We start from the raw sequence: 57,671 nt of genomic DNA, 5'->3' as shown, positions 1-57,671 counted from the left end.
CATAAAAGATGGCTAATTAAAAGGATTCGGGGTAAGAATATGAAATAGAATCAATTACAAAAAAACAAGGGCAAAGAGGGACTGGAAATGGAATATGATGCAATTATAATTGGCGGCGGTTTGTCTGGTTTGACCGCCGGGAGTCTGTTGGCTAAAAGTGGACTAAAGGTCGCCGTGATTGAGAAAAGCTATAATCCCGGCGGTTCCTGCGGGATTTTTAAACGTAATGGTGTGACCTTTGATATTGGGGCGGCAATGTTGTTTGGCTTTGGTGAACAGGGCTTTAATGCCCATCGTTTTGTTTTTGACTGTCTTGAGGAACCAATTGAGGTAGTCAAGCATGAGCTGCTTTACTGCATCCATTTCAAGGGGCAGGTGATTCGCTTTGGGGATCGGATTGACGATTTTGTTGCCGAATTGGGGGCGGTGTTTCCGTCGGAACAGGATAATATCAAAAGGTTCTACCGGGATCTGGAAAAGATGTATAGGGACGTGATGGTGGATAATCCCAACTATACCACCCCGGATGAAACCGAAGCCCGGGGCGCCCTGAAAAGCTTAATCAAACACCCGCTGTCCTATGCCCGCTTTCTGGGCTATTTAAATAAGAGTGCCCGCAGTCTGCTGGAGGGCTATTTTGCTGACCCGGAGATTTTCAAGTTTTTTGATAAGATTACTTCAACCTATTGCTATGCGACCCTGGAAGAAGCCCCGGCGGTGCTGGCGGCGGTGATGTTTGTCGACAACCACCTTGGTGGCAGCTATTATCCCGCCGGTTCAACCATTTTTCTGCCCGGTAAGCTGGAAAAGGTGATTGAAGAATATGGTGGTACGATGGTTCTGGAAAAAGAGGTTGTAAAAATAATTTTTGAACATAATCGACCGGTGGGGGTGGTTTTAAGCAGTGGTGAAGCCGTCTATGGTCGTGATCTGATCTATTCGGGGACGGTCTGGAATCTTTATGGCAAGCTGATTGACCGGCCCAACCTGAGCCTGGAGCGGGCCCGCTGGGCGGCCCGACAGGTGCCAACCTATCCCAGTGTGGTGCTTTATGCCGAGGTTGACAAAGCGGTGATTCCTTTGGACACCCAGCCGGTGGAAATGCTGGTGGGCAACCCCGATCGCCTCGATGAAAGTGAGGTCACCGTCTATATTTCCAGCCTTGATGATAAAACCCTCTGTGATCCGGACAGCCATGTGGTGCTGGCCATTGGCCCCAGTTTTAAAGACTGGGAAGCGGCCAATGAGGGGGCCTATCAGGAGTGCAAAGAGCAGGAAAAAGTGAGGCTGATGGGGGTGCTGGAAGAACGCTTCCCGGGCTTTAAAAAGAGCATCCGCTTCGCCGAGCTGGCTAGCCCCCGGACGATTGCCTATTATACCAATAAAAACGGTGGCGCGGTAGCAGGCCCCAAACAGATGCTGGGGCAGCACATGTTTATGCGGCTTCACACCCGGACCGAATGGGACAATCTGTTCTGTTGTGGTGAATCCACGGTGATGGGGACCGGTACCCCCACCGTAACCACCTCGGGGATTGCCGCCGCCAATGCGGTGCTCAAGAAAAGGGGATTGTTACCCTATGTGTATCAACCGGAGCGCAAGCAGATGGTGCGAATTCTTAAGCGGCCGGTGACCGCTGAAAAACTTTATGCCGATGTTCCCACAGAAATTCGAACCCTGATGCAAAAAGCCGCCCGCTGTGAATATTGTGAGCATCCCTATTGTGGACTGGGAATGCCAGCGCACCTGAGGAATCTGGATATCCGGGGAATCATGCGTCGGGTGGCAGTGGGAAATCTGGTTGGGGCCGGGAAACGGCTGGCGGCTTATTGCCAGGAACACCGGCTGCAAATTGATTGTGAAAGTCTGGAGCTGTCGCAGTGCGAATGCCAGTGTATTTTAAACACCAGAACCGGTCAGCCGGTGGAAATTCAGGCGGTGATCGACCAGCTTCAGGCGCTTTTGAGGCAGAACCAATGACCGGGGCATATGATATGATTGTTGTCGGCGCCGGGATCGCTGGTTTAACCAGCGCTGCCTATGCCGCCAAAGCGGGCTATCGCACCCTGCTTTGTGAGAAAAGCCAACAAGTTGGTGGCCTGGTGGGGAGCTTTATGCGCCAGGGCTTTACCTTTGATGCCGGAATCCGGGCCTTTGAAAACTCCGGAATCGTTTTTCCAATGCTTAGGCAGCTGGGGATTGAGCTGGCGTTTGTTAAGAACCCGGTGGTGATTGGCATTGAAGATGCTCAGATGACCTTGGATGGAGCTAATAGTCTGGCTGCTTATGCCGCCATGCTAAGTGCCAAATTTCCCGATAACCAAGCTGATATTGCGGCCATAATTGACGAAATCCGCAAGGTGACCGGGTACATGGACGTGCTTTACGGCATTGAAAACCCGTTGTTTATGGATCTGACCAGGGATAAAGACTATCTTTTTAAAACCCTGCTGCCGTGGTTGCTTAAATATCAGGTCAACATCCGCAAAGCCCAGCGTCTTAATGAACCGGTTGTCACCTATCTGCGTCGTTTTACCAAAAATCAGGCCTTGATTGATGTGATTATCCAGCATTTTTTTGATAAGATGCCGACATTTTTTGCGCTCAGCTATTTTGGTCTTTACAGCGATTACAGCTATCCCATTGGCGGCACCGGACACCTGGTTAACGCCATGGGAGATTATATTGTGGCCCATCAGGGCGAGCTGGCGCTGGGCACTGAGATCAGTCAGATCGATTTAAATGCCCGAGAAGTGATCACCCGGGATGGCCGCTGCTTTGGCTATTGCGAGCTGATCTGGTGTGCCGATATGCAGGCCCTATACCGGGCTGTTGATGATACACAATCGGCACCGCTGGGCCAGCGGGTTCGAAAACAGCAACAAAAAATCCGTCTAAACCGTGGCGGTGATTCGATTTTGACCGTCTATCTGGGGGTTGATCTGGCACCGTCTTATTTTGCTGCCCGCTGTGGCCCCCATTGCTTTTACACCCCCAGCAAGGCGGGGTTGTCGGCCATTGAGGCCGAACCCTGGGCAGCGGTGCTGGCCGATCCGGCCCGGTCGACGGCGGATCGGAAGCGGGCCATGAAAGCCTGGATTCGGGACTATCTGGCGTTGACCACCTATGAGATTTCCTGCCCGGCACTGCGGGATCCGGCTCTGGCCACGGCCGGAAAAACCGGAGTGATTGTCAGCACCCTGATGGATTATCGGCTGGTTAAAGCGATTGACGACGCTGGCTGGTATGCGGACTTTAAAGACTTATGCGTAGAGCAGATTCAGGCGGTGCTGGAAAAAAGCCTCTTTCCTGATTTGTCCGGGCAGGTTGAGCTGAGCTTTTGTTCCACCCCGTTAACGCTTGAGCGGCGCACTGGCAATTCCGGTGGTGCCATCACTGGCTGGGCTTTTCGTGACGATGCAACCGCCGGGAAATTGCCAGCGGTCAGTGTTTTTCGCAAAATTGCCAAATCCACCCAGACCCCGCTGCCCCATGTTTTTCAGGCCGGGCAATGGACCTTTAGCCCCTCGGGACTACCGGTATCGATCCTGACGGGCAAGCTGGCGGCTGATGCGGTAATCAGGCAACTGGCAAAAAAGTCCCGGGCGGGAGATTCCAGGGATGATCAGGAGGCCCACCGATGATTCTGGTAACTGCGACGCTGCTACTGGGACTGGTCGCCAGCTGGCTGCTCTTTAACCGCTTTCCTGGTCTGGAGCAAGGGGACACACAGGAATCGGGCAACCAAAATCCGCAGCTGTCAATTATTATTCCGGCCCGCAATGAAGAAAAAAATCTGGCGCTGTTGCTGGCTGATTTAAAGAATCAGACCTGTGCGATTCACGAAATAATCTGCGTTGATGACGGTTCCACCGATTACACCGCCAGTATTGCCAGGGACTATCGGGCTACCCTAATCACTGCGGCACCAAAGCCGGACGGCTGGCTGGGCAAGGCTTGGGCCTGTCACCAGGGTTGGGAAGCTGCCAGTGGCGAGCTGCTTTTATTTCTTGATGCCGATGTACGGTTGAGACCGAATGGTCTTGGCAAACTGTTAAGGGCCCGTCAAAAAACCGGGATGTTGGTTTCGGTGATGCCCTATCATCGGATTTTAAAAAGCTGGGAGGCGCTGTCGCTGTTTTTTAATTGCCTGCAGATGGGGGCCAATGGTTTGGGTTTGCCGCCAGGCTTTAAAAGCAGCGGTGGGATTGGTCTCTATGGCCCGGTGATTTTGATTGACCGGTGCGACTATCAGGCCGTCGGCGGTTATGCCGCCATTAAAACCAGTATTGTTGACGATGTCGCTCTGGGCGAAAAACTTAAGGAAAAAGACATTCCCTTTGCCCTGTTTCTGGGAGATCAGGACGTTGCCTATCGGATGTATGGCGGAGGACTAGGGGATTTGATTGATGGCTGGACCAAAAATCAGGCCGCCGGGGTAGCCAACACACCATTGTTTTTGATCGTTCTGGTTTTTTTCTGGATCACTGCGGTTGCTTCGGCACCACTTTATCTGGTTCTTAATCTGGTCTGGCAGCAGTGGTTGTGGAGTACTATAATGGCGGCCTGCTATGGCATCTGGGTGCTGGAGCTTACCCGCATTGCCCGGCAGATTGGCAGCTTTTCGGTGATTGGCATCGCTTGTTATCCGCTGTTGTTGCTTTTTTATCTGGTGATCTTTTTACGGTCGCTGGTGAAAAAAATAATGGGTCGCCCGGTGATCTGGAAAGACCGGGAAATTCGCCAGCAAAAATAGCATTGGAGCATTTCCCAATTACCTGAAATGTGAGTACAAAGAGAGGAGAAGCGCATGCAACTGATATTTTTGTCCCAGAGCCAGGCAATTCTACTGTGTTTTATTGTCTGGCCGGTGTTGATGGTCGCTGCTGCCCTGCTCTGCACCCGCCTGCCGGAGCGTTTTTTCGATTACTCGAGCTGGTTTTACCGGGCCCATCGCTGGGAAAAAGATGGGGCGATTTATCAAAAGTGGTTGAGGGTGCGGCACTGGAAAAAATACCTGCCCGATGGCGGGTCGCTGGTCAAGGGCGGTTTTGAAAAGAAGAAGCTGGCCAGTTTTGACAAAGAGCATCTCGACAGATACCTGCGGGAATCCTGTCGGGCGGAAATGATCCACTGGCTGGCGATTCTGCCTTTCTGGGTGTTCGGCTTTTTTACCCCGCCGATCGTCATTGTCTATATGCTGCTCTTCGCCCTGGCTGTCAATCTACCCTGTGTGATTGCCCAGCGCTATAATCGGCCCCGGATTGTCCGGATTGTGGTGCGGCGGGAAAACCAATGCGATCAAACGAAATAGTGGATGGGCTGTGGTTGACAATCAGGCCCAGAATCGGTTAGAATCGTGACAGCTATTCATTTAAAGACGAATCAGAAGCTGGGAATACGATATGAAAGGCAGGCGCAATGGAGCTGCAATATTATTTTGCCGATGATTTTTCGGCGTTTGAAGATTATTTCGCCGGGATTAAAAAAACGGTTCGACGCTACCTTAAAAACGAGCCGGTTAACGGCTTTGGCGAACCCCTCGATGAGATGTACTACATTACCTCCGGAACCATGTCGGGCTCCTTTATTCATGAATCCGGGAACGTCAAGACGTCATCGTTTTATGGTAAGGGTTATCTGGCGCCGCTGTATTTTCCGGGCGAGATTGAGATGATGCGGTCTTTTGCCTTTACGGCAGTCACCGATCTGGAAGTGTTTGTCTTTAATCGGATCGGCTTTGAGCGGTATGTTAATTCCAATCCGGATCTGAATATGGCGATGTATCGGGCTTATATCAAACTGGTCTCGCTCAATGGCCAGGAACTGGCCAACCAGTTATTTTCCACCGGCATGGAGAAGATCTGTAATTTTTTTTATATCTATTTAAAAAACACCAATGAGCATGATCAGCGGATTCCCTTTTCCCAGCAGGCGATTGCCGAATTCGTGGGACTCAACCGGGCCAATGTGGCCAAGTATTTAAAGATTCTCCGGGAGGAGCAGATCATTGATACCCGGCGAAACCAGATTTTTATTATAAACATGGAAAAATTGCGACAATTTTGCTCACAAACCATTTAGATAATCTTAAAAATATAAAAATTTACAAAAAAACCGCCCTTATGTCTTTTGCGAGACAGAAGGGCGGTTTAGATTTTGCTATGATGTCGATAGAGCTGTAAACCTTTAACGGTCAATCAGAAAAAATTACTTTTGCTTAAAAAAGCAGAAGGTAATGAGTAAACAGCAGCCGATTGGCCGTTTTATGAGGCGTCTGGTCATTTTAAATAAATTTACATGGAGGAACAAAATGAGTGATGTTTTAGCCTTGCAACAAAAACGCAGTCAACTGTACCGTGATTTCTATGCCAATACCATTCCCGAGCGGATGCCGATTGGGATCACCCTGCCCCAGCATCTGGTGGCCGAATATGGGGGTCAGAATCTGTTTGATTTTCAGTTTAACTATGCGCTTTTGGCCGATCCGGCCCGCGACCTGTGCAAAAAAATCTATTCGGATTCCTGTCCGGTGGCTCCGGCTAATTTTTTGCTGTCCCGGACGCCGTCGATGTATCAGCTCTATGGTTCCCAGTCCTTTGTGATGGGTAATGGCGGTTTTGTCCAACATCCGGAGGTGGTCGGGATGCTGGCTGATGAATACCCCCAGTTGATTGACAACCCCTTTGATTTTCTGGTTGAGACGGTGATTCCCAGACAGCATAAAAACCTCGATCCCAAGAATCCCCTGATCATGGCAACTGCCATTCAGATGGGCAAGCAGGCGCTTACAAATGACGAAATGGCCTTTCTGCCGACATTTTTTGAACTGATCCAGACTCATGGCTATTATCCCGGCAGTCCGCTTGGCTCCTTTAATTTTACCGAAGCCCCACTGGATTTTATTGCTGATCAGCTGCGCAGTTTTTCCGGCATCAGCATGGATGTCCGCCGACATAGAACTCAGCTTCAGGAAGCGGCTGACGCCGTGATGCCATTGCTCTTTCATTGGGGTCTGCCGGGGAATATTAATCCCCAGGGCTCGGTCTTTATTCCGCTTCACATGCCGACCTTTATGCGGGAAAAGGATTTTGTGGAAATCTACCTGCCGTCCTATCAAACGATGCTTAAGCAGTTTGCGGCGGTGGGGGCCCGTCCCAATATGTTCTGCGAACACGACTGGAGCCGTTATCTGGATATTCTAGAGTCAGAAATTCCGGCGGGTTGCCAGCTGGCTTTTGAATATGGAGATCCCCAGACCATTAAAGATAAGCTGGGTAAAAAATTCCTGCTGACTGGCTTATTCCCCAGTGCCGCATTAAAGACCGATACCCCGGCCCAGATTGTTGACCGGGCCAAGGCGTTTCTGGATATCATGCTGCCTGGCGGCGGTTATATTTTTGGTTTTGATAAAAACCCACTGACCTTAAAGGAAGTAAACCTCGACACCCTGGCGGCGCTGACCGAATTTATCCGGGATTACGCAACCTATAAAAACCCCGGGGATACTTTTGGTACACCGCTTAACAGTGAAGGTTTTGTTTTTGATGAAAACCAGGTACCAAAGCCGCAGTCACGATACCTGTTTGATTGGGACAGCTTTAAACAAAAATATCCGCTGACCCCGGATTTTGCCCGGGCCAATTTTGAACGGTTTAGCAAGGAAACCTTTGATTTTTACATGAATCTGCTGATATAATGGAGAAAACAGACAAAAAGGAGAAATGCAGTGATTATTATCGGAGAAAAAATTAACGGGAGCATTCCGGTGGTGAAGGCAGCCATCGAAAAACGGGATGCCGCTTTTATCGCTGATCGGGCCATCAAGCAGGCCGAAGCGGGAGCGGATTTTATTGATATATGTGCCAGCACTGCGCCGGAAGAGGAGATCGAAACGCTACAGTGGCTGATAGCGGTGGTGCAGGATGCCGTGGACACGCCGCTGTGTATTGACAGCCCCAATCCCCGGGCCATTGAAGCCGTCTTTAAAGATGCCAACAAACCGGGGATGATCAATTCGATTTCCGAAGAAGGAGACAAGTGCGAGATCCTGTTGCCTTTGCTGGCCGGAAATAGTTGGGAAGTGGTTGGCTTAACCTGTGACAACAAGGGAATTCCCTGTGATCTGGAAACCAAGCTGGCAATCACCGGCCGGATGGTGGAAAAGGCTGATAAACTGGGGATCACCCCGGATCGGATTCATATTGATCCCTGCGTGATGGCCCTGTCCACCGATAACAATGCCCTGGTCAACCTGGGCAACGAAATCCGGGCTATCAAGGCACTCTATCCGACTATCCACGTCACCGGGGCGATCAGTAATATTTCCTTTGGTTTACCGGTACGACCGCTGCTGAATAAAACGGCCATGGCCTTTGCCATGGAAGCGGGGATGGATTCGGCGGTGCTGGATCCGACAAATCGGGAAATGATGGGCACCATCTTCGCCACCTATGCCCTGATGGGACAGGATAAGCACTGTCGCAAATACAGCAAAGCCTATCGGGCCGGGATCATCGGGCCGGTGGGGCAATAAATAAACAATACCGGGTCGTGGCGAAGCGCCGCAATCCGGTATTTTTTTAACCTGACGATCAGCAAGCGGATTAAATTTATTGGATAAATGACTTAAAGTGTTATATAATAACCTTAATTTAAACTCGGCGGAAAACCTGTAATCGCAAAATGAGTGAGCTTTATTATCGTAACAGGGCTCGTGGCTCGTCGGTTAAAAAAAGAAACCGTCAAGCGCTGAAATTTTGCTGTTGATGGCAGAAGTCTCGGGGATTTCCGCAAGCTTTGAAAGGAGTTCTTATGCAAACCAGGGAAATAAAAAAACTACTTGCGATTCTTTGTATCGTCATCGTCGTTGCCGGGATTCTTGCCTATTTTGACCGGCCACCGACCCAATCGGAGGCAACCAACGATTTTAGTGATCTCAGCTGGACAGCAGCCTTTGAAGCGCTACACGAAACCCTCGCGCAGGAATATGCCTTCACAGAATGGAAGGGAATTGATTGGGATTCCCTTCATGCCACCTATGCACCCCAGATTGCCGCCGCCCAAAGCAGTCAGGATTTTAAAGGCTACTATTTGACGCTGCGGGCTTATCTCAATGAAATACCCGATGGCCATGTCCGGGTCAACAATCTTAAAGAAATTGATGATTTGTTTATTGGTGGCGGCTATGGGCTAGCACTTGCAAACAGCAGTGATCATAACATCATCATCAGTTGGGTTGATCCTGCGTCGCAGGCCTTTGCAGCCGGGCTGCGACCCGGTACAGAAGTGGTTTCCTGGAATGGTCAGCCGATCCGGACGGCGCTGGATCAAACCGAAACGCTGCTTTGTGGAACATCGGCCACCACCGAATATCTGAATCTGAAAAAGCTGGCCTATCTGGTTCGGGCTCCGATTGGCCAGCCGGTTGAGATCGGCTATCTGGGGGCTGATGAGGTAACCCTGGCAACGTTGGTTGCTTTTGATGATGGGGGCCAATCGCTTCGCAAAAACTATCCGGATGCAGTGGTTTCCAATAAACTTAGGGATATGTTTGTCGGGGTCGATAACCCGGATCCGGTGCCAACGGCGATGGTGGAAAGCCAAACGGTGGCTGATACGATCACTTATGTAAAAATTCAGGGAGAACTCGATGCTGATCTTCAGGAAACCGGAAAAACGCAGTCAACCCTGGAGCTGCTTCGTGATGCCATTGCTTCTGCCAAACAAAATGGCAGTCAGGGGCTGATTATCGATCTTAGGAATAATATTGGCGGACTGGATCAGATGGCGGTGGATATGCTGGGATTTTTTTATGATCAGCCAGCCTTTTATGAATACCAGAATCTCTATAATCCGGCAACAGGGGCATTTGAAATTCAAGAAAATGAAGACGGCAGTGTTGGTCTGACCATTGCGCCGACCCAACCGCATTATGGGGGAGCGGTGATTGTCCTGATCAATCCCAAGTGCGTCAGTTCCGGAGAAGGGCTGGCGATGGGGCTTCAGAAACTGCCCAATGTCAGAACGCTGGGTTTTTATGGCACCAATGGATCATTTGGCCTGGCTGGCGCTGAAGCCTTGATGCCCGGTTCACTGACGGTCCACTGGCCGTCGGGACAGTCGCTGGACGAACAGAAAAACATCCAGCTGGACAGTCGTAATGGCAGTGGCGGGGTTCGGCCGGATCTGGTCATCCCCATGACGGCGGAAAATGCCATCCGGATTGCCAATGGGGAAGATGTCGAGTTGGCTGAGGCCATCCAGCTACTGCAAAACTAAGACTACTATTTGTGGTCTGAGCTGATGGTCGCTTAAAACGTTGGGTCTAGCCCAACTGCACCTGGTTGCGACCGGCCTTCTTGGCGGCGTACATGGCGTCATCGGCCCGGGCAAGCAGGTCAATTAGGGTGCCCCGGCCCTGATAAACCGCCACCCCCAGACTGGCAGTGATGTGGGTCGGATTGGTAAAGGGGTGTCTGGCAATCTTTAACCGGATTTTTTCACCAAAAAGCAGGGCTCCGGTGGCATCGGTATCGGGCAGAATAAAAACGAATTCTTCGCCGCCCCAGCGCCCGACCCGATCCGTCTGGCGGATGTTGTCAAGCAGTACCGTCGACAACTCATTGAGGATCAGATCCCCGGCCTGATGGCCAAAACGATCATTGACCCACTTGAAATGATCGACATCCAGAAAGATGACGGCAAAGGTCGAATCCGTGCGGTTGGCCCGTTTATACTCATCCTCCAGCAGATCCTCGATCCGGGAACGATTGTAAAGCTGGGTCAGTTTGTCGGTTTGTGAAAGCCGGATGATTTCCTCCCGCAGCCGCACCTGCTCGGTGATATCCCGGGATACGCCCAGCAATCCTTTTAGCTGATCATGATCATCATAAACCCCGGTTAGAACCGTGTCGGTCCAGAAGGCCTGACCATTTTTGGTATATTGCATCTGTTCAAAACGAACCGAATCAAAGCGTTGGCCCCGGGCAATTGTCTGTCTGACCAGGGCCATGGTGCGTTCCATGACCTTTAAGGTTTCCGGCAAAAAATAGTTGATTTCAAGAAAATGATGGGTGACCTCGTCCACCGTGTAGCCGGTCATCCGCTCCACCGAAGGGCTGATATAGGTAAATTCACCATCGAGGTTGACGGTGCTGATAATATCGCTGGCGTTTTCAATCAGCAGCCGATGATGTTCTTCACTTTCCTTAAGCTTTTTCTTGAGGGCGATCAACTCATCCAGATCACAGATGTCGCCGGTATCCGTTTTTTGGGCCTCACTAACAAATGCCTGGATGTGTCCAAGCTTCCCAATCAGCAAAAGAAAATCGGGGTCATCGGCGTAACCGGCTGGCAGTGGTGGCTTTTTTCCATCCAGCAGGGCATTGAGATAAGCAATCAGGGCGTGGGTATCTTCCATAATAGTCTCCTTTATCGTCAGGGGAATTGCCAAAATAAAAACGCGGTGGCTGGCATTGATGTCAGTAGCTTTATACCCAATCGCCAAGTGAACATGCAAGGACTGGCACTTAAACTGGGGTTTGGCTTGAAAGGTAATGATAGCACATCCCGATAGAAAAAGCAGAATAAAAATTTGTCGGGCGTTTAAATAGTCGTTGTTATTTAGCCTGCTTGGGACTAGAATAAGATAAACGCATAAAGGAGGAGAAGGATGAAGGTAATTGTTTTTTTAGCACCAGGATTTGAGGAAGTGGAGGCGTTAACGGTTGTCGATTATTTGCGCCGCATCAGCTCGCTAAACGTTGAGATGATCAGCATTGCTGAGGGGCTGATGGTGACGGGCAGCCATCAGATTGAAGTCAGGGCCGACCGCCATATTGATGAGCTGAGTGACCTTGACAGTTATGAGGCCGTCGTGATTCCCGGCGGAATGCCCGGGGCGGCCAACTTAAGAGATGACCCGCGGGTGATTGGCGTGGTCAGAGCGATGGATGAGGCCGGGAAAGTAGTGGCCGCCATCTGTGCCGGGCCGATTGTGTTGGCCCAGGCGGGGATCATCACTGGGAAAAAAGTGACCTCCTATCCCGGCTTTGAAGATGCGTTTCCGGATTCTAGCTACCAGCAGGCGGCGGTGGTACGGGACGGCCGCATCATTACGTCCCGGGGGCCGGGAAAAGCAGTGGACTTTGCCCTGGAACTGGTAACGGTTCTAGCTGGGGCGGAAGCGGCCGAAACCTTGCGTAAAAATATTCTCTATGACCGGAAGTAAAAACCCAACGTCGGATTAACTGACCGCCTTAAAAATAACTTAAAAGGCTTTACAGAAGTATTGACAGATAAAGAAAAAGATGGTATAAAATAACCATAGTTAGCACTCACTAAGTGAGAGTGCTAACAAAATACAATGTAAAGGAGTAGTTATGATGACAGCACTGATTCCGTTTAACAGAAAAAGAAATGATTTGATGAATACCGGTTTTAATGATTTCCAGAATATGCTTGACGACTTTTTTGCAGAAGGTTGGCCGATGCGAAGAAGCTTAGCGGGTGACACCTTTAAAATTGACCTCCAGGACAATGAAAAAGAGTATATTGTTGAGGCCGAGCTCCCCGGCTTCCAGAAAAATGAAATCAGTCTATCCCTGGAAGAGGGTCGACTTCAGATAGCCGTCAAGAAGGAAGAAACAAAAGAAGAAACGGATAAAAACTATGTTCATCGGGAACGAAAATTCACGGCCATGACCCGCAACGTCTTTCTGGCCGATGCGGCCTCGGACGACATCAAAGCCAAGCTGACTGATGGGGTTCTGACCATCACGGTGCCCAAGCAGGCCAAGCCGGAGTTGACCAAACAAATTGAAATTGAATAAAGCAAGAAACGCCCTATTTGCAGCAGATAGCCCGCAAATAGGGCGTTTTTAAAGTTTTTATTTATTAGTATTTCGGATATAGGCGGTATTCTTACCAGCCCCAGTTTTAATAATATATCCTTCTTTTAATAAAGATGCCAACGCAACCTCAACTGTTGATGTACTAATATCGGGGCATTTTTCTAAAATTACTCGCTTTGACAGCTTTTGAAGGGTGTCATCAAATAGTTTTCTTATCCGTTCTTGTTTGGTTAGGCTTCGATCCTGAAACAATTCAACACGGGTCGAAAACTCTTTGTAAGCCCTCAAGATGACTTCAAGGTAATACTTAACAAAGGTAAAATAGCGGTTGTTTTCTTCCTGCCATCCAATTGAGCTGTCATATAACACCTCATAATAGGTTTCTTTGGTATTTTCGATAATCATTTCAATACTCAAATATTTCCCGACAATATATCCGGAGCGATATAAGATCAGTAAGGTCAGCAACCGGCTCAATCGCCCGTTTCCATCATTAAAAGGGTGGATGCAAAGAAAATCCAGTACAAACATTGGAATTAACAGCAACGGATCATACTTATCAGCGTTCACTGCTTCAATAAAAGTCGTCGTTAAACGATCGACTGCGTCAGGTGTTTCAAATGCAGAAAGCGGTTGAAATCTTACCTTACGTTTCCCGCTTGCATCGGTTTCAGCAATAATGTTATCTGAATTTTTAAATTTTCCACCACTTAAAGACGGACTGAAGTGATATAAGTCTCGATGTAATTGTAAGATAACATTTGTGTTTGGGGTAATGTGATCGTAGTTTTCGTGAATCAAACTTAACACTTCCCGATAACCGGCAATTTCACGCTCTGATCGGTTTTGTGGCTCAGCCTTTAGTTTTACCAGCGCATCCAAACGTTCATCGGATGTAAAAATACCTTCGATTCGGTTTGAAGCACCAGTACTTTGAATCTTTGCAATTTCCAGCATGGACTCAAGGATATCGGGCTTCGCTTCAATGAACAACTCCTGCTTTCCCTTATATTCATGAATTGCCGAGATTAAGTTCATTAACTCATAATGCATTAACTCATCAGGGAGTTTTGTATAATCAAACTTACGCATTTTCGATTCCTTTCTGCCTAATAGATTCTCTTTCTGCACAATATTATCAACTAATTGTGCAGAAGTCAATCCTCTTAGGTAGAATAATCGAAACGAGCATTAACATATTGATTTATAAGTTAGGCACGTGGGCAAGAAACGCCCTATTTGCAGCAGATAGCCCGCAAATAGGGCGTTTTTATTGGTGTGATTCTAACCACTAAGGTTGACAAGAATGGTTAGAATCGGTTAGAATGGTGGCAAGAATAAAAGGGGAGTTGATGAGAGAATGCTAATTGAGAGCGAAACAACTGAATTTAAACAAAGCTATGTTGACGAGATAAAAAAAACAATCGTCGCATTTGCCAATACCAATGGTGGTATTTTGTATCTCGGGATTAACGACGACGGCTCCATCACAGGGGTAATAGATGCTGATGAAATCATGTTAAAAGCATCAAATGCTATTCGAGATGCCATCAAGCCAGACGTCACCATATTTGTCAAAACCGAACTGGTGGTCATGGAAGATAAACCCATCGTCAAGATCACGGTTCAAAAGGGAACGGCTTGTCCTTATTATTTATCGGGTAAAGGAATCCGTCCGGAAGGTGTTTATGTCAGACTAGGTGCTTCATCCGTTCCGGCAACAGAAACGGCGATCATTAAAATGATAAAAGAAACCGATGGCGAGCGCTTTGAGACGGCCCGTTCCCTCAATCAGGATTTGACTTTTAAGGAGGCTGCCAAAGAATTTGAAAAGCGGAGCGTACCCTTTGGCGAAAATCAGTTCAAGAGCTTGAAAATGATGAGTGCCGATGGCATCTTCACTAACTTGGGAATGCTTCTGTCGGATCAGTGCAGTCACACAATTAAAATGGCCGTTTTTCAGGGGACTGATAAATCAGTGTTTAGAGATCGGCGGGAACTCACCGGTTCGCTGCTTAAACAACTAAACGATGCCTATGATTTTATTGATCTCTATAATGGAACCCGCGCCGAAATTGTTGGTTTGTATCGCTCCGATAAACGAAATTTTCCACCGGAAGCCGTTCGGGAAGCTTTACTCAATGCCCTGGTTCATCGGGATTACGGATACAGTGCCGGCACCCTGATCAGCATTTTTGATGATCATCTGGAGTTTGTCTCGGTGGGCGGATTGGTTCGGGGAATCACTTTTGAAGACATGATGTTGGGGATTTCAATGACCCGGAACGAAAATCTGGCCAGTATCTTTTATCGTCTGGCGCTGATTGAAGCTTATGGGACGGGGGTACCAAAAATTCTTAAAGCTTATCAAGGGGAACGGATTCAACCCAAAATTGAAGTGACCGAAAACGCCTTCAAAATAACCCTGCCCAATCGCAATGAAATGCCCGGGAATGAAACGATGATGGGGATCGAAGCTGAAATTCTGACGCTTTTAAGAAAACAACCCGAGCTCACCCGGCGTGAGGTTGAAACCACCCTGGAGCTGAGCCAAACAGCTGCAGGCCGGTACCTGAAAAAGCTGGTCACAAACGGCCTGCTGGAAGCCGTAGGCAAGGGCAAAAATACCCGTTATCGGTTGCGAAAGCCAAGTTAAGCAGCTACACCACAAAAAAACGATCAGGCCAATGCCAGCAGGGAATCTTAAAGCTTAGGCGTGTCTGTCACCCGGCCGAGTTTTCTTGACTTTTTATCCCCAATAAAATACAATATTAAGTACAGAATAAAGTCCTTAAGGAGGAAAGATCATGTTAGCCATCAATTATACCACCATGAGAAACAAGATGAAATCTTATTTTGACAAGGTAACCGATGACTGTGAAACCATCATTGTCACCCGAAAAGGCGAAAAAAATGTCGTTCTGATCAGTCTTGATGAATATAATAATTTAATTGAAAATGCTTATATTACCAGTAATAAAGCCTATTATGATCGTCTGATCGAAAGTAAAGAGCAAATTGAACAGGGGAAAACGATCGAATTAAAAGCGTGTGACATGAACGATGAATAAATTGTTTTCAGAGAATGCCTGGGAGGAGTATCTGTACTGGCACAATCAAGATAAAAAGATCCTCAAAAAAATTCATGAACTGATTCGGGATATTGAGCGCAATGGCTACACCGGCATTGGGAAACCCGAAGCCCTCCGGCACGAGCTCTCCGGCTATTGGAGCCGAAGAATCTCGGAAAGCGAGCGACTCATTTACAAAATCCAGGGTGATACCATTTATATCATCGGTTGCAAGAGTCATTATGGGGATCGTTAAGGGTAAAGCAGCTACACAAGGAAATAAACGATCAACCAATACCAGAATAAAAGTCGCATCAGAAACATCACCAAAACAGTGATTTGTTATGATTATTGAAGAAATAAATAATTTTCTTTTGAAAGGGTGTAAATATGACAGATATCGAGAAGCGTGCAGCAGCGAAAAAATTTGCCGAAATTTGGAAAGATCAGGGTTACGAAAAAGGCCAGAGCCAACCGTTCTGGATCTCCTTGCTCCGAGATGTTATGGGGGTCAAAAATCCGGAACAGTTTATCATTTTTGAAGACCAGGTGGTGCTGGACCATACCAGTTTCATCGATGGGATCATTCCCGAAACCCATGTGTTAATTGAGCAAAAAGGCATTAATAAAGATTTGCGCAAGGCCATCAAACAATCCGACGGCACCATGCTCAGTCCCTTTCAGCAGGCTAAACGCTACTCGGCCGACCTGCCTTATTCCAAACGGCCACGCTGGATTGTCACCTGTAATTTCAAAGCCTTTCTGATCTATTTCAATCACACAAGGTGAAACCGCGACGGCTTTATGGTCAAAACTGGATTGTAAAATAAATTTTGCCTATCGCACTTTTAACAGGGCGATCCGGCTGTCGCTGAGATGATGACTGAATGCTAAAAATAAGTGATTCGGGCTGGAAACCAATTGCCAAAGTCAGCAGTTATAACTAATACGTAACCTCTGATCTAAGGGCATACCAGCATTATAAAAAAAGCTAACCCAGTACCGATAATTGTTATATCATGTTGTGCGCATACAACAGATTAACAATTGGTCGGTACGGTATGCTTATCAACACCCCGGAAACGCCCACGGGCGTTTCTTTACTATTTTTTGCGTTAACCACGCCGCCATCAACCGTTAACCCCATTTATCAAGCATCTGTCCCCCCAGCCGGTTGAGATAAGTGTTCAACTGCGCAATTTGAGTTAAGAATTCATGGCAAGAAACAGAAATACTTTCAGTAAGATATTAATTATTGCATGATTAAAAACAAATTAGACTTGAATTTACTTAACACTCATAATGTTGGTATCAATAATAATCGACCGATTTGTCGCCAAGCGCAACGGTCGCAACCAGGTGGTCTGTTACGAGGCCCTGGATCAGGACACCCTCGATTTGGACGAGTACAACCGCTGCGCCGACGCTTAAATGAGTAGGAGCCACCTTAGCTAAACAGTTTTTCTTGACAGACTTGTCCAGATGGGGTTAAATAATCAGTAACTAAGAAAACAAGGAGGCTTGACATGGGAAGAATCTCAGGTAAACCACTATCACCACCAACCGTCTCATCGCAGAAGTAGCGTTGAGACGATCAAAAGACCATGTTCTCCAATGGCTGATTCTGCGATTGCTATAATTATTGGTGTTAGCATCATAAATCTTTGCATAAGTATTTATAGAAAGCGAGAACAGTCGTGAAATCAAAATTAATGTTTATTCTGGCGATGGTCATCTTCGGAACCATCGGCATTTTTGTGCGGTTTATCAATCTGGAATCCAGTGAAATCGCCATGCTCAGAGGACTGATTGGCAGTCTTTTTCTATTGCTGATCAGCCTTATCCGGCGTGAAAAAATGGCACTTTCCAGCGTCCGTGAAAACCTCTTGCCCTTGGTGTTTTCAGGCGCTGTCCTGGCTGGCAATTGGATCTTTTTGTTTGAAGCGATCAAGCATACCACCATTGCCAATGCCACCTTGAGTTATTACATGGCACCCGTCTTTGTCATCGGTCTGTCACCATTGGTGCTGAAGGAAAAGATCATCCCCCGCAAGGTTGTTTGTCTGGGGGCGGCCCTGGTCGGGATGTTGCTGATCTTAAAAGGCAGCAGCCAGAGCGGCGCAGCAGGTAATGATCTGCTGGGCATTGCCTGGGGGATTGCCGCGGCGGCCTGTTATGCCAGCCTGATGCTGACCAATAAGTTTATTAAAAAGATGAACGGCATGGCCACCACCTTGCTGCAGCTGGCCATCGCCACGGTGGTGTTATTTTGCTATGTGAGTCTAAACGGCGGCATCGCTTTTTCCGGCCTCACCGCGGTGTCGGTGACCGCCGTGCTGGCGTTGGGCCTGGTGCATACCGGGCTGGGCTTTTTTCTCTTCTTTACCGGCATGAAAGGGCTTAATGGTCAGAGCATCGCCACCCTCAGTTATATCGACCCGATCACCGCGCTACTGGCGTCATTTTTGGTTTTTGGCGAAGCCATGAATGGGGTCCAGATGCTGGGAGCCGCGCTGCTACTGGGGGCCACCTTCCTGGGCGAACATAAAACCGCCAAGCCGCCGGAACTAGTCGGCGACGAGCAGATGTAGTTAACAATTAATCTTTTACCAGAAACGTCATTCAGTTTAGTGAATGGCGTTTTTTTATGGGGCGGGGTGGTTTTGCTAAAACCTTACTGATAGCGGATGGCTTTCTGGTGGCAGCTTTGCTGACACTTCAGGCAAACCAGGCAGTGGTGTTTGACAATCTGATGTTTAGATTGCTTTTTTATCGCTCCTGCCGGACAGGCTTTTTGACAGGCTCCACAGTTGTTGCATTTTTCCGGGTCGATGACCATGGCATGGCGGGCTTTCATTCCACTGAGACTTAAGATCGTCCCATAGGGACATAAAAAACGATGCCACAGCTCCGCCGGAAAGAAAAGAGTGAGGATCACACCGCCAGCAAAGAGCAGCGGCAGAATCGGCAGTTTTTGGCCAGTCACGATCACAAAGATAAAGACCAGCAAAAATAGCAACAGGATCACCAGGGGCAGCCAGGGTTTTGACAGCCAGCGGGGAATTTTAAAGCTCTTGATATGGGCTTTCTGTTTCACAAAGGTGATCCCTTCCATCACCGTGTTAATAGGACAGATCCAGCCACAGTAAAGGCGGCTCCAGAACAGCGAAACCAGCAGCCCCAGCCCAAAAACGCCCATCCACAGCTGAATCTTAGCAGTCGCCAGCAGGGCCAGGAACAGGCCTAGAAAAGTTAGCTGGATGACCCGGCGCCAGACGGTTGTCATTGCTGGTCCGGCTGATAAAAGGCCGGGCTGGGGGCTTTGATCACAAAAATTTCCAGAATTTCGGGATCTCGGTTATTGACATTCATTTTGACGTGGTAGGGAATATTGATGATCGCTCCGGCTTCGTAGCGGTGCGCTTCCTGGTCAGCCAGTTGTAGAGTAAGTGTCCCTTTAATGACAATCATATAGACATTGGAATTGGAAAAGTGTTCTTTTAAACCTTCGCCTTCCGGGAAAATCATGTGATTGATCATCACCGGCTGGTCATCGATAATTTTTTCGATCCGTTTTTCGCTGCCACGGGTAAATGCATAAATTTTTTCTAACATGATAATATCTCCTTTTACTTCAAGATATAATCGAGTATAATCGAAAAATAAAAGAAAAGGTGTTACTATGGTAACACAAGGGGATAAAAATGAAAAATAATGAGATCTTGCGCTTATTGACCAGCGCCAATTATTTTAGTGGCTTTTGTGAAGCTGAGCTGGCAGAAATAATCCATTCTCCAAAAACGAAGATCGGAGAATATCTTAAGGATCAGGTCATTCATTTAAAAGATGAACCCTGTCAGCGGATGGATGTGATTCTGTCGGGCCGGGTGGCGGTTTTGAATCTGGATGAAAATGGCAACATGCTGGTTGTCAACGTCTTTGGCGTCGGGGAAAGTATTGGCGAAAATCTGCTCTTTGCCGTCAGAAACGGTTATCCAATGACGGTGATGGCGGCCACCCAAGTCATGATGCTGCATCTAGAACGGGAACTGGTTCTGTCCCTCTGCCAGAAAAATGCCGACTTTCTTAAAGGCTTGCTGCAGTCGATTTCGGAAAAGACGATGATTCTGACAGATAAGCTGACGGTAATTTCCTTAAAAACCGTGCGCCAGCGGATTAACGATTACCTCAGTCATCAATACCAGCTCCAACAAAGCCCGGTGATCACCCTGGGTTGCTCCAAAAAAGAATTGGCAGAGCGGCTGGGTGTGCAGCGGACTTCCCTGAGCCGGGAACTGGCCAAAATGAAAAAAGCCGGGTTGCTGGATTTTGATGCCAAAACGATTACGATTAAAGCTTAGGCGTGTCTATCACCCGGCCGATATGGCAGGTTTGATGAAAACATCAAAAAAAATGTCATGGAGGATGAAATTATTTTGTATGAAAGAGAAAAGTCGGAACCATCGAATACCAGAAAATCATGTATCAGGAAGCACAGTCAATTGATGATGATTTTGATTTGTGGGAAGAACAGGAGTAATAAAAACGAAATAAACGATCAGCCAATCCCAGCGGGAGTGCCGGGATTGGCTATTTTTATGATGGGTTTATTTTTACTGCCGTGTCGCTGGTCATGCTGGCCTTTCATTCACCTTTATAAAGAGCAGTTGCGATTTTCTGATGGCTGAGTTAAAATGAATATGTCAGTCTTGACAATATAATCAGTCTGAGCAATGATGAATATTCAAACAATGCTTGAATAATTTTCTTTTGAAAGGGTGTAAATATGACAGATATCGAGAAGCGTGCAGCAGCGAAAAAATTTGCCGAAATTTGGAAAGATCAGGGTTACGAAAAAGGCCAGAGCCAACCGTTCTGGATCTCCTTGCTCCGAGATGTTATGGGGGTCAAAAATCCGGAACAGTTTATCATTTTTGAAGACCAGGTGGTGCTGGACCATACCAGTTTCATCGATGGGATCATTCCCGAAACCCATGTGTTAATTGAGCAAAAAGGCATTAATAAAGATTTGCGCAAGGCCATCAAACAATCCGACGGCACCATGCTCAGTCCCTTTCAGCAGGCTAAACGCTACTCGGCCGACCTGCCTTATTCCAAACGGCCACGCTGGATTGTCACCTGTAATTTCAAAGCCTTTCTGATCTATGATATGGAAAAGCCCAACGGCGAACCGGAAGAGATCTTACTGGAAAATCTGCCCGCCGAAACCTATCGGCTGGAGTTTCTAGTTGATACCGGCGACAGTCATATCAAAAAAGAAATGGAGATCTCCATTCAGGCCGGTGAGCTGGTCGGTCAGCTCTATGATGAACTGCTAAAGCAGTACATTAATCCCGATGATCCCGACAGTCTGAAAAGCCTGAATATGCTATGCGTTCGGCTGGTCTTCTGTTTGTATGCCGAGGATGCCGATATTTTTGGCAAGCATGGCAAATTTCACAGCTATCTCAAGGATTACGATCCCAAGGATGTCCGCCGGGCCTTAATCGATTTGTTTAAGGTGCTGGATACCCAACCGGCCGACCGGGACCCCTATCTGGAACCGACCCTGGCATCCTTTCCCTATGTCAACGGCGGCTTATTTTCAGAAGCCAACATCGAAATTCCCAATTTCAATGAAGCGATTGTCAATCTTTTACTGCAAAATGCCAGCGAAGATTTTGACTGGAGTGCCATCAGCCCGACCATTTTTGGAGCCGTCTTCGAAAGTACCTTGAATCCCGACACCCGGCGCTCCGGGGGGATGCACTACACCTCCATCGAAAACATTCACAAGGTCATCGATCCGCTCTTTCTGGATCAGCTCAAGGACGAATTTGCGGCCATCAAAGCTGTTCAAATCGAAAAAACCCGCAACCGCCAACTGGAAGAATTTCAGACCAAACTGTCGCAGCTGACCTTTCTGGACCCGGCCTGCGGCTCGGGAAATTTCCTGACCGAATCCTATCTGGCCCTGCGAAAGCTGGAAAACGAGGTGCTGAAGGTGCTGCTGGGCGATCAGATCCGTATCGGCACCGACACCCATACCCCGATCAAGGTCTCAATCAATCAGTTCTATGGCATCGAGATCAATGATTTTGCCGTTTCGGTTGGTAAGACGGCGCTCTGGATTGCCGAATCCCAGATGATGAAAAAAACCGAGGACATTATCCATATGCATCTGGATTTTCTGCCGCTGAAAACCTACGCCAATATTGTCGAAGGCAACGCACTGCGGCTGGACTGGGAGACCGTGGTGCCGAAAAGTAGCCTTGATTATATCATGGGGAATCCGCCGTTTGTGGGCTTTACGTTTATGGAAAGTGAACAAAAAGACGATATGCAGACTATTTTTCCGGGCACTAAAAATCTTGATTATGTATCATGCTGGTATAAACTGGCTAATGATTATATTCGAGATACCCAGATTGAATGTGCGCTGGTCTCAACCAATTCAATCACACAAGGTGAAACCGCGACGGCTTTATGGTCAAAACTGGATTGTAAAATAAATTTTGCCTATCGCACTTTTAAATGGGAAAGTGAGGCGAAAATTAAAGCAGCCGTTCACTGTGTCATTATTGGTTTTGCCGATTTTGACCGGCCGGATAAGTATCTTTATGATAATGGCATAAGTGTAAAAGCAACTAATATTAACGCTTATTTGATCGATGCCCCCAATCTTTTGGTTAAAAGTAGAAACAAACCACTTTGCGATGTTTCTAAAATGGTTTATGGCAACAAACCGGCAGATGGCGGCTTTTTAATCATAGAAGATTCGGACTATGAAAAGTTTATCAAGGATGAGCCGCAGTCAGTTAAATATATCCGCCCCTTATTGGGAGCCGTCGAATATCTCCATAATAAAAAGAGATGGTGTTTGTGGTTGAGAAATGCCGAACCTGGTGAACTGAAAAAAATGCCGAAAGTAATGGAGCGAGTCCGTAATTGTCAAAAAAAGAGGGCTGATAGTATCGCAGCGGGCATTAGAAAATTTGCGGATACACCGACCTTGTTTGCGCAGATTACGCAGCCGGACAATGTCCCATACATCATTGTCCCCAGAGTTTCTTCAGAAAAACGAAGGTATATCCCGATGGGTTTTTTAGATCCAAACATCATCGTCAGCGATGCAGTACAGATTATTCCCAATGCGTCCTTGTATGAATTTGGTGTGATTTCATCAAATGTTCACATGGCTTGGATGCGGGCAATCGCTGGCAGGTTAAAAAGCGATTATCGTTATTCAAAGGATGTCGTCTACAATAACTTTGTCTGGCCGGAACCCACCGATAAACAAAAAGCCATGATTGAAAAAACCGCCCAAGCTATTCTTGACGCCCGAGCTTTATGTCCCAACAGCAGCTTGGCTGATCTATATGATGAAGCGTTAATGCCACCGGAACTTCGCAAAGCCCACCAGCTGAATGACCGGGCCGTGATGGACGCCTACGGTTTTGATAAAAAACTAACCGAGTCAGCCTGCGTCGCCGAACTGATGCGGCTGTATCAGCAAAAAATCAGCACCGTCGCAGACGGCCAAACGGCGGGGAAGACTGCTAAGCGGCCAAGAGCCAAAACAATTGCGGCCACTGCCGAAGTTGAGCAAATGAGCCGGTAGCCCCGGGCGGGTCGGGGCGATCCGGCTGTCGCTGAGATGATGACTCAATGCTAAAAATAAGTGATCCGGACTGGACACCAATAGTCATCAGCAATAACAAATACGCAAGCACCAGAAACGCCTGCGGGCGTTTCTTTATTTTTTGCGCCGCCACTTACGCCTTAAATCTACCCTTAACCCCGTTGATCAAGCATCCGCCCCCCCAGCCCAAAGCCGCCACCGCCGCCGCTGATTTGAGCTTGTAGAAGGTGATCCCCTGTACATCTACCCGCATTAGACACCATTTCCATAACGCCACATTGGGCAGAAACATCAACTCTCATTGACGATCCACTTGGCTTCGATTGTGATTCTTTAAAGCTCATTGAAAAGCATTGACAAACGAATAAGAAAGCGGTAATATAATCTTAACAAATCCCACGGGCCTCTGTCGTAGACACGCACACTCGGTGGGCTTTTTATTTTTAAGGAGAATTTTATGTGTACTAAACCATTCTTATCGATCGATGAGCAAATCGAATTAGTAAAATATCGGGAATTGAAACGCTAACTGAACACCAAAAGCACAATAGTAATCAGTTATAACAAACACTCAAGCACCAGAAACGCCCCTCCCACGGGCGTTTCTTTATTTTTGGGGCCGCCAATTAAGCCTTAAATCTACCCTTAACCCCGTTGATCAAGCATCCGCTCCCCAGCCCACCGCCGCCAATGCCGCCGCTGATTTGAGCTGGTAGAAGGTGATTCCCTGGTGGGTAAAAGACAGTTCCAGTGGATAATCTGGGCAGTTGCGCTGTTTTATGGTCAGGGTTTGACCGGCGGCCGCAGCCAAAACGCCGATCCCCTCATGAACATGGACACCGCAGTCATTGCCACAGAGCACAATTTGCTGGCAGTGGCTTAGCGCCGTCAATTCCTTTTTAGCGGCGACCAGACGGCAAAGATAAGTGCTGACAGGTTCCGGAAGCGCCGGATGGCCCTTGCCATGGGGTTTCAGGTGGTTACTCATTACCGGATTATGATGATTCATCGTTATTTTTTCCCTTCGTTTTAAAATTTGCTAGCGGCTCAACTTTTCCTGATTATAACACCGTCGCCGGACCAGGTAAACGGGTTTGGCCGAAAAAATCCATTTCAGTAGAAAGTCGACGGTCAGCCGCTGGATTTGATCGAACGTTGCTCATCAACCGTACAAATTGTACTGAAATAGAATAAGTACATTGGAAACGCTTGCAATTGGCAATAGATCGGCTATAATTATTCTAAAATGGACAGCGAAAGGAGCGCTGACTATTTTGACCCTTGTCTGCCATGTCGGGTTTGATTTACTGAGTCGATGACAGTCATAAGAACAGACCAAAAGAATTTTAAAAAATTTGAGGAGGAAACTTGTTATGATGCGGAAAGAAAGACAAAAAATTATCGGTCAGCGGTTAATGATGCTGCGGGGGGAGCGCACCCAGAAAGAGGTGGCTGAGGCCCTGGGGATCAGTGAGTGTTGTTTTCGACATTATGAATCGGGTCGCTGCGGTCCCAAGGATACGCTAAAAAAACCCATTGCGGACTACTTCAACGTGGAGATCAGCGCCTTGTTTTTTATCTTTGACCAGCCCTTTGAGCTACCGGAAGAATCGGTCGGGTCACGATGAACGTAAAGTTGACAGGTGTAACATGCAGGTAAATTTTATTGTGGAAGTGACCAGTTTTTACCGGCTGGTTAAGCATCAGCATCTGGGGACCAATGCCCAGCTGCTCTGGTTTCATCTGTTTTGTCTCTGGAACGAGGCCGGTTTTCCCGACTGGCTGCAGGTGGATATGCTGCGGATGATGAGTATGATTCAGGTCAATAACAAAAATACCCTGATTCGGGCCCGGGCGGAGCTTCTTGAAGCGGGTCTGCTGTTGAGCCGGCGGGGTGTGAACCGCCAACCCAATCTCTACCAGCTGCAACCGGTGCCACGACAATCCGGCTGTGGGATGCCCAAAAACAATGGTTTTGACGCCTCGGGTGGGGCGCAGACGGCACCGCCGGTGGTACCGCAAACGGTACCTGAAACGACACTTGAAACGGGACACTTATTTAAACCAGACCAGACCAAACCAACGGTTCAAAAAGAGAAAAGCGCCTTTGGCCAGTATGGCAATGTCTTATTGACCGGGGCAGAACTTGATAAACTGCAACAGCAATTCCCCGAGACCTGGGAGGAGTGGATCAGACGGCTGGATACCGGTAAGGAAGCAAAGGGCTACCAATACGTAAGCGACTATGCCGCTATTTTAAACTGGTTTGAAAAGGACGAGAACGATGCCCGGGATAAGGCCTTTGCCGAGCTGATGAAAGAGACCCAGCTGTTGTTGGGCTGATTAATGAATGCGATGGAGGAAAAGATGACCCAAGAAATATTTATTGAAAACAACGGTGAGCTGATTCAGAATACCCTGGTGAAAGGGGACCTGGTTAAAGCCGAAGAGCAGATGCTAAAAGGGCTCAAGGAACAGCTAAGGACCAATATGGAAAAGGCTGGCCTCGACCGGATCGTAACCAATGGTTTTAAAATTGTGATCGTCGGCGAAACCAGAAACACCGGCATTAATATCCGGGCGATGGAAAAGGCCGAACCGGAGCTCTATGTGCGGCTGCTAAACGACTACCTCAAGGTCAGCAGTCGCAAGAGCTATCTCAAAGTGGAATATCTGTCCTGATGGTGTTAAAAGGGCGGGGCGAACCGTACAAAAGTTACTTAATATTAAATTTAATGTAAATAAATACACAATACGCAATTATTTATGTTATAATAGTTCCATCAGATCAACAACCAAAGAGCGATGATGGTTTTAGCCCACGTGCTTGGTTGTTGCCGCTGAAATAAGAAAAAGGAGGTAAACCATGGCAACAGTCAGTGAAACCTATTCAGTCAAAATGGTGACCCGTCTGAATTACGGCCTGGTAAACGGCAAGGAAGTCATAAAAAATAAAACCTACAACGACATCAGTCCGGATGCCACCATCGCCGCAATGCACACCGTGGCCACGGCCATCACCGGATTGCAAGTGCCCGCAATGGAGGAAATGTTTCGGATTCAGCAGGATGCGATTTTCGACGACGGCCTGTAAGCTCAGTAATTTCAAAATAAAACCGAAAGGAGAAACCGATGCAAGAATATAAAGTTGTGATGGTCTTTAAAGATGCCAACAATAAAAACCGATCGATGCAGTTTTCTGATATCCGCCCCGATGTTACCCAGGCCGAAGCCAACGCGGCAATGGACACCATTCTGGCGGCCAATATCTTTAAACCGGATGGCGTAAACCTCGTCGCCAAAGTCGACTGCAAGAAGGTTGCGACCACCGAGACCGACTTCTATGACGCACCATAAACCGGGAGCCGTAACGGCTCCCACCAAAGACTGTAGCGGCCAGGCTTTCGATGGCTGAGCTGAAACTGACGCTCCTGAGCGCCTTGGGATTACTGGGTGGTGGTTTTGCGAGTCTGTTGGGGGGCTGGGATGCCGGGCTCTCGTCGCTTCTTATTTTTATGGCAGTGGATTATCTGACCGGCTTGGTGCTGGCCGGGGTTTTTCACAAAAGCCAAAAATCACAGCAGGGCGCCCTGGAAAGTCGGGCGGCCTGGAAGGGGCTGCTTCGCAAAGCCGCCACCCTGGGGGTGGTGCTGATCGCCTGCCGGCTGGATTTGATCCTCGGGACCACCATCATTCGTGATGCCACCGTGATTGCCTGCTGCGGCAATGAGCTGTTATCAATTACCGAAAACATCGGCCTGATGGGGGTGCCCCTACCCAAACCAATCATCCGGGCCATTGACGTCCTTCAGGAAAAGAATGAAAAATAAAGAATAGGGAGGTCTGTGTGAACGACTATGTAAAATGGGTTCAGGAAACCTTGAAGGTGCTGGGTTACGATCCCGGCCAACTGGATGGCCGGGATGGTGAGCGTACGGCGGCGGCGGTGCTTAGCTTCCAGCAGGATAATGGTCTGGCCGCTGACGGGCTGGTTGGGGAGGCCACCAATAATGCCCTGCTATTGGCCTTAAACGAACGGATCGGAGCCAGCCTGATTAATGATTCCCTTGCTGCCAGACAGAACCAGGATGTTTTGGCCCTTAAAAACTTCAGGCCCGACGAATTTGCCTGTCGCTGTGGTTGCGGTCTGGATCTGGTTATGCCGCTTAAACACTTTGCCCAGGAGCTCCGGGACGCCTTCGGCTGGCCGCTGACGATCTCCTCCGGCGCCCGCTGCCCCCCGGTAAACCAGGATGACGGCGGTGTTCCCGATTCCTGTCACTTAAGCGGCGAAGCCTTTGACGGCTACTTCGCCGGACAGATGAATGCCGAGGTGATGGCTGCAATGGCCGATTTTGCCGTCGCCCGGGGCTTCGGGGTAATCCGTTATCCCCGTGAACTGTTCTGTCATTTTCAAATTTATCCCCGTAATTCAATTGTCTATTCGTAAAGCAAAAACCCCGCCACTATGCCGGGGGTTGAGGTAGTCGATAAACTACCGTACCGACCAATTGTTAATCTGTTGTACGCTGCGGAATCGGACAGGCTCTGCCGTGTCCGCTCCGATGCGTACAACATGATGTAACAATTGTCGGTACTGGGTTAGTTTTTTTACAGTCTGAAACCCCGACACTATGCCGGGGTTTTTGCTTATCAGAACAGAACGGAATTCAGGGATCTGCCGGTTTGACAGTTTGATTACATCAATGAAGGGAAAATTTATGCAAATGGTGATGATATTTGGCGATTCTCTCTACCTGAGCTTGGATTTCTGCTAGAATAGAAGTCAGATGCGCGTAATAAGCAGTGCCGCTCTGCGGCTATATCACTCGGATCATAAAAAAACTGCAAGTTACCAAAAGGGAAAGGAAGAAGCGATGATCAGTAATCAATGGTATGCCATTTTGCCATCGAAGGCAGTGAAAAAAGAAGCGGTTGTCAGCGTTAAACGGCTGAATCAGGAACTCGTGTTGTTCCGCAACCGGGACGGAGAACTTGGCTGTGTGGTCGATCAGTGTACCCACCGCGGAGCGGCCTTGAGCCGCGGGAAGCTACAGGGGGAATGTCTCCAGTGTCCCTTTCATGGTCTGGAGTTTAACCCCCAGGGCCACTGCACTTTTGTCCCGGCCAACGGGAGAGCCTCCATCGCAGATTTAAGCCGGTTTAACGTCAAGGCTTATGGGGTGCGGGAAAGCCATGGCATCATTTATCTATGGTATGGGGAACCGGAAAAACAGACTGAGGAATTGCCGTTTTTTGATGGCGATATCGATGATTCTTTTGTTTGTAGCGAAATTGAAGATCATTGGCCGACCCACTATTCCCGCTGTATTGAAAACCAGCTGGATGTGATTCACCTGCCATTTGTCCACCACAACACCATCGGACGGGGCAACAAGACCCTAGTCAACGGACCCAAAATTGAGTTTGTCCCCGGGGGCCTGGTAACCAGTGCCAATAATGAAACAGATGTCGGACAAACTCCCAAAGCGGCGGATGATTGCGTCATTAAAGCCACCTATCTGAAATTCCTGTTTCCAAACATCTGGATGAACCATATCAGTGAAGCCACCAAGGTCATTATTTATTTTGCGCCGGTGGATGATGAAAACACGATCCTGTACCTCCGTTTCTATTGCCGGTCAACCAGACTCAGGCCAGTTAATGCTCTGATTGCCTGGTTCGGAAAATTTGGCAACCGGATTATCGAGCGCCAGGACAGGCGGGTGGTGATCACCCAGAGACCCAAAGCTTCGGCGTTTATCTCCAAGGAAAACCTGCTGTCTGGGGATGGGCCGGTGATCCAGTATCGGCGCATCCGGGACGAGTTGAAGCGCCGGAAATAACGGGAGCACCGCCATCGATCGTAAAATGCGAAGAAAATGATCACAAAAAAAGATAAAGAGCAGCGCTTTTTAGCAAACGGATTTAGCGTTTCGGTAACTGACCGTCGGTTGACAGATTAAAGTTTGCGACTATCATAGGCCCAGTGCAGCAGGGCCTGACGCTGTTTTTGGCGACAGCTTTGATCCATTTTTTCGCAATTCTTTTTAATCGCACCATCGCCTTCCAGCGTTTGATCTGGCGACGGTCTTCGTCAGGAACTCGGCGACCATAATAATAACGGCAATACCATTGAAACCAGCCCCGGGGATCGATGGGATTGATCCAGCCATTGGCCTGCCAGACTTTAAGCGGCTGTGAGGCATCGACCTGATAATAATTTAAAGAAATATCTTTTCGGGTCGGCGAGAGTTTGGCATGGTCAAACCAATCCTCCGGAAATTCGGACCGGCAATCAGTCATGTACTTGCCTCCGAAAAGGCCCAAAGCTAATAGCTCTTTGGGTGAGAGCTCCGGTTTGAAATCAGGATCAAAATTTGCGCCCATCGCTTCGCTTAAGTAATAAGAGCCTTTTTGCATGGTGTCGCTGATGATTATTTTTTTCATCACAATCGATTCCCTCCCCAATATAATGACGGTTATTAAATGAATACCCTCTCTGGCACATTTTAAAAAGATTTGGTCAATATTTTCAGAATGAACGTCACAATCCGTTGACAACCATGTGAAAGCTGATATGTTAACTACATAAATGCTAATTGAACAAATAGTAAGTGTACGATTAGCAAGGAGGAAGATCGTGAACTTTGACAGATCAGTCTTAATATAGTATCATATAGGTACTGAAACGAGGAGGTGTGCCCGTGAATATAAATCTCAAAGAAGACATTCGACCCATTTCATATATCAAAACCCATGCTGCAGATATGCTCAAGTATATCAATGACAATAAGAATCCCATCATTGTGACCCAAAACGGTGAGGCTCGAGGCGTTTTGCTGGACGTGGAATCGTATCAAAATATGATTAATGCCTTGTCATTAATGAAGCTGATCCAGATTTCGGAGAATTCCATCGGTGAAGGAGAGCTTCATCAGAACAAAGATGTTTTTGCTGAGCTGCGAAAGAATATCGAAGCGATCTGAAATGGAAGAATTTACAATTCTATGGTCGGATCAGGCCAAAATGGATTTGTTTGAAATCATTGAATACATTGCCTTTGAGGATAAAGCCCTGGCGGTGAAGATTCTCGAGAAAATTGAAGCGCAGGTAACACGACTGGAGCAGTTGCCCGAAAGCGGCCGATTTGTGCCGGAGTTAAAAGCCTTTGATTTGTTGACTTACCGGGAAATTGTCTATTCACCCTGGCGCATCATCTATAAGGTCGAGAAGCAACGGGTTCTGATCTTGGCCGTTCTCGACAGTCGCCGCAACCTTGAAGATTTGCTGTTAAAAAAACTGCTGTTAAAATAAAAGACACGCTGTCAATGGAACAACAAACCATTGACAGCGTGTTTTTTAGGGCTTAAAAAAGTTGGTCAACAGAGCTGCGACGCATCGATAACCACATAGCTGCCATCGGCCCACTGATCCAGGGCGATTTGGATCACCGGCGAGCCGTCGGTATCGATAAAAGCCTGGACAATTTCGTCATCCATTTGCGATTCGATGGCGACTTCGGTAATCCCATTAAAAGAAAAGCCCTCGAATGCTTTAATAATATCCCGCCAGATATCCCGGGAACCATCAATTTTTTTCAGGTTCTTGATCACTTGTTCAATATTCATTCTCTTCACCTCCCCAATATAATGACGGTTATTAAATGAATACCCCTTTGCATCCGGTTTAAAATATTAATTAGTCATTTTTAAGAATTTGGATCTATAGCGCGCAACAATCATTAAATAAATACCAAATCATCCGCCACTGTTAAATTCAAAATGAATTATTTAGAATCACGCCTAACAGGCCCCAGGCGGTTCCCAGCATCGCACCATCAAGCCAGACCCGGCTTATTGCCCTTCATGTGACGCCGTCGCTCCAACCATGACTGACAAAGCCTGTGGCTGGATTTTGATACGCACTGACCCCTCGCCTAAACTGATACCATCGGCCATTACCGCCATGGCCGGTTCGGTGTCGATGACCATTTCACGGACCTGATAGTGCATAATCCGGGGATCTTCGGGGTTATCGGTGCCGACGCCAGTCAGAATATAATTGATTAAATCGAGTTTGGATAGATCGGCAAAAAACATCACATCCAGTAAGCCGTCATGATAGGCATCGGGTGCACCGACTTTATAATTACGACCGATATAGGGCATATTGGAAATTAATGCGGCATGACCCAATTCGCTGATTTCCTGATTATCGTCCAGAAAAAGATGGATGTCTGAGGGCGGAGCAGTCGTCAGAATGCCAAGAAAATCACCGATCCGGGTGATGTTACCGTGCTGAATGTCATCCCCGGCGGGGAACAGGGTCGAAAATAATCCCACCGAACAAAGTTCGATAAATGGTGTACTGACACCGTTGCAAATGACCAGGCCGAGATCTATTTTTAAACGCTGTCCTTCGCTGAGGATGGCGACGGCCGCCGCAATATCGGTGGGGATACCGAGACTCAAGGCGATATTGTTGCGGGTTCCGGTGGGAACAATGCCAAGCGTCGCCGCTGAACCGTAGAGCGCCTTGGTGACCGAAGAAACGGTGCCGTCGCCGCCACACACCACAAACAGCTCAATGCCCTGGGCAATGGCCTCATCGACCACTTCCTGCAAGTTACTGTCGGGTTCAATCAAATAAAGTTCCGGTATTAACTGCCGGGCCTGCATTTCTTTAACGACGGCCATAATCTGCAGCGGGGATTCGTCATTGGCGCCAGAACCGGGATTAAAAATAAGTTTAACGCGCTGCGGCAGCTGGTTGGTTTTTAAAGTTTCCATCGCTTAGTCCTCCATTTTTTTGGTTTTTATTTCCTGACTGGGATCGTATACTCAATATAACGGTGCATTTTTCCATCGGCGTGGACCCGGGTCAGGATTTTGCCGATGATATCACCTTCCGGCACAATGCCGTGGTCGCGGATATAGGTCACCAGCGGGTCAAACTGGCGTAAGGTTAAATTGCCATAGTCGCCCAGATCCATCACCGTACACAAACATAAACTCGCCGGTCGGATCTGCACCTCCGCGTTCAGCGGCAGATTTAACAGCGCGGCGTCAGCGCTTTCGACACACAGCCCCCAGGCATCGCGGTCGATGCGGGGGTCGGCGATGTCAGCAAAGGAAATGTGATGGGTAAACTCGACAAAGGGGATTTGCTTGAGCCAGTGCGGAAATAAGGGCTTTTCCTCGACCTCGCCATAATGATCACCGTCTTCGCGTCGGACATAGGTAAAATAACGATACTCGGGGGTATTGACGAACCAATAGCACCCAACATTATAGGGCAGACTTGCCAGTTTATCCTTGTAGGCGGAAATCTTGCGCTCCAGCATCTGATAATAGCGCAGTTTTTCATCGATGACCTGTTGTTTAAAGCCAATCCGCTCGACAAAAAAGTCCAGCGAATCATTATGAAGCATCTTGGAAATATCTTTTAACGAAATGTCAAAGCTGCGGTAGCGCATGCATTCCATCAGAAAAAAGATATCCCAGGTTTCATAGGTGCGGTAGTCACTGTTTTCCTGACGTTTGGGCGCAATAATCTGCTCTTTTTCATAATAGCGGATGGTCTCCACCGGCAGGCCCAAGAGTTTGGAGACTTCCCCAATGCGATATGCCATGATTTTCCTCCCTATAGTGGCTTCAGGTTTTTTTCATTGTATCACATTTATACACTAAGACAAATAAAAAAGGATAGGGCTTTAAAAAAGCACCTATCCGTTGAGGTTGTCGCTAAACTACCGTACCGACCAATTGTTAATCTGTTGTTCGCTGCGGAATCGGACAGGCGATGCCGTGTCCGCTCCGATGCGTACAACATGATGTAACAATTGTCGGTACTGGGTTATTTTTTTTGATAGTCTGAAGGATAGGGCTTTTACAAGCACCGATCCTTTTTTTTATCTTTAATTGTTAGCGGTGTAGTGGGGGTTACAGCGACAAGCCGGCATTAAAGCCGTCATTGATTGCCACCATGGCATTGCTGGTTTTAACAGCCCCGCCAACGACGATGACGTGGTTGTGAACAGCTGATAATGCTTCGGCCAGCTGGTTGTTGGGACGGTAGCCTAAAGCGATGACGACGGTATCGGCTGGCAGGGTCTGCTGGCCCTGACTGTTTTCGATGATTACCCCATCATCCAGAATTTCGACCACTTTGGTTTGGGTCATTTGGTTGACCTCATATTCGCGGAGAATTTTCATCAGATTGAACTTGTTGACGCCATCGAGATCGCTGCAGATCTTGGGTAGCATTTCGATGATGGTCACATCCCGTTGCTGCATCGCCAGATGCGCCGCCGTTTCCGAACCGACCTCACCGCCGCCAGCGACAACGATCTGATCACCGGTGGCCACGTTGCCCAGTAAGGCATCCTCCGCGGTGACAACCAGGGCTTTGTCGATCCCTTTGATCGGTGGTTTGCAGGGGATTCCGCCGGTGGCGACGATAACAGTATCCGGTTTTTCAGCGGCGACCAGTTCTTTAGTCACTTGGCGGTTGAGATGAATCGTTACGCCCAACTGATCCAGTTCGCTCGTGATCCAGTTGGTATAAGTGGCCAACTCACCCTTGCAGGGGGGATAAGCGGCGGATTTAAATTGACCGCCTAAAAAGCTGCCCTGCTCATAAAGCGTGACCTCGTGGCCTTTGATCGCCGCGGCCCGGGCCGCTTCCAGGCCACCGGGTCCGCCGCCGGCAATCAGGACTTTTTTTGGTGCAGCGGCTTTGCTGTAATCCAACTGATATTCTTGACCCAGGGAGGGATTGACCAGACAGGTGATGGCTTCACCCACCAGTAATTTACCAACGCAGCCCTGCATACAACCGATGCAGTAGCGGATCGCGGTTAAATCGCCAGCTTTCGCCTTGTTCGGCAGATCGGGATCGGCCAAAGAGCCCCGGCCCATTCCGATGAAATCGGCTTTGCCCATTTCCAGCAGACCATCAGCCATGCGGGGATCATTGATGCGGTTGACCGTAAAGACCGGGATGTCGACGATCTGTTTGATCTCGGCAGCAAAATCGACAGTCCAGGCATGGGAGACATACATCGGCGAAACAATCCCCTTATTATGATCGCCATAGGCACCACTGGAAACATGCAGGGCATCAAAACCCCATTCGGCAAACAATTTAGCCAGGACCCGGGATTCAGAAATGTCGCGACCGCCCTGAACCACTTCGTCAGCCGAAAAACGGATCATGACCGGGAAATCGTCGCCGACCTTGCCGCGGATATTGGTATAGATTTCTTTAACAAAGCGTAAGCGATTATCCAGACAACCGCCGTATTTATCAGTACGTTTATTGACATAGGTGGACATGAATTCGGCAATTAAATAGCCATGTCCGGCATGCACTTCGATGCCATCAAAGCCGGCCTGTTTAGCCCGTAAGGCACAGTCGCCAAAATCTTCAACAATCTGTTCAATCTCTGGAATGGTCAGCTCCCGGGGCAGTTGCCGCAACCACGGACAGGGGATTGCCGATGGCGCCACCGGCTGAACGCCGCCATTTACGAAGCTGGCGCTTTGACGGCCGGCATGATAGATCTGGGCAAAGATTTTGGAATCATACTGATGAATGGTGTCGGTCAGTTTTTTGTGACTGGCAATCTGATCATCATTCCACAGCCCGGCAATAAACTGATAGCCCATGGCATGTTGGCTGACGGCATAATCTTCGGTAATAATCAAGCCCCAGCCGCCCTTGGCCTTGGCTTCGTGATAGGCAATATAACGATCGGTGGCGGTGCCGTCTTCATTGCAGTAATTGGCCACCATGGCGGTGACTGCCAGACGATTGGGAATCTCACACTGATTGATTTTCTTTGGTGTAAACAATTTAGTAAACATTTTGTACCTCGTTTTCATATTTGGATTTACTCATAGGATAAACCCTCAAGTCACTTCAAGGTCAAGCTGTTAATTAAAAAATTAACAAAGAAATTTTTTTGCTTATTCGGTTGCAAAGGAAGCGTGGTTAAGATAGGAGAGAATATTCTGGGTCAGGATGATGCGTTCCCGCTCAAAAGCGTCTTCCAGATTAAAATGGAAAAGCGCTTCGATTTTCTCTAGCCGATACGTTAGGGTATTGCGATGGATATGAAGATCAGTGGCCGTGGGCAGACTATGACGTTCATTTTTTAAGTAGGTTTCCAGGGTTTCAATATATTTTGAATCATGTTCGGCGTCGTAGGAGCGAAGGATCATAACGCCTGGGTGGCACATTGAGATTAAGTCTTTTTTATTTTGGATAAATAATAATGGATAATAGCGCATCACATCCTGATAGGAATAAATCGTTTCGGGCAATTCCATCAAGCGGCCCAAGGTAATTGCGTTAGAGGCTTGAAGATACTGAATAGGTAAATTTACAAAGCCCTGTATTTCATCACTGATCCCAATGTGACAATTCAAATTGGAGCTGATTTGTCCCAGTTTTTCGTAGAGATTTCTTTGTTGGTACTGTTTTCCCGAAAAAATTCCGACAATGCTGTCATCATAGTGCACCGGTTTGCTGCCGTTGAAATTTTCCAGTTGGCGGGCAATCTGCTCGTTTCGCAGTTCATCATGCTGTTGTGGTTTGATTTTAACAATGGTGAAGAAATCATTGAGATCCAATTGCAGGGCTTCTACCTGGTCAGCGAGATACTCGGCACGAATATTTTTGCCTTCCAGCATGTCAATGATAAAGTGTTCATAGTATCGCCCCCGGGTGGCTTGAAAATTGGGATCGGAGCGGATCGCATCGAGAAGGTAGGGTCCAACCAGATTTGTCAGTTCAATATCTCCTGGGGTGATTTTTTTGAACATCCCCACCACAAAAAAATGTCCCTGAATACGGCCTTTGTAGCGGATGTTATAATTTATAAAGGGGATATAGAAATAGTTCGATAAAATCAAATCAGCGCAGATGCCGGTTTCCATTGTTTGCAACTCGTTGCTTTCAATCAGCTTCATCACGACATCATAGGGCATATAACCGTCACTTAAAAGCCGCCGCCAGGTCGCACTCATCTCCGGCATGGTCTCTGGTCCATAAATTCCCAGCACCTTAAAACTGGAATCGACCAGATAAACCGGGTTGCCACAAATATCAAAAGCAAGCTCAATTACTTTTTGAAAACCCTTTTTCTGCAGAATGGCTTGCGTCAGTTGTTCAAATTGTGTCCGAAACCGGAAAAATATTTGTGAGATCCGGTTAAATAAATCCAGAAAGGATTGGTCACTGCGAATAAAAAGAACATCACAGGGGCATGAACCGGTACTGTTCAGCAGGCAAAGACCACTGCCGTGCTCAATAATAACACCGTTTTCAGGGGGACAATTGCCAACATATAAAATGCCTGCTTCGAGGGCTTTTAGATCAGGCGAAAGCAGTCGAATATCTTCAAAAACACTGTTATATGGTGATTTTAGTGAAGCTGCATGCTCTTTTAAATTCAATCTTTCCAGAATAACCTGTAATGAAATCTTCATTTTCATCTCCGCTACTGTGCAGATCGCACAGTTTTTTTTTATTTTATCTGTCCAACCGTCCGATGTTTAATTTTGTAAATAATATGATAATACGAATAACAACAATTTCAAGAAAAGCTGTGCCTCTAGTATAATGCACTGATCTTAATAAAGTCAAATTGTTGAAAAAAACAAAAAAGAAATAAAGGAGAAACAAAATGACTGAACGCGAAAACATGGAATTGATTTTTCAGCACAAACAACCGGACCATATTCCGCATCTGGGGAGCGATGCCTATGGCATCCGAGATTATGTTGTTGAACGACCAATTATGACCACCGGTCATGACGCCTGGGGATGTCATTGGATCAGCTGCCCATCATCTCTTAACTTGACCCACCCGGACACCAGTGATATCAAGTTTGAAGATCTTGAGGATTGGCGGGGAAAAATCAATATACCTGATCTTGAAAAGGTAGACTTTACTCCAATGATTGAAGAAACCAAAGCTTTTACAAATCGGGATGAAAAAATGATCCAATATGTGTCGCTGATTGGTATTTTTGAACGGTCTCACATTTTAATGGGTTTTGAAAATGCCCTCTGTGCCTGTATGGAAGAGCCGGAGGAGTTTGGCGAAATGCTCAAAGCTTTGACCGAGCATAAAATCCGACTGTATAAAAAAGTATATGAAATCGTTAAACCGGACATTCTGGTTTACCATGATGATATGGCTACCCAGGCTTCGCAGTTTCTGTCGACGGATTTTTATAATCAATACCTTTTCCCTGAATATAAGCGGATCGTTGCCGCAGCGCGGGAAATCGGCTATAAATATATAATCCATCACAGCTGTGGTCGCATTGAAAAATTGATTCCAGATTGGCTGGATTGCGGTTTTGATGGCTGGGACAGTGTTATGAATTGTAATGACCTCGTTCAGATAAAAAAAGAATACGGTGACAAAATTGTCTTCATGCCAGGGCTGGATACCCAGGGAGTTCTCGGCAAAGCCGGTTCAAGCCGTCAGGCGATTGAAAAAATGGTTGTCGAGTGGATGAATATGCTGGCCAGCGATGGAACCGGACTGATTATCGATTCAACTCCAGCATACAGCTTGAATCCCGCCAATGAAGTCATTTGTCTGGAATTTATCAAAAAACACGGGAAACCGTTTATGGATGCAAAAAAAGCCGGCATCGAGTATGTTCCTGATCTGGAGGTTTAAAATTGATCATTATTGGAGAAAAAATAAACGGCGCCATCCCTTCGACTGCGAAAGCGATTGAGGCTAAAGATGCCGAATTTGTTAAAAACCTGGCCATCAAACAGGCGGAAGCCGGAGCAGATTTTATAGATGTCTGCGCTTCAGTGGATGATGACATCGAACTGGAAACCATGAAATGGCTGATCGATATCGTTCAGGATGCCACCGACGTACCAATCGCCGTAGACAGCCCCAATGTCTACACTTGCATCGAATCGATGAAATACTGTCATAAACCAGGGTTGTTTAATTCAGTTTCCTTAGAAGATGATAAGGTCGACGTGGCCTTTAAAGCTATTGCCGACACTAAATGGGAATGCGTCGCGCTGCTTAACAGTGATAAGGGAATTCCCAAAACCGCCAAAGATCGGTTGGATGTCTTTGCCGATCTGATGGTTAAGGTCAAAGAATACAATATTGATCCGTCAAGAATGCACATCGATCCATTGATTGAAATGCTGTGTACCTCGGAAGATGGCATTACCATGGTGATCGAGGTCATTCGTGGCATCAAAGCCCAATATCCGACCATTCATGTCACCGGTGCCGTCAGCAATATTTCTTTCAACCTGCCGGCCCGACGGATTGCCAACCAGGCCTTTGCGGTCCTGGCCATGAGCGCCGGGATGGATAGCTTCATCCTCGATCCACTGAACAAAGACATGATGGGGATGCTCTTTGCCACCGAAGCGATGATGGGGGAAGACGAATACTGTATGGAATACATCGGCGCCTTCCGCGCAGGTATTTTTGTAAAATAGTCAGAGCACACAATTAAAAAAATTAAGGAGAAAAAAATGTCAAAAATTGAAGAAGTAAAAAGTTTAGTCGAAACCGGTAAGTCAAAAAAAGTGGCAGCAGCTGTGCAGGAAGCCCTAGATGGGGGAGCAAAGGCCAGTGAAATTCTAGAAGCCATGATTGCTTCCATGAGTGTGGTTGGTGATAAATTCTCTTCCGGGGAAATCTTTGTACCGGAAATGCTGATTGCCGCTAAATCTATGGCAAAAGGTGTGGATGTTTTAAGACCGTTATTGGCTGGGGACAACTCTACATCATTGGGAACCTGTATCATCGGGACCGTAGCTGGGGATCTCCACGATATTGGTAAAAATCTGGTAACTATGATGATTGAAAGTGCCGGTTTTACCATGGTGGATCTTGGGGTGGATGTGCCAGCTGAAAGATTTGTGGAGGCCATTAAAGAAAATGAAAATGTAACTTTGGTCGCCTGTTCGGCCCTTCTGACGACCACCATGCCATCCTTGCGAGAAGCGGTCGCAACGATTAAAGCCAGCGGCTTGACCGGATTTAAAGTCATTGTCGGTGGAGCTCCAGTTACCGCTGAATTTGCCCAAGAAATCGGTGCCGACGGATTTGCCCCTGATGCCGGCAGTGCAGCCGTGACAGCAAAGGAACTGGTCGTTTAGTTTTCTTGAACCCTTTAATTTTTCAGATTGATAAAGTCGCTATATTTTACCGGACTTTGTCGTTCAGAAAGACGAACCTCGTCGGGCTCGAAGGTCTGCTTTGAGTACCGATTGGGGTCGAAGGCGTCAGTTAATTTAGAAAGAAAACGTTTAATAATATAATTAGATCTGGAGGATCAAAAAGATGATCAGAATGAATAATAAAATCAAGAATTTCTTTGGCGTTGGGGACATGTTTTTTTCGCTGATGGTAGTTCTGGAAATTGCTTTTTTGATGGTGTTTTTAACGGATGTTTTAAAACTCGATATTGCTGTAGCAGGAACGATTATATCAATTACCAGTTTAGGCGATTTGATCACCTCGTTTATCGCCGGCGGTATTGTTGATAAATCTAATATGAAATGGGGCAAATATCGTTCCTGGCTACTGGTTGGTCCGGCGATTGCATCGATCTTCTTTGTCCTGCAATTTACCCAATTCGGTACCGCAACAACGTCCGCTATTATTTTTACTGTCTGCTACTTAATTTCACATACGTTATGGAATATTTTCTATACCGCTAACCGGGCCCTGGCCGGGGCAGTAACTGATGACCCCACCGAACGGGCTCATATCTCCGGTAGAATTGCGGCTTGGATGAATGCTGGCCGGATCATCGGTTCAAAGCTGATAATCGTCATGATTCTCTTCTTTGCCACCAATGTAGGGGGTGGCAATCAACTGGTCGGTTATACTTGCACGGCACTGGTTACCAGTGTGCTGATGTGTATCGGTTATTTCATCCATTTTAAAATAACCGAAGGATATGATCTGCCTCAGGAAGTAAAAAAAGAAAACAGCCCGCAACAGAAGGTAACCATTATTGATATGTTTAAAGGCGTTGGCCAAAATCCACCATTGATTTCAGTCCTGTTCTGTGATTTTTTCCGCCTCAGCGGTTATTATGCGATGATGGCAATGGTGGCTTATTACAGTAAAATTGTCTTGAAAGATCCCGCTGGAGTGGGGAATATGCTGCTAGTTCTCAACATTGGTTGTTTACTGGGGGCACTGTTATCAAAAACATTTGTAACAAAGTTCGGGACAAAAGGAACCTCCGTAGTTGGCTTGGCTGGGGCGTCGGCTTTTATGGTAGTAGCAATGTTGGTCTCTCCCAATGTAATGACAGTGATGGTATGTCTGGGCTTGAGTCAGATTTGCTATGGGGTTTCATTTGGTTTGACAACAAGTTTATACGCTAATTCGGCAACTTATGCGGAGTTTACAACTAAAAAAAATACAACCGGATTTATCATGGGTTTGCTATCATTCTCAATTAAGACGTCACAATTTATTCGTGGTTTGATCATCACCTTTGTCCTTGGTTTTATCGGTTACAGTGCACAAATGACGGTGACCGAACAGACTATTGGCAACATGTCTATGGCATTCTTTGCTATTCCGGCAATTTTAATTGCAGTCGGGATTTTACCTCTGCTGCTTTTAAAAATGAAAGATAGCGATGTTATTGAGATGAGAAAAGAAATTGAAGCACGTAAAAACACGAATACAACTATCGAAACAAATTAATTAGCTTCTGAAAATAAATTGCATACGTTTAAATTAAGAGATAATGATCGGCGAGTCAGTCATTAATTGACATTGGTGAAGTAATTTACTTACTTTTACACGGGAAACATTATAAGATTGACAGACTTAACCGTTGACAGAAACTAGCAATAGGGGAATTAGTGCATTTATATCCTGTAAATTTAAACAAGGAGAAGAAATTATGGTCACAGTTAAATCAATTCAATTTGGTGTTGCAAATTTATTTATTCTTGAGGATGGTGGAATGATAATGATCGATACTGGTGCCGAAAAAAGTATTGAACCCTATTTAAAAGCATTTTCTGAACAGAATATCGATCCGGAAAAAATTAGACTGATTGTGGTCACCCACGGACATTGGGATCACTATGGGAGAGCCAAAGAATTAAAAGAAATAACTGGGGCCAAAGTGTTATGTCATAAAAATGCCGTTCAAGCATTGAAAACAGCAATTGACCCAGAATATATCCCAAGCGGAGAAGTGGGGCGGGAATTCTTAAAAGTAATGCCTGATTTAATTCAACCAAACCCTACGCCAGTTGAACCAGATATCGTCATTGATGATGAATTTGATTTAAGTCCATTTGGGATATCAGGCAAAGTGATTTATACACCTGGGCACAGCAACTGCTCGTTGTCTGTTCTTCTTGATTCTGGTGAAGCATTTATCGGCGATATGGTGATGAGTAATCCTTTTAATGGAGAAATCTGTCTAGGCGTTTTTGCGACTGATTTTGAAAAAATGGTCGATAATATCAAAAAAATGACAAAAACAAGTGATGCTTTTTATTCGGCACATGGGGGACCATTTTCAAAGCAAGACATTATTAACTTGTTCTAAGGATAATCAAAATCATAATAAAACAGGTGGTGCTAATCAACAATTGATTAGCGACCACCTGTTTTGTTTTTGCTTCCAGGCTTTGTTGTAGTGATTATGCTTCATGATACTCCAGCCGGATCGATGACAAATCAGTCATCGCATACTCAATCCGACTGGCATATTTTTTGGCCTCCGCAATAATCTTGTCCCGTTCAAGTTGATTCAATCCCAGCAGCTTGAGATGGAGAATATTGCACATATCGATGATCGCTTCGGTCTTTACGGTAACATCCCCTTCTTTTTTAGCCCGGATCAACTGAACCAGCGAGGCGACAAAAATGTGAGCATACATCCGCAGGGTTTGTGAATCCAGATTGAGTTTCAGAAAATCAGCCTGCTCGATAAAATGCTGGTGATCCGATTCAATTAATAGTTCGCTGAGAATATTCTCACAAGCCAGCTCATAATAAAAGTTCATGGTTGGGTTATGGGAATGAAATATTTTTATCCAGGTTCGGATGTGAATGGTGTCACGAAGGATTTTATCGTGCTTGACTGGAATGACTTCAAATAATTCGGTATTCAAATTTCTGAGAAATTTTTTGCAGATGACCCCGGCCACCTCGGCTTTGCTGTTGAAATGATAATTTAATCGGCTCAGCGAGAGACCAGAATCTCTGGCAATATCCCGGATGGTGGTGGCAGAGTAGCCCTGGTTATAAAACAGGGCCGATGCGGTTTTGATAATTTTATCTTTTGTTTCGATACTTTTTTTATAACTGGCCATTGTCTTCCTATCCTTAAAAAATTGATGATTTGTTAAAATATTGCGCCGAATAACTGGGTAGTGTAGCTGTGTTCTAAGTAACGCATTTTAAATCAAAGCAAGAGTCGGATTGCTGAGCCATCATGGTTTTCAAAAAAGGTCAGGGCTTCCTGGATGTACTGCTTTGTGGTTTCTTCAGGAATTCGCATTAAACGGCCCGTCATGGTCTGAATGGTGACGTACAGTTCCGTGACTGTTTTAGCTTGCGGGGCGTTGATATATTGCAGGCCGAATTCTTTACGAAGACAGGAATCGGCAAAGACAGCGGTATCGAAGTCCTCTTTAGTCATCCGGTTGGGCAGATCCCGAAAATAGGGATTATATAATTTCAGGATAATTTCCTGGTAAATATATTCAGAGTGGAGCATTTCAGCATGAAAGGACCGGGTTTGGGGATCGCTGTAAATAGCATGGTAATGGTAGATCTGTTTGTGAAAATTGATTTGGATGCCATTCATTTTATCATGATAGGTGTTGGTTCGGACAAAGGACAATAGTCTGACAATGAATTCTGAATAGATTCGTTCGGCAAGGTCCTTTTTTTTCTTAAAATAATAAGTCAGTGTTCCCAACTGAATACCGGTTTCGGCGCAAATGTCCCGCATCGAGGTTTTGGTATAGCCGTTTTTATAAAATAATTGTTTGGCAGTTTGAAGTATGATTTGTTCGGTTTGGAAGCCTTTTTTATATTTTTTCATAGATCCTCTTTATGATATTCGTTTATGTTTGAATTTATTATAGCACACAAGGATCGAATTGGTTACATAAAAATAATCGTACAAAAAAATAAATGTACAAAAAGGATTGCGTTCGCATTTCAGATGTGCTAATATAGTACAAAATAAATAATGTACGAAATCGGTTTGCGCCGATTGGGAATTATCTTAAAAGGAGAATGAAATGCTAACAAAAAGACAGAATTTAATGGAAACGATTAAAGGTGGCCAGCCGGATCGGTTTGTCAATCAGTATGAATTTCTGGAGCTGATCAGAGAAGCGCCCAAAGAAGCCTTTATGACACCAAAAGGGACCGAAGTCAAAAATGCCTGGGGGATTACCATTCGTTGGCCGGAAGGTCAGATTGGCTCTTTTCCGGTTCATGAAAAAGGTTATAAAGTCCTGGATGACATCACCCAGTGGCGGGAATACGTCAAAGCGCCGTCAGTCGATTATCCGGCCGAGCGCTGGACCGAAGCCATTGCCCATGCCAAGGCAGTTGATCGCGATGAGAAATTTGTGACCGCTTTTGTGACACCGGGAATCTTTGAGCTGACCCATTATCTGATGGGGATGGAAGACGCCTTAATGAGTTACTATGAAGAACCGGAAGCCATGCATGAACTGATTGAGTATCTGACAGAGTATGAGCTGGCCTATGCCAAGCAGATTGTCGAAAACCTTCATCCCGATGCGCTTTTTCATCACGATGACTGGGGTAGTCAGATTTCATCTTTTATGTCGCCGGAAACCTTTAAGGAATTTATTTTACCGGCCTACAAAAAAATCTATGGCTTCTATAAGGATAACGGCGTGGAGCTGATTGTCCACCACAGCGACAGCTATGGCGTGAACCTGGTGCCATTTATGATTGAAATGGGGATTGACATCTGGCAGGGGGTCATGAATACCAACAATATTCCCGAGCTGATCAAAGAATACGGCGGACAGATTTCATTTATGGGCGGCCTTCACAGCGGTGAAATTGATTTTCCTGACTGGACATCGGAAATCGTTATGGAACATGTGGAGCGGGCCTGCAAAGAATGCGGCAAGCTTTACTTTATTCCCAACCTCAGTCAGGGTGCCCCGATCAGTTCCTTCCCGGGCGTTTATGAAGCGACCTCAAAAGCCATCGATCAGATGAGTGCGGAACTGTTTTAATCGCAGAAAAATAAAATCTCAAATTTTGGAGGAAAAAAATTGATCATTATTGGCGAAAAAATTAACGGCGCCATTCCCTCAACCGGGAAGGCGATTGCCCAAAAAGATGCTGAGTTCATCCGCAACCTGGCCATCAGGCAGGCGGAAGCCGGAGCTGATTTCATCGACGTCTGTGCTTCAGTTGACGATGATATCGAACTGGAAACGATGAAATGGCTGATTGACATCGTTCAGGATGCCACCGATGTGCCGATTGCGGTGGACAGCCCCAATGTTTATACCTGTATTGAATCGATGAAATACTGCAATAAGCCAGGACTGTTTAACTCGGTATCACTGGAAGGTGATAAGGTCGATGTGGCCTTTAAAGTGCTGGCTGATACCAAATGGGAATGTGTGGCTTTGCTTAACAGTGACAAGGGTATCCCCAAAACCGCCAAGGATCGTCTGGAAGTATTTAGCGACTTAATGGCAAAATGCAAGGAATACAATATCGATCCATCCCGGATGCACATCGATCCTTTGATTGAAATGCTGTGCACGTCAGAAGACGGTATCACCATGGTGACCGAAGTGATCCGGGAAATCAAGAAACAATATTCAACCATTCATGTCACCGGTGCCGTCAGTAATATTTCCTTCAACCTGCCAGCTCGCCGGATTGCCAATCAGGCCTTTGCCGTTCTGGCCATGAGTGCCGGGATGGACAGCTTTATTCTTGATCCGCTGAACAAGGACATGATGGGAATGCTCTTTGCCACTGAAGCGATGATGGGTGAAGATGAATATTGCATGGAATATATCGGTGCCTTCCGGGAAGGTATTTTTGTAAAATAAACAAGGGCCGTTGGCTTCGCTGCCGGTTTACGCCAAACAATTTCTGCACTGTACGGCGTACAGGCTATCGCCTGTTCGCCTACACGTTACGAAATAGTTTGCGTATACCGACATCAAAGCAATAAATGTTCGTTTTATAAGTTACAACAAAGCCCGGCACTCACACAGGTTCCGGGTGGATTAAATAAAAATAAGAGTTTAAATTCAAATCAAGGAGAAAAAACATGTCAAAAATTGAAGATGTAAAAGGTTTGGTTGAAACCGGTAAATCAAAGAAGGTTGCCGCAGCGGTCCAGGAAGCTCTGGATGCCGGCGATAAAGCGCAGGATATTCTGGATGCGATGATCGCTTCCATGGGTGTGGTGGGTGATAAATTCTCAGCCGGCGAAATTTTTGTGCCGGAAATGCTGATTGCTGCTAAAGCCATGTCCAAAGGGGTGGAAGTGTTAAAACCATTGATGGCTGGCGAGGGATCTAACTCACTGGGCACCTGCATCATTGGAACAGTGGCCGGAGACCTCCACGATATTGGTAAAAATCTGGTTTCAATGATGATCGAAAGTGCCGGATTTGATATGGTTGATCTGGGCGTCGATGTTCCAGCCGAAAATTTTGTCACCGCAGTTAAAGAAAATGAACATGTCGTTCTGGTGGCCTGTTCGGGTCTGTTGACAACGACCATGCCAGCCTTAAAAGAAGCAGTTCAGACCATTAAAGCAGCCTTGCCAGAAATGAAGGTCATTGTCGGCGGGGCACCGGTGACGCCGGAATATGCTGCTGAAATCGGAGCCGATGGTTATGCACCAGATGCTGGCAGTGCCGCTGTGAAAGCCAAAGAATTAGTCATGGCTTAACTTGTTTCCATTGGTGAACGTTAATTAAGCCACCAAAAAATGATGGCCTGATTGTGGAATTACCGAAAAATAAAAATTTGAAGGAGAAGAAAATGAAAAAACCGTTAAGTAATGCACTCAAGCGATTTTACGGGATTGGTGATTTTGGATTCACGTTGATGGCCAATGTGGAGCTCTATTATATGGCGTACTTTCTGACCAATGTGGCAAAATTTGATTTAGCCACTACGGCACTGATTATGACGTCAACAAGTATGATTGATGTGATCCTGTCACCTTTCTACGGCGGTATTATCGATGGGATGAAACCGATGAAATGGGGTCGCTATCGATCCTGGTTATTGGTCATCCCGCCAATTGTTACCCTGTTTTATACCCTGGAATTTACGGTTATTGGTGCTGGAATGGTGCCAGTGGCAATTATTATCGGATCTTATCTGATTGGTCACATTGCCTGGAATTTTTCATATGTTGCCAATGTTGCGCTGATTCCAACCATTTCCAGTACACCGGAAGACCGGGCCCAATTGTCAGCAACCCGAGGAGCCTACAACAATGCCGGGAAAATTGCCTTTTCACTGGTTGGTTTATCGACGGTATTATATATCGGAACAGCCATTAACAATCCGGTATTGGGATTCACTCTGGTGGCATTGGCCATGTGTTTGATTTATTGGGCTACCTACTTTGCCCATTTTAAAATGACCGACGGTTATGAAGAAATCAATGAAAATACCGGCACAGAAAAGAAAAAGAAAGAAAAAACGTCTATCAAAGATATGGCAAAATCACTGGTGCAGAACCCTCATTTACTGGTATTGTTGCTGGCGGATCTGAGCCGATGGATTGTCAACTTTGTTATGGCTGGAACAGCGGTTTATTTCTTTACCTATGTAAGTAATAATGTGCCGATGTTCACAACATATCTGCTGGTTGCAAACGGCATGGCACTGGTTGGAGCCTATCTGAGTAAAAATGCTGCTGCCAAATTCTCAACCCGTACAGCCGGGATTGTCGGGTTTTATGCGCTGGGTGGATTCCTTCTGATTAGTCAGTTTTTCGCCACGAATCTCGTGGTCGTACTGATTCTGTTGTCCTGTGCGCAATTCTTCCTTGGTTTTATTTACGCCCTGATTTCAGCAATGTACAGCGATACTGTTATCTACAGTGAATGGAAAACTGGATCAAAAGCCTCCGGCTGGATTATGGGGTTAATGAATTTACCGTTAAAAATCGGTAATCTGATCAAAGGAGCGATCATCCCGGCGGTGCTTGCGGCAGTTGGTTTTGTGGCCAAAATGGATCCCGCGACGGCTACGCCCGAATTAAAGGCCGGAATTGTTCAGTTGTTTGTGATAATTCCGGGGATCGGAATTCTGGTCGGCGCGGTGCTGCTGACGGTGGGTTACCGATTGACCCGGGATAAAATTACCAATTATCAGAAAGAAATTGATGAACGACAGGCAATAGTTGAATAATTACTGAAATCAAAATGCTTTTGATCGGTGCTGCTCTTTTCCTAAAAAGATTGAGCAGCACCTGTAATTAATAATCACAAGTGACGAGGGGATGTATGAATAAAAAACAGATTATCGGGATGATTTTCAGTATTGCGGTGTTGATCACTTTTTATTTTCTGCCGATCCCGGAAGGTCTTAGTAATAATGGGATGATCACAATCGGCTTGCTGCTTTTCTTTTTGATCATGCTGATCACCGAAGCCTTGCCGGTAGGCGTTATTTGTTTTTTGTGTTTGGCCTTGCTGCCGACCCTGGGAGTTACCAAGAATCTGGGTACGGCCCTGGGCGGCTTTACCAATACGATTTTATTTTTTGTGTTGGCCTCGTTTGGCTTGGCCGAAGCGGTATCATCGACTCCGATTGTCAAACGGGTGCTGCATGGTCTGTTAAAAACGTTCGGGCGTAATGTTAAAACCTGTGTTCTGGCAATCATGATTGCAGCCGCTACGGTCTCGTCGATTGTCACTGATGTGCCGACGGTGGTGGTGTTCATGGGGATCGGAGCCAGCTTTCTGAAGCTGTTTAAAAATGAAACCGACCGCCATCAAACTGCTAAATCGCTGATGATGGGAATTCCGATTGCTGTCATGCTGGGCGGCCTGATGACCCCGGCCGGTAGTGGTATTAATATTTTAACAATTGGCTTGCTGCAAAGTATTGCCGGAATTCAGATTACCTTTATTCAATGGATGGTCTGTGCCATTCCAATTGTTGTGGTGATGGTTCCGCTGGCATGGTTTATCCTGATAAAAATTCATCCGCCGACAGAAATTGACGCCAATGAAATAAAAGTCTATCTCAATGGGATTGCCGTTTCTGAAAAGATCAGTCAGCGGGAAGTAAAGGTGATCATCATTGCTGTGGTGATGATGCTGTTCTGGATGATGAGCTCGTTTTTTCCGGTTATCGAGGTGGCCGTGGTCTCACTTTTTGGTTGTACCTTGTTTTTTCTGCCCGGAATCAGGATTCTCACCTGGGAACAGTACATGAAGGCCGTTAGCTGGACCTCCTTTATCCTGATCGGAACAGTCTTATGTATTGCCAACACCATTGTCGCCAATGGCGTCAGTGAGTGGTTTGTTACTTATGTACTGCCCTTGTCACTGTCACTGTCGACCATGGGAGGGGTCTTTTTTGTAGCCGTGATGATTTTTGTGATCATGCTGATTGTTCCGGTGGCTCCGGCCCTGATCGGGGTGCTGACGCCAGTGATTGTCAGTTTGGCTGCCACCATGGAGATTAGTCCAGCCCTATTAATTATTACTTTGGGTTTATGCGCCGGAAACTGTTATCTGTTTCCCATTGATACAATTCCGCTAATCACCTACACCTCTGGTTATTACAAAATGACCGATATGCCCAAGGCAACCATCTGGATGCAGCTGGCCTTTATTATCTTAGCAACCTTGTGGCTGCCATTGGCCGGATTGATTTCCGGAATCGTTTAGCAAAACGATTGTAAGCTGGCGTTAAACGGATCAGCGCAACATGCATGAATCCTAAAATTAAATAAAAACAATCAAGCGACAAGATGGCTATTTTGTCGCTTTTCTATTATAATGGAACGAGTAACGATCATCACAAAAGAGCGGTGCGATGTTTAATAAGGGCATTGTGAACCATGAACACACGGGGACGCTGATGATTAAATCGCTGAAAATAGAATGCAGAAAGCGAGATGAAAAAAATGGTTATTTCATTTGAAATAAGTCCGATACAAAGTATCCAGAAGATTCAGAGTCAAAAAAAGAAAATTGATCAACTTTGTTCATTTAATCCGAACTATATCAGCTGTAGTATCAGTGGGATAAAAGATGTAAGTTTTGAGCGTAATTTAGAAATGTGCAGACTACTGAAGTTGGATAAACGAACGATTCCGATGACACACTTTGCAATTGGTGATAAGAAAAAAAAAGAACTGACGGATCGTCTAAAAACTTATGTTTCAATTGGGATTGAGCATTATTTTGTTATAAGGGGGGATTCCAAGTACCATTCGCAAAGAAACGACGCATTCCCTAATAGTTTTAGTTTTATTAAGACAATAAAAAAGCTAAACCCCGATATGCATGTCTCTGTTGCGGGATATCCTGAAACTCACATTTTGGCTGATTCGGTTAAAACCGATATCAAGCATTTAAAATTAAAGCAGGAGTTTGGGGCTGATAAGATCATTACTCAAATATGTTTTGATGGATATGCGATTGCGAACTGGTTGGATCTTTGTCAGAAAAATGATATTCATTTACCTGTTGACATCAGTATTTTACCGGTTACGAATAAGAATAGAATATTACAACTCAGTTTTGCAAATGGCATCTCGATACCAAAAGAATTGTCAAAAATTATTGGGCGTTATGGTGATGATCCCCAGGACTTTAAAAAAGCTGGGATAGACTATACGATTAAACAAATTGATGCGTTAAAAAAATTGGGGATCAATGGATTTCATTTTTTGGGTGGCAATAATACAAGCACAATTTCAGAGGTATTAACGATGGCTTCGTTGGCCAATAACAATTAGATTTAAAATTAAATAAAAACAATCAAGCGACAAGATGGCTATTTTGTCGCTTTTCTATTATAATAGAACTATTATCGATAATCACAAAGGAGCGGTGCGATGTTTAATAACGGCATTGTGAACCATGAAAATTATAACCACGTTGAAAAAAATTTAAAAAATGTCCTGAATCTGGCCAATACCAGTGGCAATTCCAAGGCAGTTGAGGAAGAAATCTATTATAATACGGCCAAAAATGTTGGCCGCAGCCTGAATGTTACTGATTATAACAGCCTGGCGGAAAAGATTATGGCCCTGGGGATTGGTCAGATTGTGATGACCAACATGTCCGATAACAAAATTGTCTTTCGGCTGTATGACTGTTTTACCTGCAGTGAGATGGAAAATATCGGTAAACCGGTCTGTTATTTTGAAGCCGGGATTCTGGCCGGTGCTGTCAGTACCATCAGCAATCAGGACATGGATGCCATCGAAGTGCGGTGCAACGCTCTGGGTGACGACTATTGTGAATTTGAAATCACCCCGGCCAAGGGCAATAAAAAGAACTTTCAGGCCGTCGGCGATGATGAAAAACCCGATATCAACATGCTTTATCTGACCATCAATTCACTCAAGCTGGCTAAAAGCAAAAATCAGATCCAATCCCAAAGCCAGCGCTCCAGCCGGGCCAATAAACAACTCAATGATGCCCTGGAAAATGCCCTGGAAGCCGATAATTTCAATCAGAACATCATCGACAGCATTCCCAACTATCTTGCGGTAATCGACAGCTCCGGGATGGTGGTGCGGATCAATAAAAAGTACGAGGAATTTCTGTCCCTGGCTTTTCAAAAAGACACCAGCATTATTTCCCTGGCTTGGGAAACAAAGTATACCGAGGTGCTAGCGACCGGCAAACCGGCCATCTGGCAGCAGATAATTTCCGGCAAGGAGCACATTATTTTTGAGAGCCCGATTCTAGAATCCCAGGCAGTCCTGCGCCAGGTGATTCCGGTGGAATCGGATTTTATTAAACTGCTGCTTGATAAAATATCCGACCTGGAAGAGCGGATTGACAGCAACAAAAAAGCCAGCCAGCAGCAGCTTAAACTCAAAGATGATCGTGTTGTTGTGGCCAGCGATGTGATGATCAGTCAGGTAAACTACATCCGGAAAGTTGCTAAAACCGATGCCTCGATCTTAATCCGAGGCGAAAGCGGCACCGGCAAAACGCTGTTTGCCGAGGTGGTTCATCAGGAAAGTCCCCGTCGTCATAAGCCTTTTATCTACATTGACTGCACTACCATTCCCAAGAATTTTTTTGAAACCGAATTGTTTGGCTACACGCCCGGGGCCTTTACCGGCGCCAGCAGAAACGGCAAAGCCGGTAAACTGGAAATGGCTCAGGGCGGGACGGTTTTCTTAGATGAAATCGCCGAGATTCCCATTGAAATCCAGTCAAAGTTACTACGTTTTCTGCAGGAAAAGAAGTTTGAAAAAATGGGCGCCGTCAAAACCCAGCAGGTTGACACCCGGGTCATTGCCGCCACCAGTCAAAACCTCGAAGCGATGATCCGGGATGGCTTATTTCGCAAGGATCTTTACTACCGCCTCAATGTGATCAATATTGTTCTGCCGCCGCTGCGACAGCGGCGGGATGAAATCCCGGTCTTAGCCGCAAAGATTCTTAGTCAGATCAGTGAAGAAAGCAAAACCGGGCTTAAACGGATTGATGCGTCTGGCCTTCAGGCGCTGATGGGCTATGATTGGCCCGGCAATATCCGGGAGCTGGAAAATCTACTCAAGCGCCTGACCTTTCTGGTCGATGACGGAGTGATTACAAGCCAGGCGATAATGATGGAGCTGCATACGGCGGCGACCTTAAATGGCGGGGTCGGGGGCGCTGCCAGTGAAATCCGGGAAAATGAACGTGAGCTGATCATCCGGGTGTTGGAAAACTGCAATTATAACAAGTCGGCGGCAGCCGAAAAACTCGGCATCACCCGCCAGACCCTTTATAATAAGATTAAAAAGTATCAGATTAGTTAGACAGCCGGTGGCCGGGACGAGTGTCAAGTGATGTCAAAAAGTGTCAACTGTATTTTGACAGTGTCAAAATAATAGACACTATCAAATCGGGGCAGGCGGATAAAAATCCCATCAAACCGGGCTTGGCGGCATTTTATGGGGTTGGCACAAAACTTGCAATAATAAATTGGTAGTATGATTAATAAAAAATATTTCTTTGAAAAGGAAGAGTGAAAAATTATGAGTTTGACAGATTTAATTTATGCCGGTTCCAATGCAGTTGCCGGATTAACCGAAGGCGCAGTGAATGATGCCATTGAAAAATTTGGTGCGGATCATGCCGTGGGTTATCCCGATACCGCTTATTGTTTGCCGATTATCTACGCCGCCACCGGGGTTAAAATTAAGACCCTGGGCGATTTGCCAGCGGCTGTGGGCATTCTTAAAAGCCTGATCACCAACAAGGAAGATCTGGGCGAGGCTTTAAATGCCGGTCTGGCGACCGCTGTTGGGGCCGAAATTATTGAAGCGATCCGCTATCTGGATGGTGACCCCTATGCCAATGATTCCGGCATCGGTTTTGTGCCGGATCCGATTATCCGATCATTGGGTGTGCCTCTGGTAACCGGTGATATCCCCGGGATTGCCGTCCTGCTGGGCGAAGCTGCTGATCCTGCGGCTCTGGCTGCGATTGTTAAGGACTATCAGGAAAAAGGACTGCTGACCTTTATGGTTGGTAACATTATTGAGCAGGCCTTAGAAGGCGGCGTCAAGATGGGGCTGGATTATCGGGTGATCCCGTTGGGTCATGAAGTGACCTCTGTTATTCACGTGGTCTCCGTGGCGATTCGGGCGGCTCTGATTTTTGGCGGCATCGAACCGGGCAAACTGCCGGAGTTTTTAACTTACACCAAAGAACGGGTACCGGCCTTTGTCAATACCTTTGGTGAACTCAACGAAGTGATTGTCTCCGTAGGTGCGGGTGCCATTGCGCTTGGTTTCCCAGTCATTGCTGATGTACCTGTACCTGAAGTTCCTGGAGCCCTGATGACTCAGGCCGACCACGCCAAAACCGTCGAATTTTCTCTGGAAGCCCGGGAAATTAAAATTAAAGTCACCAAAATCGATGTGCCGGTTTCTGTGGCCTCGGCTTTTGAAGGGGAACGTGTTCGGAAAGACACCATGTTTGCTGAATTTGGCGGCAACAAAACCGAGTGTTGGGAACTGGTCACTACCGGTGATCCGGCAACCATGGAAGATCACAAAATCACTGTTATCGGACCGGATATCGATGATCCGAGCTTTGCCGACGCCGATGTCGTGCGTCTGCCACTGGGGATTGTTGTTACGGTTGGCGGTAAAGCTATGCAAAAAGATTTCGAAACCGTTCTGGAACGTCGTATCCACTATTTCACTAACTACATCGATGGAGCCATGCATGTGGGCCAACGTAACATCGCCTGGATTCGTCTGACCAAAGAAGCCTTTGCAAAAGGATTCCGCTTAAAACACATCGGTGAAGTGCTGTATGCCAAAATGCGTTCTGATTTTGAAAAGGTGGTTGATAAATGTGAAATCACCATCTACACAAACGCTGACGACGTTAAACGTTTGGGCGAAGAAATGGTTAAACCGATTTACGCCGAGCGGGATGCCCGAATGAATGCCCTGACCGATGAGAGTGTTGATGAATTCTATACCTGTTTATTGTGTCAGTCTTTTGCGCCCAGCCATGTCTGCATCGTGACCCCGGAACGTCTGGGTCTGTGTGGCGCGGTTTCCTGGTTGGATGCCAAGGCGACCAAAGAACTCGATCCCGAAGGACCTAATCAGCCGGTCATCAAAGGAACTGCCAGTGATGAACGGGTTGGTCGTTGGGATTCGGTTAACAAGGCTGTTGCCAGCGCATCACAAGGCGCAGTTGAAAGCGTCACTCTGTATTCAATCCTTGAAGATCCAATGACTTCCTGTGGTTGCTTTGAATGTATCTGTGGAATCATGCCTGAAGCCAATGGCGTTATCATTGTCAACCGTGAATTCAGTCAGACCTCACCAGTGGGGATGACTTTCGGCGAGTTGGCCTCCATGACTGGTGGTGGTGTGCAGACCCCCGGCTTTATGGGTCACGGTCGGTTCCTGATTGGCTCTAAAAAGTTTATGTCGGCTGAAGGCGGACTGCAACGGATTGTCTGGATGCCCAAAGAATTAAAAGACGATGTGGCTGACCGCTTGAACAAAGCCGTTGTCGCCATGGGTGGACCGGAAAACTTTGCCGATATGGTCTGTGACGAAACCATTGCCACCGACTCCGAAGCGGTTCTGGAATTCCTGGAAACCAAAAACCATCCCGCTTTGGCGATGGATCCGATTATGTAGGCACGTTGCCAACACGTTTATTTAAAAAAAGACAAGCTAAAACGCATCTCATTTTGAGGTGCGTTTTTTTGATTCGGATCCTTGTGAGCGTTTATTGAGGCTGTGATGACGAAGTGTGATAAATAATTGCAGCTGACTGGAATCCGTGATATGATAAAATCAAAGAAATCAGGAAATTATTTAAAAATTGCTTAAGAGGATTGGAGGCGCCAAAATGGAACGAAAAACCATTCGCATTTCCGGAAAGCGACAGATTACAATCCCGCAAAAATATTTTGAAGCACTGGGGTTTGGCAAAGAAGCGGAATGTATTCTTCAGAATAATATGATTTTAATTAAGCCGGTTAGAGAAAATAACGGCGGAGAATTTGCTGAGCAGATTTTGGCCGATCTGATTGCACAGGGATACAGCGGGGAGACATTACTCAAAAAATTTAAGGAAGAACAAAAAAAGGTTCGTCCCGCTGTTGAAAAAATGATGGAAAAAGCAAAAGAGGCAGCCGAAGGAAAAGGCGAGTTTTACACATACGATGAAATTTTTGGCCCAGAGGAATAAGTATGGCAAAACTGATTATTCTGCCACCTGCGGCCAGGTATTTAAAAGAATTAAACGATAAGCATTTAAAGCTGGCTTATCAAAAAGCAATGGACCAGCTTTTAATTGATCACACCCTGGGCACTGCAAAAACAGGTGATTTGTCTGGCATATTTGGTTATAATATTTATTATAACCAAACGAATTATGAACTTGCCTATCGGATCGAGTATCAAGATGATAAAATAATTATTGTGATCATGGCCGGTACCCGTGAAAATTTCTATCAACAGCTCAAACGTTACATGAAAAAGTAAGAAATAACGCCATCAGAAACGATTGTTTTGATGGCGTTATTTAATGCGAAGTTTTTCAATCAACCCATATTGTAAATAAAAACAAATTTGCGAAAGTAGCTTGACAAAACGTTTACAGTGGTTTATATTAAATCCATACTTACTTGTACGTATAAGTTAAGAATGGAGAATGATCATGGATGGACCCAAAATCGTTTTATTTACCGGATTTCTTGGTTCCGGCAAAACGTCGCTATTGTTACGCTGTGCAAAAAACCTGGCTGAAACAAAAAAACGCAGTGCCATCATTGTCAATGAGGTGGGCGAGATTGGTATTGACAATCTGCAAATGAAAAAAATGGGGTATGCAGTCTGGGAAATATTTGGCGGCTGTATCTGCTGTACCCTGGCCATCAGTTTGGAAGATACCCTCACTCAGTTAATGGCGAATTATGAACTGGATTATATCTTAATTGAACCCTCGGGAGCAGCCGATCCTGCGGCAATCTATCCGGCCCTTTCCCACAGTGGTTTTTCAAAAGAGCAAATCAGAAACGTGATGATTCTTGATCCGACGCGAATTGAGATGTTTGAAGCGGTGTTGGAACCGTATTTGGCGGCGTCGGTACCGCTGGCAGATTTTGCCGTTATCAACAAAATTGATGTCGCTGCGGCAGATGAAATCAAAAAAACAGAAGAGGTGATCAAACAGTATCACCAGGATCTGCCCACGGTGCAAATTAATGTGAAGCACTTAGTTAATGAACAGATCCAAAAAATCATTGGTGGGTAAAAAAGGAGAACGACGATGTATCAGAATATTTTTGAAACACTGGCCATTGAGACAACGCTGACGTTACGACAGGCGGGGTCGAGTAAAAAATGGCAGGAAATCGGCTGCTTTTTTTTAGAAAATTATCTTGAGCAGTTAAGCAAGACCGAAAATTTCATGATTGGACATATCAAAGCGATTATTGAATTGGGAGATGATCGTTTTATTCGTCTCAGCAGTGTCGCTTTGAATAAACCGGTAAACTGTGAGTTCAATGGAACCGACAGACAAAATAGCAAAGGCCACCTGACCTTTAATGCCATTGTATCCGGGGTCGATAAAAAAAGGAATCTGCAAAATTTTCATCTGGCCCTGGCACGAACCTGTAGTGTGTATGAAATGCTGACTGACTATCGGGAAAGCAATCAACCTGAAGCAACAAACCATAGCTGTGGTGAAGTTGACTGTCCGGTTTGTCACGACAATCATGAACATGATGAGACCTGTGGGCATTAGCATAATAATCGATTAACATCGATGTTATAAATTAAAACAGGAGGTAGATGCGATGTCAAAAAAACAAAAGACTCCTTAATTCCAGGCATACAGGGATTGCGGCCCTTAATTGGTACTCACGGAAAAAAGGAGATCTCATCAGAATTTTACCATAAATCTGAGTAAATGATAATAGATTTTTACTTGTATATAACGATTGTATTTTGATGGGCATTCTCCAAAGATTATTGATTCAAAAATAGTTGGAGGAATGTAAAAATGGCAAAGATAAGTGAATTGCTGGCAAATCTGGAAATGGATGAACTGATGGAAAGCGTACAGCTTGATTTGGACAATGGACGGGATCCGGTCGAGATTCTAAAGGAGTGCGAAGCCGGAATGGTTAAAGTTGGGGAGATGTTTAGTGCCGGGGACTATTTTGTTTCTGATCTGATGATGTCCGGCGAAATGTTTAAAGAAGTGGGCATAATGCTGGAACCGCATCTGTCGGGCAAAACCGGTGATGTTTTGGGCAAGGTCGTATTGGGCACAGTTGAAGGCGATATCCACGATATCGGTAAAGATCTGGTCTATGTC

Annotated in this window: 59 protein-coding genes and 1 pseudogene (1 of these 60 only partly in view); 47 read left to right on the top strand and 13 right to left on the bottom strand. The window is 46.3% G+C overall.

All coding sequences use genetic code 11. The annotated features are described in order from the left end of the window. The first annotated feature begins 87 nt into the window (after positions 1-87). The 8 genes from BI182_RS13925 to BI182_RS13890 all read left to right on the top strand — a co-directional run bounded on the left by BI182_RS13925 (position 88) and on the right by BI182_RS13890 (position 10,281). Positions 88-1,980 carry an FAD-dependent oxidoreductase gene (locus BI182_RS13925; protein WP_286808729.1) on the top strand — a complete coding sequence of 631 codons (1,893 nt, stop codon included), beginning with the start codon at positions 88-90 and terminating at the stop codon, positions 1,978-1,980. Then, positions 1,977-3,644 (top strand): phytoene desaturase family protein, encoded by a 1,668-nt coding sequence (locus tag BI182_RS13920; protein ID WP_286808727.1) that lies wholly within the window; start codon positions 1,977-1,979, stop codon positions 3,642-3,644. Before BI182_RS13925 ends, BI182_RS13920 begins: the two co-directional genes overlap by 4 nt. Next, entirely contained in the window at positions 3,641-4,756 is a 1,116-nt protein-coding gene (locus BI182_RS13915) for a glycosyltransferase (protein ID WP_286808726.1), read from the top strand. Before BI182_RS13920 ends, BI182_RS13915 begins: the two co-directional genes overlap by 4 nt. Positions 4,757-4,810: 54 nt before the next feature. Then, entirely contained in the window at positions 4,811-5,314 is a 504-nt protein-coding gene (locus tag BI182_RS13910; protein WP_286808724.1) for a glycosyl-4,4'-diaponeurosporenoate acyltransferase CrtO family protein, read from the top strand. 107 nt (positions 5,315-5,421) lie between these two features. After that, entirely contained in the window at positions 5,422-6,084 is a 663-nt protein-coding gene (locus BI182_RS13905; protein WP_228880626.1) for a Crp/Fnr family transcriptional regulator, read from the top strand. Between the two features lie 229 nt (positions 6,085-6,313). Continuing rightward, positions 6,314-7,699: a uroporphyrinogen decarboxylase/cobalamine-independent methonine synthase family protein gene (locus tag BI182_RS13900; RefSeq protein ID WP_286808723.1), complete on the top strand. Its 1,386-nt coding sequence runs from the start codon at positions 6,314-6,316 to the stop codon at positions 7,697-7,699. Positions 7,700-7,729: 30 nt separating this feature from the next. After that, positions 7,730-8,536 carry a methyltetrahydrofolate cobalamin methyltransferase gene (locus BI182_RS13895; RefSeq protein ID WP_286808721.1) on the top strand — a complete coding sequence of 269 codons (807 nt, stop codon included), beginning with the start codon at positions 7,730-7,732 and terminating at the stop codon, positions 8,534-8,536. A gap of 278 nt (positions 8,537-8,814) precedes the next feature. Then, positions 8,815-10,281 (top strand): S41 family peptidase, encoded by a 1,467-nt coding sequence (locus tag BI182_RS13890; protein ID WP_286808719.1) that lies wholly within the window; start codon positions 8,815-8,817, stop codon positions 10,279-10,281. Between the two features lie 46 nt (positions 10,282-10,327). On the opposite strand, the gene BI182_RS13885 is transcribed toward BI182_RS13890, so the two are convergent. Further along, positions 10,328-11,422, bottom strand: a complete 1,095-nt coding sequence (locus tag BI182_RS13885; protein WP_286808718.1) for a sensor domain-containing diguanylate cyclase — start codon at positions 11,420-11,422, stop codon at positions 10,328-10,330. 252 nt (positions 11,423-11,674) lie between these two features. Here BI182_RS13885 and BI182_RS13880 point away from each other — a divergent pair, with 252 nt between their 5' ends. Continuing rightward, positions 11,675-12,232 (top strand): DJ-1 family glyoxalase III, encoded by a 558-nt coding sequence (locus tag BI182_RS13880; RefSeq protein WP_286808717.1) that lies wholly within the window; start codon positions 11,675-11,677, stop codon positions 12,230-12,232. 151 nt (positions 12,233-12,383) lie between these two features. Then, positions 12,384-12,833 carry an Hsp20/alpha crystallin family protein gene (locus BI182_RS13875; protein WP_228880641.1) on the top strand — a complete coding sequence of 150 codons (450 nt, stop codon included), beginning with the start codon at positions 12,384-12,386 and terminating at the stop codon, positions 12,831-12,833. A gap of 57 nt (positions 12,834-12,890) precedes the next feature. Here BI182_RS13875 and BI182_RS13870 read toward each other — a convergent pair whose 3' ends face one another. Then, a complete protein-coding gene (locus tag BI182_RS13870; RefSeq protein WP_286808715.1) occupies positions 12,891-13,946 on the bottom strand; it encodes a Fic family protein in 1,056 nt (351 codons plus the stop codon). 268 nt (positions 13,947-14,214) lie between these two features. On the opposite strand from BI182_RS13870, the gene BI182_RS13865 reads away from it, so the two are divergent. From BI182_RS13865 to BI182_RS13840, 6 genes and pseudogenes are all read left to right on the top strand, one after another. Then, positions 14,215-15,510, top strand: a complete 1,296-nt coding sequence (locus BI182_RS13865; protein WP_286808713.1) for an RNA-binding domain-containing protein — start codon at positions 14,215-14,217, stop codon at positions 15,508-15,510. 151 nt (positions 15,511-15,661) lie between these two features. Continuing rightward, positions 15,662-15,925: a type II toxin-antitoxin system Phd/YefM family antitoxin gene (locus tag BI182_RS13860; RefSeq protein ID WP_286808711.1), complete on the top strand. Its 264-nt coding sequence runs from the start codon at positions 15,662-15,664 to the stop codon at positions 15,923-15,925. Then, entirely contained in the window at positions 15,918-16,181 is a 264-nt protein-coding gene (locus BI182_RS13855; RefSeq protein ID WP_286808709.1) for a Txe/YoeB family addiction module toxin, read from the top strand. The genes BI182_RS13860 and BI182_RS13855 overlap by 8 nt, the downstream gene beginning before the upstream one ends. A 134-nt stretch (positions 16,182-16,315) precedes the next feature. Beyond that, positions 16,316-16,696 (top strand): annotated as a pseudogene (locus BI182_RS13850) (type IIL restriction-modification enzyme MmeI); the annotation flags it as partial. Positions 16,697-17,227: 531 nt separating this feature from the next. Next, entirely contained in the window at positions 17,228-17,356 is a 129-nt protein-coding gene (locus BI182_RS13845) for a hypothetical protein (protein WP_286808706.1), read from the top strand. Between the two features lie 266 nt (positions 17,357-17,622). Beyond that, the gene (locus BI182_RS13840; protein ID WP_286808705.1) at positions 17,623-18,516 is read left to right on the top strand and encodes a DMT family transporter; all 894 of its coding nucleotides are present in this window, start codon (positions 17,623-17,625) and stop codon (positions 18,514-18,516) included. 83 nt (positions 18,517-18,599) lie between these two features. Here the strand turns inward: BI182_RS13840 and BI182_RS13835 are convergent, their stop codons facing one another. After that, positions 18,600-19,211 carry a 4Fe-4S binding protein gene (locus BI182_RS13835; protein ID WP_286808703.1) on the bottom strand — a complete coding sequence of 204 codons (612 nt, stop codon included), beginning with the start codon at positions 19,209-19,211 and terminating at the stop codon, positions 18,600-18,602. Next, on the bottom strand, positions 19,208-19,540 hold the full coding sequence (locus BI182_RS13830) for a cupin domain-containing protein (protein WP_286808702.1): 333 nt from the start codon (positions 19,538-19,540) through the stop codon (positions 19,208-19,210). The genes BI182_RS13835 and BI182_RS13830 overlap by 4 nt, the downstream gene beginning before the upstream one ends. 89 nt (positions 19,541-19,629) lie before the next feature. Between BI182_RS13830 and BI182_RS13825 the strand changes: the two genes are divergently transcribed. From BI182_RS13825 to BI182_RS13815, 3 genes are all read left to right on the top strand, one after another. Beyond that, positions 19,630-20,286 carry a Crp/Fnr family transcriptional regulator gene (locus BI182_RS13825; RefSeq protein WP_286808701.1) on the top strand — a complete coding sequence of 219 codons (657 nt, stop codon included), beginning with the start codon at positions 19,630-19,632 and terminating at the stop codon, positions 20,284-20,286. Positions 20,287-20,711: 425 nt separating this feature from the next. Beyond that, positions 20,712-23,546, top strand: coding sequence for a DNA methyltransferase (locus BI182_RS13820; protein WP_286808699.1), 2,835 nt, complete (start codon positions 20,712-20,714; stop codon positions 23,544-23,546). Between the two features lie 47 nt (positions 23,547-23,593). After that, entirely contained in the window at positions 23,594-23,791 is a 198-nt protein-coding gene (locus BI182_RS13815; RefSeq protein WP_286808697.1) for a hypothetical protein, read from the top strand. A gap of 434 nt (positions 23,792-24,225) precedes the next feature. Here the strand turns inward: BI182_RS13815 and BI182_RS13810 are convergent, their stop codons facing one another. Continuing rightward, positions 24,226-24,576, bottom strand: coding sequence for a hypothetical protein (locus BI182_RS13810; protein WP_286808695.1), 351 nt, complete (start codon positions 24,574-24,576; stop codon positions 24,226-24,228). A 364-nt stretch (positions 24,577-24,940) separates the two neighbouring features. On the opposite strand from BI182_RS13810, the gene BI182_RS13805 reads away from it, so the two are divergent. The 8 genes from BI182_RS13805 to BI182_RS13770 all read left to right on the top strand — a co-directional run bounded on the left by BI182_RS13805 (position 24,941) and on the right by BI182_RS13770 (position 29,413). Then, complete coding sequence (locus tag BI182_RS13805) at positions 24,941-25,195, top strand: helix-turn-helix domain-containing protein (RefSeq protein WP_286808693.1); 255 nt, start codon at positions 24,941-24,943, stop codon at positions 25,193-25,195. 22 nt (positions 25,196-25,217) lie between these two features. Next, positions 25,218-25,910, top strand: coding sequence for a hypothetical protein (locus BI182_RS13800; protein WP_286808692.1), 693 nt, complete (start codon positions 25,218-25,220; stop codon positions 25,908-25,910). Positions 25,911-25,934: 24 nt separating this feature from the next. Continuing rightward, positions 25,935-26,249 (top strand): hypothetical protein, encoded by a 315-nt coding sequence (locus BI182_RS13795; protein WP_286808691.1) that lies wholly within the window; start codon positions 25,935-25,937, stop codon positions 26,247-26,249. 184 nt (positions 26,250-26,433) lie between these two features. Further along, positions 26,434-26,661, top strand: coding sequence for a DUF1659 domain-containing protein (locus BI182_RS13790; RefSeq protein WP_228880660.1), 228 nt, complete (start codon positions 26,434-26,436; stop codon positions 26,659-26,661). A 38-nt stretch (positions 26,662-26,699) separates the two neighbouring features. Further along, entirely contained in the window at positions 26,700-26,924 is a 225-nt protein-coding gene (locus BI182_RS13785; protein WP_228880664.1) for a DUF2922 domain-containing protein, read from the top strand. Between the two features lie 50 nt (positions 26,925-26,974). Continuing rightward, on the top strand, positions 26,975-27,397 hold the full coding sequence (locus BI182_RS13780; RefSeq protein WP_286808687.1) for a phage holin family protein: 423 nt from the start codon (positions 26,975-26,977) through the stop codon (positions 27,395-27,397). 17 nt (positions 27,398-27,414) lie between these two features. After that, positions 27,415-28,017: a peptidoglycan-binding protein gene (locus tag BI182_RS13775; RefSeq protein ID WP_286808685.1), complete on the top strand. Its 603-nt coding sequence runs from the start codon at positions 27,415-27,417 to the stop codon at positions 28,015-28,017. A gap of 427 nt (positions 28,018-28,444) precedes the next feature. Further along, a complete protein-coding gene (locus tag BI182_RS13770; RefSeq protein ID WP_286808684.1) occupies positions 28,445-29,413 on the top strand; it encodes a Rieske 2Fe-2S domain-containing protein in 969 nt (322 codons plus the stop codon). Between the two features lie 82 nt (positions 29,414-29,495). On the opposite strand, the gene BI182_RS13765 is transcribed toward BI182_RS13770, so the two are convergent. Continuing rightward, positions 29,496-30,017 (bottom strand): hypothetical protein, encoded by a 522-nt coding sequence (locus BI182_RS13765; protein WP_286808682.1) that lies wholly within the window; start codon positions 30,015-30,017, stop codon positions 29,496-29,498. A 257-nt stretch (positions 30,018-30,274) separates the two neighbouring features. Here BI182_RS13765 and BI182_RS13760 point away from each other — a divergent pair, with 257 nt between their 5' ends. Both BI182_RS13760 and BI182_RS13755 read left to right on the top strand, forming a co-directional pair. Continuing rightward, positions 30,275-30,556: a type II toxin-antitoxin system Phd/YefM family antitoxin gene (locus tag BI182_RS13760; protein ID WP_228880672.1), complete on the top strand. Its 282-nt coding sequence runs from the start codon at positions 30,275-30,277 to the stop codon at positions 30,554-30,556. A 1-nt stretch (position 30,557) separates the two neighbouring features. After that, a complete protein-coding gene (locus BI182_RS13755) occupies positions 30,558-30,884 on the top strand; it encodes a type II toxin-antitoxin system RelE/ParE family toxin (protein ID WP_070371351.1) in 327 nt (108 codons plus the stop codon). Between the two features lie 65 nt (positions 30,885-30,949). On the opposite strand, the gene BI182_RS13750 is transcribed toward BI182_RS13755, so the two are convergent. The 5 genes from BI182_RS13750 to BI182_RS13730 all read right to left on the bottom strand — a co-directional run bounded on the left by BI182_RS13750 (position 30,950) and on the right by BI182_RS13730 (position 37,063). Next, complete coding sequence (locus BI182_RS13750) at positions 30,950-31,198, bottom strand: hypothetical protein (protein ID WP_070371352.1); 249 nt, start codon at positions 31,196-31,198, stop codon at positions 30,950-30,952. A gap of 225 nt (positions 31,199-31,423) precedes the next feature. Continuing rightward, positions 31,424-32,359, bottom strand: coding sequence for a diacylglycerol/lipid kinase family protein (locus BI182_RS13745; protein WP_286808680.1), 936 nt, complete (start codon positions 32,357-32,359; stop codon positions 31,424-31,426). 26 nt (positions 32,360-32,385) lie between these two features. Continuing rightward, positions 32,386-33,201 carry a MerR family transcriptional regulator gene (locus BI182_RS13740; protein WP_228880677.1) on the bottom strand — a complete coding sequence of 272 codons (816 nt, stop codon included), beginning with the start codon at positions 33,199-33,201 and terminating at the stop codon, positions 32,386-32,388. A 310-nt stretch (positions 33,202-33,511) separates the two neighbouring features. Then, complete coding sequence (locus BI182_RS13735) at positions 33,512-35,437, bottom strand: oxidoreductase (RefSeq protein ID WP_286808678.1); 1,926 nt, start codon at positions 35,435-35,437, stop codon at positions 33,512-33,514. A gap of 102 nt (positions 35,438-35,539) precedes the next feature. Next, positions 35,540-37,063, bottom strand: coding sequence for a PucR family transcriptional regulator (locus BI182_RS13730; RefSeq protein ID WP_286808677.1), 1,524 nt, complete (start codon positions 37,061-37,063; stop codon positions 35,540-35,542). 197 nt (positions 37,064-37,260) lie between these two features. On the opposite strand from BI182_RS13730, the gene BI182_RS13725 reads away from it, so the two are divergent. The 5 genes from BI182_RS13725 (at position 37,261) to BI182_RS13705 (ending at position 42,169) form a co-directional block, all read left to right on the top strand. Further along, a complete protein-coding gene (locus BI182_RS13725) occupies positions 37,261-38,271 on the top strand; it encodes a uroporphyrinogen decarboxylase family protein (protein WP_286808675.1) in 1,011 nt (336 codons plus the stop codon). A gap of 2 nt (positions 38,272-38,273) precedes the next feature. Beyond that, positions 38,274-39,071 carry a methyltetrahydrofolate cobalamin methyltransferase gene (locus BI182_RS13720; RefSeq protein WP_286808673.1) on the top strand — a complete coding sequence of 266 codons (798 nt, stop codon included), beginning with the start codon at positions 38,274-38,276 and terminating at the stop codon, positions 39,069-39,071. 36 nt (positions 39,072-39,107) lie between these two features. Continuing rightward, a complete protein-coding gene (locus BI182_RS13715; RefSeq protein ID WP_286808671.1) occupies positions 39,108-39,737 on the top strand; it encodes a cobalamin B12-binding domain-containing protein in 630 nt (209 codons plus the stop codon). Positions 39,738-39,921: 184 nt separating this feature from the next. Beyond that, positions 39,922-41,307 carry an MFS transporter gene (locus BI182_RS13710; protein WP_286808669.1) on the top strand — a complete coding sequence of 462 codons (1,386 nt, stop codon included), beginning with the start codon at positions 39,922-39,924 and terminating at the stop codon, positions 41,305-41,307. A 202-nt stretch (positions 41,308-41,509) separates the two neighbouring features. After that, positions 41,510-42,169 (top strand): MBL fold metallo-hydrolase, encoded by a 660-nt coding sequence (locus tag BI182_RS13705; protein WP_286808667.1) that lies wholly within the window; start codon positions 41,510-41,512, stop codon positions 42,167-42,169. A 94-nt stretch (positions 42,170-42,263) separates the two neighbouring features. Here the strand turns inward: BI182_RS13705 and BI182_RS13700 are convergent, their stop codons facing one another. Both BI182_RS13700 and BI182_RS13695 read right to left on the bottom strand, forming a co-directional pair. After that, a complete protein-coding gene (locus tag BI182_RS13700; RefSeq protein WP_286808666.1) occupies positions 42,264-42,938 on the bottom strand; it encodes a TetR/AcrR family transcriptional regulator in 675 nt (224 codons plus the stop codon). Positions 42,939-43,030: 92 nt separating this feature from the next. Further along, positions 43,031-43,675: a TetR/AcrR family transcriptional regulator gene (locus BI182_RS13695; RefSeq protein ID WP_286808665.1), complete on the bottom strand. Its 645-nt coding sequence runs from the start codon at positions 43,673-43,675 to the stop codon at positions 43,031-43,033. A 202-nt stretch (positions 43,676-43,877) separates the two neighbouring features. Between BI182_RS13695 and BI182_RS13690 the strand changes: the two genes are divergently transcribed. The 13 genes from BI182_RS13690 to BI182_RS13630 all read left to right on the top strand — a co-directional run. Continuing rightward, entirely contained in the window at positions 43,878-44,858 is a 981-nt protein-coding gene (locus BI182_RS13690) for a uroporphyrinogen decarboxylase family protein (RefSeq protein ID WP_286808663.1), read from the top strand. A gap of 39 nt (positions 44,859-44,897) precedes the next feature. Next, entirely contained in the window at positions 44,898-45,695 is a 798-nt protein-coding gene (locus BI182_RS13685; RefSeq protein WP_286808662.1) for a methyltetrahydrofolate cobalamin methyltransferase, read from the top strand. A gap of 224 nt (positions 45,696-45,919) precedes the next feature. Continuing rightward, positions 45,920-46,549: a cobalamin B12-binding domain-containing protein gene (locus BI182_RS13680; protein WP_286808661.1), complete on the top strand. Its 630-nt coding sequence runs from the start codon at positions 45,920-45,922 to the stop codon at positions 46,547-46,549. A gap of 92 nt (positions 46,550-46,641) precedes the next feature. Then, on the top strand, positions 46,642-48,027 hold the full coding sequence (locus BI182_RS13675) for an MFS transporter (RefSeq protein ID WP_286808659.1): 1,386 nt from the start codon (positions 46,642-46,644) through the stop codon (positions 48,025-48,027). A 95-nt stretch (positions 48,028-48,122) separates the two neighbouring features. Beyond that, positions 48,123-49,517, top strand: a complete 1,395-nt coding sequence (locus BI182_RS13670; protein ID WP_286808657.1) for an SLC13 family permease — start codon at positions 48,123-48,125, stop codon at positions 49,515-49,517. A 230-nt stretch (positions 49,518-49,747) separates the two neighbouring features. Next, positions 49,748-50,593: a methylenetetrahydrofolate reductase gene (locus tag BI182_RS13665; RefSeq protein WP_286808655.1), complete on the top strand. Its 846-nt coding sequence runs from the start codon at positions 49,748-49,750 to the stop codon at positions 50,591-50,593. Between the two features lie 99 nt (positions 50,594-50,692). Continuing rightward, complete coding sequence (locus BI182_RS13660; protein WP_286808653.1) at positions 50,693-52,621, top strand: sigma 54-interacting transcriptional regulator; 1,929 nt, start codon at positions 50,693-50,695, stop codon at positions 52,619-52,621. Between the two features lie 219 nt (positions 52,622-52,840). Further along, positions 52,841-54,976, top strand: coding sequence for an acetyl-CoA decarbonylase/synthase complex subunit alpha/beta (gene acsB / locus BI182_RS13655; protein WP_070372178.1), 2,136 nt, complete (start codon positions 52,841-52,843; stop codon positions 54,974-54,976). A 214-nt stretch (positions 54,977-55,190) separates the two neighbouring features. Continuing rightward, positions 55,191-55,532, top strand: a complete 342-nt coding sequence (locus BI182_RS13650) for an AbrB/MazE/SpoVT family DNA-binding domain-containing protein (protein ID WP_148637765.1) — start codon at positions 55,191-55,193, stop codon at positions 55,530-55,532. Positions 55,533-55,534: 2 nt separating this feature from the next. After that, the gene (locus BI182_RS13645; RefSeq protein ID WP_286808649.1) at positions 55,535-55,828 is read left to right on the top strand and encodes a type II toxin-antitoxin system RelE/ParE family toxin; all 294 of its coding nucleotides are present in this window, start codon (positions 55,535-55,537) and stop codon (positions 55,826-55,828) included. Positions 55,829-56,003: 175 nt separating this feature from the next. After that, the gene (locus BI182_RS13640; RefSeq protein WP_070372175.1) at positions 56,004-56,600 is read left to right on the top strand and encodes a GTP-binding protein; all 597 of its coding nucleotides are present in this window, start codon (positions 56,004-56,006) and stop codon (positions 56,598-56,600) included. 15 nt (positions 56,601-56,615) lie between these two features. Beyond that, positions 56,616-57,095, top strand: coding sequence for a hypothetical protein (locus BI182_RS13635; protein ID WP_228878824.1), 480 nt, complete (start codon positions 56,616-56,618; stop codon positions 57,093-57,095). A gap of 258 nt (positions 57,096-57,353) precedes the next feature. Then, positions 57,354-57,671: the 5' portion of a cobalamin B12-binding domain-containing protein gene (locus BI182_RS13630; RefSeq protein ID WP_286808646.1), read on the top strand. Its footprint extends 300 nt past the window's final position; the window shows 318 of its 618 coding nt (coding positions 1-318); it begins with the start codon at positions 57,354-57,356; its stop codon lies off the right edge, out of view.

This window comes from Acetobacterium sp. MES1 (genome assembly GCF_002237635.1).
GTDB classification, from domain to species: domain Bacteria; phylum Bacillota; class Clostridia; order Eubacteriales; family Eubacteriaceae; genus Acetobacterium; species Acetobacterium wieringae.
This window is presented reverse-complemented; position numbering and strand designations above follow the sequence as displayed.

Coding starts and splice junctions, on each gene's coding strand:
- BI182_RS13675 (WP_286808659.1), top strand. CDS start 46,642: ATGAAAAAACCGTTAAGTAATGCACTCAAGCGATTTTACGGGATTGGT.
- BI182_RS13640 (WP_070372175.1), top strand. CDS start 56,004: ATGGATGGACCCAAAATCGTTTTATTTACCGGATTTCTTGGTTCCGGC.
- BI182_RS13670 (WP_286808657.1), top strand. CDS start 48,123: ATGAATAAAAAACAGATTATCGGGATGATTTTCAGTATTGCGGTGTTG.
- BI182_RS13725 (WP_286808675.1), top strand. CDS start 37,261: ATGACTGAACGCGAAAACATGGAATTGATTTTTCAGCACAAACAACCG.
- BI182_RS13830 (WP_286808702.1), bottom strand. CDS start 19,540: ATGTTAGAAAAAATTTATGCATTTACCCGTGGCAGCGAAAAACGGATC.
- BI182_RS13770 (WP_286808684.1), top strand. CDS start 28,445: ATGATCAGTAATCAATGGTATGCCATTTTGCCATCGAAGGCAGTGAAA.
- BI182_RS13885 (WP_286808718.1), bottom strand. CDS start 11,422: ATGGAAGATACCCACGCCCTGATTGCTTATCTCAATGCCCTGCTGGAT.
- BI182_RS13660 (WP_286808653.1), top strand. CDS start 50,693: ATGTTTAATAACGGCATTGTGAACCATGAAAATTATAACCACGTTGAA.
- BI182_RS13755 (WP_070371351.1), top strand. CDS start 30,558: ATGGAAGAATTTACAATTCTATGGTCGGATCAGGCCAAAATGGATTTG.
- BI182_RS13635 (WP_228878824.1), top strand. CDS start 56,616: ATGTATCAGAATATTTTTGAAACACTGGCCATTGAGACAACGCTGACG.
- BI182_RS13695 (WP_286808665.1), bottom strand. CDS start 43,675: ATGAAAAAATATAAAAAAGGCTTCCAAACCGAACAAATCATACTTCAA.
- BI182_RS13790 (WP_228880660.1), top strand. CDS start 26,434: ATGGCAACAGTCAGTGAAACCTATTCAGTCAAAATGGTGACCCGTCTG.
- BI182_RS13925 (WP_286808729.1), top strand. CDS start 88: ATGGAATATGATGCAATTATAATTGGCGGCGGTTTGTCTGGTTTGACC.
- BI182_RS13865 (WP_286808713.1), top strand. CDS start 14,215: ATGCTAATTGAGAGCGAAACAACTGAATTTAAACAAAGCTATGTTGAC.
- BI182_RS13690 (WP_286808663.1), top strand. CDS start 43,878: ATGCTAACAAAAAGACAGAATTTAATGGAAACGATTAAAGGTGGCCAG.
- BI182_RS13645 (WP_286808649.1), top strand. CDS start 55,535: ATGGCAAAACTGATTATTCTGCCACCTGCGGCCAGGTATTTAAAAGAA.
- BI182_RS13920 (WP_286808727.1), top strand. CDS start 1,977: ATGACCGGGGCATATGATATGATTGTTGTCGGCGCCGGGATCGCTGGT.
- BI182_RS13820 (WP_286808699.1), top strand. CDS start 20,712: ATGACAGATATCGAGAAGCGTGCAGCAGCGAAAAAATTTGCCGAAATT.
- BI182_RS13650 (WP_148637765.1), top strand. CDS start 55,191: ATGGAACGAAAAACCATTCGCATTTCCGGAAAGCGACAGATTACAATC.
- BI182_RS13880 (WP_286808717.1), top strand. CDS start 11,675: ATGAAGGTAATTGTTTTTTTAGCACCAGGATTTGAGGAAGTGGAGGCG.
- BI182_RS13835 (WP_286808703.1), bottom strand. CDS start 19,211: ATGACAACCGTCTGGCGCCGGGTCATCCAGCTAACTTTTCTAGGCCTG.
- BI182_RS13890 (WP_286808719.1), top strand. CDS start 8,815: ATGCAAACCAGGGAAATAAAAAAACTACTTGCGATTCTTTGTATCGTC.
- BI182_RS13780 (WP_286808687.1), top strand. CDS start 26,975: ATGGCTGAGCTGAAACTGACGCTCCTGAGCGCCTTGGGATTACTGGGT.
- BI182_RS13870 (WP_286808715.1), bottom strand. CDS start 13,946: ATGCGTAAGTTTGATTATACAAAACTCCCTGATGAGTTAATGCATTAT.
- BI182_RS13845 (WP_286808706.1), top strand. CDS start 17,228: ATGTTGGTATCAATAATAATCGACCGATTTGTCGCCAAGCGCAACGGT.
- BI182_RS13715 (WP_286808671.1), top strand. CDS start 39,108: ATGTCAAAAATTGAAGAAGTAAAAAGTTTAGTCGAAACCGGTAAGTCA.
- BI182_RS13900 (WP_286808723.1), top strand. CDS start 6,314: ATGAGTGATGTTTTAGCCTTGCAACAAAAACGCAGTCAACTGTACCGT.
- BI182_RS13765 (WP_286808682.1), bottom strand. CDS start 30,017: ATGAAAAAAATAATCATCAGCGACACCATGCAAAAAGGCTCTTATTAC.
- BI182_RS13860 (WP_286808711.1), top strand. CDS start 15,662: ATGTTAGCCATCAATTATACCACCATGAGAAACAAGATGAAATCTTAT.
- BI182_RS13795 (WP_286808691.1), top strand. CDS start 25,935: ATGACCCAAGAAATATTTATTGAAAACAACGGTGAGCTGATTCAGAAT.
- acsB (WP_070372178.1), top strand. CDS start 52,841: ATGAGTTTGACAGATTTAATTTATGCCGGTTCCAATGCAGTTGCCGGA.
- BI182_RS13735 (WP_286808678.1), bottom strand. CDS start 35,437: ATGTTTACTAAATTGTTTACACCAAAGAAAATCAATCAGTGTGAGATT.
- BI182_RS13810 (WP_286808695.1), bottom strand. CDS start 24,576: ATGAATCATCATAATCCGGTAATGAGTAACCACCTGAAACCCCATGGC.
- BI182_RS13915 (WP_286808726.1), top strand. CDS start 3,641: ATGATTCTGGTAACTGCGACGCTGCTACTGGGACTGGTCGCCAGCTGG.
- BI182_RS13700 (WP_286808666.1), bottom strand. CDS start 42,938: ATGGCCAGTTATAAAAAAAGTATCGAAACAAAAGATAAAATTATCAAA.
- BI182_RS13745 (WP_286808680.1), bottom strand. CDS start 32,359: ATGGAAACTTTAAAAACCAACCAGCTGCCGCAGCGCGTTAAACTTATT.
- BI182_RS13740 (WP_228880677.1), bottom strand. CDS start 33,201: ATGGCATATCGCATTGGGGAAGTCTCCAAACTCTTGGGCCTGCCGGTG.
- BI182_RS13680 (WP_286808661.1), top strand. CDS start 45,920: ATGTCAAAAATTGAAGATGTAAAAGGTTTGGTTGAAACCGGTAAATCA.
- BI182_RS13750 (WP_070371352.1), bottom strand. CDS start 31,198: ATGAATATTGAACAAGTGATCAAGAACCTGAAAAAAATTGATGGTTCC.
- BI182_RS13785 (WP_228880664.1), top strand. CDS start 26,700: ATGCAAGAATATAAAGTTGTGATGGTCTTTAAAGATGCCAACAATAAA.
- BI182_RS13800 (WP_286808692.1), top strand. CDS start 25,218: ATGCAGGTAAATTTTATTGTGGAAGTGACCAGTTTTTACCGGCTGGTT.
- BI182_RS13825 (WP_286808701.1), top strand. CDS start 19,630: ATGAAAAATAATGAGATCTTGCGCTTATTGACCAGCGCCAATTATTTT.
- BI182_RS13855 (WP_286808709.1), top strand. CDS start 15,918: ATGAATAAATTGTTTTCAGAGAATGCCTGGGAGGAGTATCTGTACTGG.
- BI182_RS13875 (WP_228880641.1), top strand. CDS start 12,384: ATGATGACAGCACTGATTCCGTTTAACAGAAAAAGAAATGATTTGATG.
- BI182_RS13710 (WP_286808669.1), top strand. CDS start 39,922: ATGATCAGAATGAATAATAAAATCAAGAATTTCTTTGGCGTTGGGGAC.
- BI182_RS13705 (WP_286808667.1), top strand. CDS start 41,510: ATGGTCACAGTTAAATCAATTCAATTTGGTGTTGCAAATTTATTTATT.
- BI182_RS13910 (WP_286808724.1), top strand. CDS start 4,811: ATGCAACTGATATTTTTGTCCCAGAGCCAGGCAATTCTACTGTGTTTT.
- BI182_RS13815 (WP_286808697.1), top strand. CDS start 23,594: ATGCTAAAAATAAGTGATCCGGACTGGACACCAATAGTCATCAGCAAT.
- BI182_RS13665 (WP_286808655.1), top strand. CDS start 49,748: ATGAAAAAAATGGTTATTTCATTTGAAATAAGTCCGATACAAAGTATC.
- BI182_RS13905 (WP_228880626.1), top strand. CDS start 5,422: ATGGAGCTGCAATATTATTTTGCCGATGATTTTTCGGCGTTTGAAGAT.
- BI182_RS13730 (WP_286808677.1), bottom strand. CDS start 37,063: ATGAAGATTTCATTACAGGTTATTCTGGAAAGATTGAATTTAAAAGAG.
- BI182_RS13805 (WP_286808693.1), top strand. CDS start 24,941: ATGATGCGGAAAGAAAGACAAAAAATTATCGGTCAGCGGTTAATGATG.